Origin of the sequence: Rapidithrix thailandica, assembly GCF_039710355.1 — a bacterium.
In the GTDB taxonomy this organism is placed as follows: domain Bacteria; phylum Bacteroidota; class Bacteroidia; order Cytophagales; family Flammeovirgaceae; genus Rapidithrix; species Rapidithrix thailandica.
In genome coordinates, this window is record NZ_JBDKWZ010000005.1 from 1 (window position 1) to 57,671 (window position 57,671).

Genomic DNA, 57,671 nt, shown 5'->3' on the forward strand with positions numbered 1-57,671 from the left:
TTCCGAACAGAGAAGTTAAGCCCTGTCGCGCTGATGGTACTGCCGTAACAGGTGGGAGAGTAAGTCATCGCCAGTCTTGTCTTTTTTTACAGCAGCCTATCTCAAGATAGGCTGCTTTTTTTTGTGCTATATTCTATCTTTGCTTTATGGCTGAAGAAATTCATAGTATCGAAGGTTCGAAAAGTGAACGATATGCTTCCTTGAACCAACAGATTGACGCACTCCTTTCCGTAGAAAGCGATTTGATTGCTAACCTGGCAAATACGGCAGCTGCTCTTAAAACAATGTTTGACTTTTTGTGGGTTGGCTTTTACTTGGTTAAAGAGGAAGAATTGGTGTTAGGCCCTTTCCAAGGACCAGTAGCTTGTACAAGAATTGCAAAGGGCAAAGGAGTGTGTGGAAACGCCTGGAAAGAAGACGTTATTTACTTAGTGGAGGATGTAGACGCTTTCCCGGGACATATTGCATGCAGCTCCTTATCGAAATCAGAAATTGTATTGCCTGTTCATAACCAGGAAGGAAAAGTGATTGGAGTATTGGATATAGACAGCGATAAACGTGCTGATTTTGACGAAACGGATCAAAAATATCTCACCGAATTGGTAGAAATTCTGGAGAAGAATCTAAAGTAATGCATGGACTAAGAAGCGAGTAAGGTGTTATTTTATGCTTCCGGCCAACTATGGCTTTAGACGGTAATCTTATAAAGAATAATAAATAAAAAAGGGTCCCGAAAGAGACCCTTTTTCTATGAATAAGCATGTGTATTATTACTGTGTTACTTCTTCTTCTTCAATGTATTCTTCCACAGGCAAACAGCTACACACCAAGTTACGGTCTCCGTAGGCATTGTCAACCCTTCTGACAGAAGGCCAGAATTTTCTTTCTTTTACAAATGCCAACGGATATACAGCTTGCTCGATACTGTAGGGATAATCCCATTCTCCCGTAGTAGCCATTGTAGCCGTATGTGGCGCATTTTTCAAAACATTGTTTTGTGCATCGGCTTTGCCGTCTATCACTTCTTGAATTTCTTTACGGATAGAGATCAAAGTGTCACAGAAACGGTCCAGTTCTTCTTTTGATTCACTTTCGGTAGGTTCTATCATCAAGGTGCCCGGTACCGGGAATGAAACCGTAGGTGCATGGTAGCCATAGTCCATCAAGCGCTTGGCAATGTCTTCTACCTCTACTCCATGTTTCTTAAACTCTCTGCAATCCACAATCATCTCATGAGCACAACGATTGTTCTTTCCGGTATAAAGAATCGGGAAGTGTTTGCTCAATTGCTCTTTGAGATAGTTCGCGTTCAGGATAGCGGTTTTGGTAGCATTTTCCAATCCCTCAGTTCCCATCATGGCGATGTATGCATAAGAGATTCCCAAAATGCTGGCGCTTCCCCAAGGGGCTGCAGACACAGCAGAACTGGCACCTCCATTGATATCTACTACAGGGTGGTTTGGCAAGTAAGGAGCCAACTCCTTGGTTACACCAATCGGGCCCATCCCTGGTCCGCCTCCGCCGTGAGGAATACAGAAGGTTTTATGTAAGTTCAAGTGACAAACGTCTGCTCCGATGAACCCGGGATTGGTCAGGCCTACTTGTGCATTCAGGTTGGCTCCATCCATATATACCCTACCTCCGTTGTCATGGGTAATCTTACAGATTTCCATAATGGCTTCTTCAAATACACCGTGGGTAGAAGGATAAGTGACGAGCAATGCCGCCAGGTTTTCCTGATGTTGCTCTGCCTTTTCTTTCAGATCTGTTACATCAATATTACCGTGTTCATCGCATTTTACAATCACCACTTTCATACCGGCCATAATCGCACTGGCAGGGTTGGTCCCATGAGCTGATGACGGAATCAAAGCAACGTTACGGTGTGCTTGACCTTGGGCTTTAAAGAAGTCCCGGATGGTCATCAAACCGGCATATTCTCCTTGTGCTCCGGAGTTCGGCTGTAGGGATACGGCATCAAATCCGGTAATTTCACACAAGAAGTTTTCGAAGTTTTTAAACAACTCGGCATATCCTTCCGCTTGATCTACAGGAACGAAGGGGTGTAATTGCCCGAACTCAGGCCAGGTAATAGGAATCATTTCCGTGGTAGCATTCAACTTCATGGTGCATGAACCCAAAGAGATCATGGAATGTACCAATGACAAGTCCTTATTTTCTAATCTTTTCAAATAGCGTAATAACTCGTGCTCTGTCCGGTATTTGTGGAAAGAGGGGTGGCTCAGGTAGTCCGACTTTCTCGCAATAGTTTGTGGGATAGCCAACTCGATGTTTTCCGCCAAGGTTGCTACATCTACTTGAGTGTTCAGGCCTAAGGCTTTTTCGAAAATAGCTACAATCTGTGCTACATCTGCTACCGTAGTCGTTTCATCCAGAGCAATACCGATCTGACTATCACCGATATAGCGGAAGTTGATTTCTTGCGCTAAGGCTTCTTCTTTTACTTTTTGTTGGTTTTCAGAAGATTGAACAGCAATAGTAAGCGTATCAAAGAATACTTTGTTTTCAAGGCTAAGCCCGGCTTTGCTAAGACTATCAGCCAATAACTTACTCAGGCCGTGTACGCGAAGACCGATATTTTTTAAGCCCTCAGGACCGTGATATACCGCATAGGCAGCAGAGATGACGGCAAGTAATACCTGTGCGGTACAAATGTTGGAGGTAGCACGCTCTCTTTTGATGTGTTGCTCACGGGTTTGAAGAGCCATCCGGTAAGCCGTATTGCCTTCGGCATCCTTAGATACTCCGATGATTCTACCTGGGATCAATCGCTTGAACTCGTCTTTCGTAGCAAAATAGGCTGCGTGAGGTCCGCCATATCCCATGGGTACCCCAAGACGTTGAGTAGTACCTACTACTGCATCGGCTCCCATTTCCCCCGGAGGAGTCAAGAGCGTCAAACTCAAGATATCCGCTGCTACGGCAACTTTTACATTGTTATCATGCGCTTTGCTTATCAAATCTGTGTAATCTACTACTTCTCCGTTTACTTCCGGATATTGTAGTAATACTCCAAACAGATTTTCATCCGTAAGAGCTAAGGTAGTATAATCACCCACCTCCAATTCTACACCGATTGGCTCGCAGCGGGTTTTTAAAATATCAATAGTTTGAGGGAGACAAGTATCCGCAACGAAAAATTTATTCGCCGTTTTCTTGTCTTTTTTGCGGGTGGCCCGGAACATACTCATTGCCTCGGCTGCGGCTGTTCCTTCATCCAGTAGAGAGGCATTGGCGATTTCCATGCCCGTCAGGTCCGAAATCAGGGTTTGGAAGTTTAACAACATTTCCAATCTTCCCTGAGCAATTTCGGCCTGGTAAGGCGTATAAGCTGTGTACCATCCGGGATTTTCCAAAATATTGCGGACAATCACATTCGGAGTGATACAGTTATGGTAGCCTAAGCCGATATAAGATTTAAATAGTTTATTTTTTACAGCGAGAGCTTTAAACTCTTTGAGAAAGTCAAACTCAGTCTTAGCTTCTGGCAGGTTAAGCCTTTTCTTCAGACGGATATTTTGTGGGATAGTCTCTTCGATCAGTTGATCCAAAGAATCTGCTTTTACCACTTTTAGCATTTCGGAGAGCTGAGCTCCTGACACACTGTTGTGCCTGGTCTCAAACTTTTCAAAATTGTTTAAGTTGATTTTCATGTATTTATTTTAATTATAGTTCATTGAATACTATTTCAAGTAATCAAGTCCGGTTGAGAAAAGTCCAGATGCTTTGTTAGTTATTATAGGTCGTCATGGTGCGTTGTATGCCAATACTGGCAAAAGACAATACCATGTCACAAGATTTTTCAATGAAAATCTCAAGCTCTTCTTGCTCCTTTTTGTCAAAATCACCCAACACATAATCAATCTGTTTCCCTTTGGAAAAGCTATCGCCAATGCCAAACCTCAAGCGGGGGTATTTGTTATTGCCCAGTAATTCTTGAATGTTTTTCAGTCCGTTGTGCCCGGCATCCGATCCTTTTGCCCGCATACGCAGTGTACCGAAAGGCAAGGCCAGGTCGTCTACTAATACCAGAAGGTTGTCTTGAGGGATTTTTAATTGATTCATCCAGTGGCGAACAGCCTTCCCACTGAGATTCATATAAGTAGTAGGTTTGATCAAATGAATAGATCGTCCTTTGTGTTTGAATTCCGTGACAAAGGCCTGTCGCTCGCTTTCAAAAGTACACTTAAATTTTTCGGCTAACCGGTCAGCAATCATAAATCCGATATTATGCCGGGTGTTAGCATATTCTGCTCCGATATTGCCTAATCCAACTACTAAATATTTCATTACTGTTAATCCGCTTGAAATTTTGCTGCAAAGATAGTTACAGAAGTGGAGAATCCGTATAAGTGTCAACGATTTAGCAGAATTTAGCCGATGAAGAAAGTTCGGAAAATCCACAAAATCCGGATCAAAGAAGCGAATACAGAGGCTTGATCCAACGTTTCAACGGGCTTATTTTGAACTTACAGCTTTCTTGCCTTGAAATAAAAAGCTTTTCAACAATTTTAATTACCTTTCTATGGTAATTTACCATTATTTTTGCAGGCTTATTCTCAGACTAACTTGCTTACATTTTTTATTCATTGATAAGTGTACTATAACATTCCTTTAATCTCATGAAAGACCACAATATGTATGAGCTAAAAAGACTAATGGTGGGACTGGATTTTTCAGATACGGATGCTTCTATCATTAAGTATATTGAGCTGATGGCTCCGTATTTTAAACCGGAAAAAATATACTTTACCTATATCGATACCAACCTGGACCTGCCAGAAGAAATTAAACAAGAGCTGTATGGTGGTACCGTTCCCTACGATGAGTACCTACGTACACAAATGGAAGAAAATGTGAAAAAAAACTTCCCCTCGTATCATGCTTATGATATAGAATTTATCATTTTGGAAGGTTCGCGTTTATCTACCTTGGTTAAATGGTCGAAGGTGAAAAATATCGACCTAATTGTGATCGGTAGAAAAAGCTCGGATAAAAGTAGCGGAAGCTTTTTGGCCCGGATTGCCCGGAGGGCGAACTGTTCCGTTTTAATCGTTCCGGAGTTGACGGACTATACTTTTGAAGGCATTTCTTTTTGTACGGACTTTTCGGAAAGTTCCCGGTTTGCCGCCCAAAAGGCCATCAATCTGGCCCGGGAAGTAGGAGATACCAAAGTGTATTGTCATCATGTATATTCGGTGCCTACAGGGTATCATGTGTCGGGGAAATCACTCCGGGGCTATGCCAAAATCATGAAAGACCATGCTACCAAAAAATTTGAGGTATTTGTAAAGTCCTTGAATGCCGAAGGGGTTGAAATCGTACCGGTTTTTACCTTGGATTCCAAAGGAAGACCGGCCAAATTGATTTTGGAAGCGGCAGAAAACGTAAAGTCGCATTTGGTCGCGGTGAGTTCCAGAGGCAGAACCACGGCAGCCTCTATCTTTTTAGGAAGCTTTGCCGAAAAGATGGTGATTGTCAGCGAAAAGACCCCCTTGCTTGTAGGTAAACCCAAAGGAGAGGCATTGGGAATTATCGGTGCATTACGATCTTTATAAAACAAGGATGGTGGGCCAATATTTCTAGTTAAGAACGCCAGGTATATGAAATGCCTGGCGTTCATAGTGGCTGCGAAAGAGATACTTTATTTTTTTAGAGCGGTATTGATTTTAATATCGGAAGTTAAGGTTTTATGTACCGGACAGCGATTGGCAATTTCCAATAATTTCTCTTTCTGTTCCTCGGTAAGATTGCCATACAACTCGATTTCCCGGTCGATAAAATCCAACTTACCATCTTTATGTTTGCTTTGTAAGCCCTCACAGTCCTGAGTGTGGATACGGTTGTGCTCCAAGTGTACCCGCACTTCTTCCAAGTCCCATTTTTTCAAATTGGCATATATACGTAAAGTCATTCCGGTACAAGTACCCAAGGCCGCTACCAACAAATCATAAGGGGTAGGCCCCAGGTTATTGCCTCCTACCGATTCGGGCTCATCAGCCAGAAAGCCGTGAGTACCCGCCCGTACTTCCGTGGTAAACTCTTGTTGTGTGCGGATCACCACTTGTTTGTTAGTGGCCAAAGGTTCAATGGTGGGCCATTGCACATAACGCTTGGCCCAAGTAGCAATAACCTCACCCACATACAGAGCATCCAGTTTTTTGCTTAGCAAGTGATTGGCTCCATCCAGGGATAAGTAACTTTTAGGATGTTGGGCAGCTTTGTAAATTTTGGTGGCGTTATCAATACTGACAATTTCATCCTGAGGAGAGTGTAAGACCAATAAAGCGGCATCCAGATTCTGAATGGGATGATGAGAGTGCACCGTTTGTAAATCATCCAGAAATTTCTTTTTCAAAAAGAAAGGCCTGCCCCCAATGTTCACTTTTGCTTTACCTTGTTCACGCAACTCGTCCAATTGATCGCTAAACAAGTGTGTGACATGTTCCGGGTCAAAGGGAGCGCCAATGGTAGCTACGGCCAATGCACTGGAAATTTGATGGGCTGTAAGCAACACAGCAGCACCTCCGAAGGAATGTCCGATCAAAAGAGCAGGAGCTTTGTATTCTTTTTTTAAAAAATCAGCGGCAGCCAAAAGGTCTTCCATATTACTTCCGATACTGGTTTCGGCAAAGTCTCCTTCACTTTCTCCCAACCCGGTGAAGTCAAACCGCAATACACCCAAACCTTGAGTCGTCATTGCCCGACTGATATGCTTAATAGCATTCAGGTTTTTATCACAGGTAAAGCAATGAGCAAACAGTGCAAAGTTGTGGGCTTGGCCGTCAGCGGGTAATTCCAGTTTTGCAGAAAGCATGGCTCCACTTTTATTGGGAAAAGAGATATCTAATGTTCGCATGGTATTTAAGGATTAAAGAATGAAAGAAGTGAAGAAAACGGGGATAGTTGTAATATTTCAAGGGCTTTGGTTGGGTGCAACAAGCCGGCTGGTATGCCAGGTACTAAGATTCAGCAACCCCCGTAACAGGTGGTTTTCAGTAAGAGATACCCTGAAAATACATCAAGATAAAATCCAAATATCTCCTTAAATGGGATCAAAACCGGCTCACTAAGGCACTTTTTGAAAAGAATAGCCAAAGCTATTGTTGAAAAAAGTAACACAGAGGAGGCGTTTTTGAAACATTTTTTAGGAAAAAGAAAAAGGTTAATTCACTTCAATATAAAAAATCTTTGAGAGGAAATCAGAAGGATTACAGGGAAAAATCAACTGAAGTGAAACGGAATATCCATTCCTATACCCAACTTATGAAAATTCATGATAATTGGTATGACGAGCCTATGCGACAGGTACAATGGTGCGAAGTTGCCAAGGCTCCTGTCTATTCTATTTTATATCAAAAACTATATTTTTTCCTCTAAACTCATTTTTAAAGAACTCTTGAAGAAGGCATTTTGCTGTCAAAAACGAATTTTAAACCTACGCTACTTCATGATAATCTGTGAGAAAATCATTAATTTCGCAATCCTTTGAATATGTTTAACTTTTGTAACGGGAGGGATTCCCAGCAAGTGAAGAGCTACGGTAAACGACTCCGGTTTCAACCTGGAAGTTGCGTTGAAACATACTCTTAAATCGCGGAAAACTCAAAGAATCTTATGTTTGATCAAATAGAAAAACTCACTCAGGAAATACAAGCGGCTACTGCCCAATCTCAACAAGAGTTGGAAGATTTCAGACTTAAATACATTAGCAGAAAAAGTGTGGTAGCGGAGTTGTTTTCCGGAATCAAAGATATAGCCCCGGAAGATAAGAAGGAGTTTGGTCAGAAAGTGAATGGTTTGAAAAATACCGCTCAGGCGAAATTTCAGGAGCTGATCGAGGCATTGGAAAGTACGCAAGGCCCAGGGAAAGACCGCCCGCATGACCTCACCTTGCCCAATATTCCCAATACCTTGGGCTCAGTACATCCGATTACCCAAACCCGTGAGCAAATCATCGAAATATTTGAGCGTATCGGATTTAATGTGTCAGATGGGCCCGAAATTGAAGAAGATTGGTACAATTTCACTTCTTTGAACTTCCCGCCTAACCATCCGGCCAGAGAAATGCAGGATACCTTTTTTATTCAAAAAGATCCGGATATTCTGTTGCGTACACATACGTCAAATGTACAAACCCGACTGATGAGCATGGAGAAACCTCCGTTTCGCTCGATTATGCCCGGGCGTGTGTTCCGTAACGAAGCCATTTCGGCCCGTTCCCATTGTTTGTTTCATCAGGTAGAGGGACTGTATGTGGATAAAAACGTGAGTTTTGCCGATCTGAAAAATACCCTCTATTACTTTGCGAAAGAGATGTTTGGGCATGATATCAAAGTGCGTTTCCGCCCTTCTTATTTCCCTTTTACCGAGCCTAGTGCCGAGGTAGATATTTATTGGGGGATGGAAACCGAGCTGGACCGGAAAATGACCAAAGGAACCGGGTGGCTGGAAATTCTGGGATGTGGTATGGTAGATCCGAATGTATTGTCCAATTGTGGGATAGACCCGGAAGAATATACGGGCTTTGCCTTCGGTATGGGCATCGAACGGATTGCTTTGTATAAGCACAAAATCGAAGATATTCGTTTGTTTTTTGAAAACGATGTGCGCTTCTTAAAACAGTTTACCGCACTCTCATAAAGCATCAAGAGGTGTCGTTGATATGCACACAACTTATGCGAATCGTTTTATCTGACAAAAAAGCTGCCTTGGTATTTTCCGGATGTCGCTCCCGGAAAATCTGATCATGGCAGCTTTCTTTTTTCGCTCTCTGTCAGGGTTTCACTATTTTTAAACTTTCTTTTTGGGAGCGGCCGCATTCCATCTCTGCCGTTAGGGCATTGTAGATTTTCAAACAGATAGTTATTGAGGCTATGAAAATAATAGAAGTAAACGATCCGAAACTTGTCAAAGAGTTTTTGCAAGTACCTGTCAAACTTTATAAAAACGATTCATATTGGATTCGTCCTTTGGATAAAGACATCGAGGAGGTGTTTGACCCTAAGAAAAATAAGATGTTCCGCCATGGAGAATGTGCCCGTTTTATCCTCCGCAACGGGAAGAACGAAGCGGTCGGAAGGGTTGCGGTATTTGTGAATAAGCGTACGGCTAATAAAGACAATGATCAGCCTACCGGAGGGATGGGCTTTTTTGACTGCATCAATGATCAGGAGGCTGCTAATATGTTGTTTGATACTTGTAAAGCCTGGCTGGAAGAGCGGGGTATGGAAGCCATGGATGGGCCAGTCAATTTTGGAGAAAGGGACAAATGGTGGGGCTGTCTGGTACAGGGGTTTACAGAACCGAATTATTGTATGCCTTATAATTTCCCTTATTATAAAGAACTTTTTGAAAACTACGGCTTTCGTGAGTATTTCCAACAGTTTACTTTCGGACGTAAAGTGCAAGGGCATTTGGACGAACGCATTTTTGCAAAAGCCAACCGGATTTATAATAACCCGGATTATGAGTTCAGGCATATCAACTTAAAAGAAATAGAAAAATATGCCGAAGATTTCCGGGCGGTGTACAACAAAGCTTGGGTAAAACATGCAGGGGTGGGAGAAATGCCCAAAGCACAAGCGATGAACATTATGCGCCAAATGAAGCCTGTCATTGATGAGGAGATTATCTGGTTTGGCTATTATAAAGGGGAGCCGATTGCTTTCTGGATTCAACTACCTGAATTGAATCAGTTGTTCAAGCACTTGAATGGGCAGTTCAATTGGTGGGCCAAATTGAAATTTTTATACTACCAGAAATTCGTAGGGGCCAACAAGCTTTTTGGAGTGGCCTTTGGAATTACTCCGGCACATCAGGGAAAAGGAGTGGAAGCGGCCTTGATTGTTGCCTACCAACGGGAATTTGCCAACGTGGAGAATTATCGCTACAAAGATGTGGAGTTAAACTGGATAGGGGATTTTAATCCGAAAATGATCCGTATTTGCGAACAGATTGGTGCAGAAGTGAAGAAAACACATGTTACCTTCCGTAAGTTGTTTGACGAAACGAAAGAGTTTAAAAGAATGAAAGTGATTAAATAATGAAGCGATGGATCATTAGCCGTACGGATCATCTGAACGGTGTGATAGTGACTTTGCCCTTGGCGGGGTACTTAAAATCCGTGTATCCGGACTTGCATATTTCCTTTATTGGCAGGGCTTATGCGCGGGATATTGTGGAGCGATGTAAACATATTGACCAATTTATCGATCGCGAACAGGTGCTGAAGCAACCGGAGACCTTGTCAAGTTTGGATGCGGATGCCATCGTATTTCTTTTTCCGGATAAAGAACTAGCCAAAGTCGCCCATAAAGCCAAAATCCCACAGCGGGTAGGTACAAGCTCTCCGTTTTTTCAGTGGAGATATTGCAACAAGCGTGTGAAAGTATCCGCCAAGCATATAAGTGAACATGAGGCGCAGCGCAATTTTAAATTGTTAGCACCTCTGGGTGTTGAGCATACACCGACTTTGGAAGAGTTGCCTTCTTACTTTGGCTTGGAAGCCGACCCGGAAGCACCCAAATCTTTTACCCGCTATTTGAAAAAGGATCTGTTTAATTTGATCCTTCACCCTAAGTCAAGCGATAGTGCTCATAATTGGCCGCTCGAGCAGTACTTCGCATTGTTGGAAGCTTTACCTCGGTACCGGTTTCAGGTATTGGTGGTTGGTTCGGAAGCCGAAGGAGAACTGTTGAAGCAAAAGATGCCTTCCATCTTTTACTTGCCTTATGTAACTAACTTGACCGGTAAATTGAACCTGACGGACCTGTTGGGTTTGATAGATGCAGCCGATGGAGTGATTGCAAGTAATACCGGGCCTTTACATTTAGCGGCCGCTTTAGGAAAACAGACCTTGGGCCTCTATGCCCCTGCACAAAATATGCATCCAGAAAGGTGGGCACCTTTGGGAGAGAAAGCAGAGTGCCTCTGGAAAGAAAAAGACTGTGATGCATGTAAAAAATCATTGAAATGCTCTTGCATTCAATCCATTCCCGTAGAAGAAGTGTTGGACAAAGTAAAAGCTTTTGAAAAATAGAAGCTGCTTGTCCAAGCTTTTTACGATGATCCTTTCAGGAAATTTTCGACAATCATAGTGGTCTTTTTCCAGTTTTCTTGCCCCAATGAATATTTGTCTACAATTAGGTGATGGTGACTTTTTCCGGCCCGGCTGTTCAGGTAATGTATTTCCCAGTTTGACAGCCGGTATTGTTTGATTTGTTGTCGAAGCCGCTTGGTTGAAATCAACTCGTCTTTGGGATCAATAAAAGTGAGAGTGGGTTGGTTAAGGTGTTCAAACTGACTTGTTAGCAGTTGGTTTTGAATCTTGAACAACTCACGGTAAGCTTTGATGGATACAAAATTATGATGGCGGTAATCGGGCAAGGAGGCGCTACGGATACGGATATTGGGTAAGATGCGAAGTAGTGTATTGAAAAGTGCTCCTCGAAGGCGTGTAGCGGAAGCGGGGGCAAACAACAAGGCCTTGTCGTATTGAATTGAACGGGTGTTTTGCAAGGTGAGTCCCAATAAGCCTCCGAGAGAGTAACCAAATAAAATAACAGGTTGAACAGAAATAGATAGGTAGGCTTGTTCAATGGCTTGAAACAGTAAGGAGGCATTGAATCGCTCATAGCCTTTGCTCGTAGTTCTGTGGGCAGGTAGTTTGACTAATTGTACGGCAAAACCCTGTGCCAAAAACCACCGGATCCAATCCGTATAAGTAATATAAGGATTATTCAACCCATGGATGAGCAGGATGGTTGCTTTGGGGGGAGTGATAACGGGGGTATAATAGACAAAATGATTTTGTTGATCGGTGGGTACCAAAGGGTTCGAAAGTGTTTGCATAAGAATGATTTGGGGTTAACCTTAAAAAAAACAAAGGGCTGAGAACATATTAAAAAAGCTTACCAAAAAAGGTAAGCTTTTTTCAACACCACACTTAAACCTACAAAAATTCATATGATTATTAAAGGCCGTTAGTTATGCTTTGACTTGCCCTAAAAGTATATTTGGCAAAAATACTAGAGACAGCATCTCTTACGGCCGCATCTTTTTTTTCAGGGTCATTGTACAATTCCATCTCTACCTGCCCGCTCCAAACCAATTTCTTTTTGCGGGCATCTACCATGTCTATATACAATTTGCCTTCTTTATATACATAAGGTACGGAAGGTTCGTACCAGCGATAATAGCCCGGAGTGAAAGGACTTTGCCGGTAGCCCATTTTTTCCTCTACCATGATGTAAGCATTGATATGGATATCCGCACTATTGTCTTCTACATAGTGGTAATCCCGGCCCTCCATTTGTGATTTGACCACATTTTTAATCCGGGCCGTCATTAAGTCATTGTAACCATGTTGGTTAATTTCAGATTTTGAATTCATGTCTTTGTACCAATTAAAGGTTTGGTACTTGCTGAAATCAGCGCCTTTGTCAAAGTCTACAATGGCTTGGTTAGTAGATGAGCAGGAGGCAAACAGTATGGCCACCCCCATCAAAATGAATAATTGTTTCATAGCTGTGTGCATGTAAGTTTTTTAGTTTAGTTTATTAAATAAACGCTTGTAATACATACTCTGTTCCAATTTATCCGTAAATGTTCTATTCTTGAAAATTCCTGACGAAGATTCCACCTGAAGTTTGTTAAGTCAGTTGAAAAATGGGGCAGGCTTTTATACTTTGATAAAAATTTTCTTTTTGTACAAAATATAAACCGGCACGAAACAGAGCGCTGTGTAAAGTACCGCCCAAATAAGAGAGACGAGTTTGGGGGCCATTCCTGCATTCACCAAACCATTAAAATAAAGGGTTTGTAGAGAGTCTCCGGCTTCGTTTAATTCAAAGACAAACAGGAAGCCTAAAATGCCTGCCAGTACATAAGCCGTGATGGCATTAGCCCCGAAGATGACGCCTATTCGGGTCCATTTTTTATAACCTTTTATATCGACAATAAATATGCTGGCGGCCAAACACAGAAAGGCTAAGCCACTGGTGTAAAGTACATAAGAGCTGGTCCAAAGATTTTTGTTGATAGGGAAAAACCAATTCCAGATACCTCCCAGAACGAAAAGGGCAAAGCCCCAAACAAACAGCCATACAACTTTCTGGTGTTGCTCCTGCGAAGAGACAATGATTCGCCCTGCCAGCATGCCGGTGATGCCGGTGGCAATTGCCGGAAAGGTGCTCAGAAGACCTTCGGGGTCCCAGGTACCCTGCCATAACCTGCCGGGGATCAGTAAACTGTCCACCCAGGCGGCCAGGTTTTTACCAGGTTCCAATACTCCGGCTCCCAGACCCGGAACCGGTATTAACATCATGGCCAAGCAATAAAGTACCAAAAGGGCCAGACAGGCTTTGAGCCATTGTTTCCAACCGGAAAATAAAAACAACAAGGCGCAACAGATAAAAACAATGGAAATCCGCTGTAAAACACCCGGAATACGGATTTCTTCAAAATTGAATTTGGGATAAAGGTTGAGAAAAAGTCCCAAGACAAATATTTTTAAAGCCCGGATCAGCACTTTTTGTACCAGATCTTTGGTGGAGTAGGCTTTCTCCATGCGTTTGGTGTAGGCAAGTACAATCGAGACTCCAACTATAAATAGGAAAAACGGGAAAACTAAATCGGTAGGAGTGATGCCATGCCATTCCGCATGCAATAGGGGCGCATACACATGGCTCCAGGAGCCCGGATCATTGACAATGATCATGGCTGCGATGGTAAAACCACGGAAGGCATCTAAGGATACCAGGCGCTGTACTTTGCTGCGACTGGCTTCAATGGTTTGTGCTTGTATTGTTGTATCCATAGGAGTTTTTTGTGATAAGTTACACATTCCTTTACTTTTTTAATAAGTTGCTTGTGGGCTTTCTTTACTATATAGGGTAGGGAAAAGAGCGAATATTTCACGGGTTTTAGAGATCTGTAAAAAAAATTTTGTGTTTTAAAGATTTTGTTTACTTTTGCACAGCGAATCGGATCCGTAGCTCAACTGAATAGAGCACCAGATTACGGCTCTGGAGGTTGCAGGTTTGAATCCTGCCGGATTCACAAAAGCCCGGATAACACCGGGCTTTTTCTATTTAAGAAAGAAATATACCAGTCATCGGAAAGAAGTTCTTCATACAATTTTATACTGGTATCTTCACCATTGGCCAACTGTTCCTTGGTCTTATGATCCAACCAACACACACACAAGAATATTTTTAACCTCTTGATTTTAATACTTTCTTAACGAAATATGTTTTTATAATCCAGTAACTTTGCTACTTTCTCATAAGAAGAATTGAGAGTTGGGTTTGTAAACCCTATCCTTGAAAAATCAGTAAATGCTAAAAGAGCAATTGCTTACAGTTGCCCGAAAAATGTCAACTTACTTATAGTGCTTACACATTAAGCATCAGCCCTAAAATTGATATCCTGTGAAAGATTTAGCATATCTCAATAAATATTTGTACAAATATAAATTCCAGCTACTCCTGGGATTCTTATTTGTGTCTTTGTCGGTGGTATTCAGCATTATCCCCGCGCAACTGGTAAGGCATTCTTTTAATCTTGTTTCCGATACCTTAAAAATCTATCCCTTATTTGACGGCTTGACCATACAAGAAGATTTTTTGGGGATGTTTTTTCAAATTGTTGTTTTTTATGGCTTGTTGATTGTTTGCATGGCTCTTATTCGTGGGGCCTTCTTGTTTTTTATGAGGCAGTTCATCATCAAGGTATCCCGTAAGATCGAATACGACCTGAAGAATGAAATTTATGCGCATTATCAAGCGCTCCCTTTGGCGTTTTACCGGAGAAATAATACCGGGGATTTAATGGCCCGGATCTCCGAAGACGTGAGTAAAGTGAGAATGTATTTAGGGCCGGCATTGATGTACAGTGTCAACTTGGCGGTAACCTGTGTTCTGGTGATCGGTTATATGCTAACCGTAAGTGTAAAATTGACCTTGTTTGCCTTATTGCCTTTACCACTGTTGTCTGTCAGTATTTATTATGTGCATAACCTGATCAACAAACGATCGGAAGAAATTCAGGAGAGCCTTTCTTCGCTGTCCACATTTGTGCAAGAGGCCTTTTCCGGTATCCGGGTGATTAAAGCCTTTGTTCAGGAAGAAGATATGTTGCGGAAGTTTACTCAGGAGAGTAAGGAATATAAAGACCGCTCTCTAAAACTCACCCGGGTGAATGCGTTGTTTTTCCCTTTGATGCTGGCGCTGATCGGCTTGAGTACCATTTTGACCGTATACGTTGGAGGTGTGGAAGTGGCCCGGGGAAGCATTACAGCGGGAAACATCGCGGAGTTTATCATGTATGTAGGGATGCTGGGCTGGCCGGTAACGGCTCTGGGCTGGGTGACGAGTATTATTCAACGGGCCGCGGCCTCGCAAAAGCGTATTAATGAATTCTTGAATACCAAAAATGATATCGTTTCTCATAAGAACATAGAGCAGTCCATATCGGGGGATGTGCGTTTTGAGAAGGTGAACTTCGTCTATCCTGATTCGGGGGTGCATGCCTTAAAGAACGTTTCATTTGAAATTAAGCCCGGGGAGTCATTGGCTATCTTGGGGACGACAGGGTCGGGGAAGAGTACCATTGCCAATTTGCTGTGTCGCCTGTATGATGTGAAAGACGGGAGCATTATGATTGACAATACGGACATCCGGGATTATCATATTGGCAATTTGAGAAGCCAGATAGGGTATGTGCCTCAGGATGTATTCTTGTTCTCTGACTCGATAGAAAATAATATTACTTTCGGGGTGGAGCGCTATACTCAAGAAGAAATGAAACAAGCCGCGAAGGATGCCGATCTGTATGAAAATATTCAAGGTTTTAAAGAAGGGTTTGCCACCCGGGTAGGGGAGCGGGGGATCTCGCTATCGGGAGGACAAAAACAGAGGGTATCCATTGCCCGGGCGATATTGCGTAAACCGGGCTTGTTGATTTTGGATGATAGTTTATCCGCAGTGGATACCAAAACGGAAAATGCAATTCTCAATAGCTTGAAGAAAATTATGGAAAACCGTACTTCCATTATCATTTCTCATCGTGTATCTTCCGCAAAGTTGGCTGACAAAGTAATTGTGTTGGATGATGGCGAAGTGGTACAAAATGGGATACATCAGGATTTGGTCCGGGAAGAGGGGGTGTATAAAGACTTGTATGAAAAGCAACTGAAAGGAGAGCAAGAAGTGGAAGCCACAGTAGGTTCCGGTCAGTGATTGGTTAACTTAAACAGGGAACGTTTTGTGAATACTACAGGTTAAACGTTCCCCATTCTTTTTTATAAAAGTATCAACCTCCGTTTTTTCAAAATTTCGCTTACTTCCGGAGGCCCGGTAAAATATTTTCCGGTGAAGCGGTCAATTTCCCCCAAGGTTTGTTCGGATAGCAAGTCGGCAATTTCATCCATCGCCTCCCCGCTAATCATATACGGCATAAAGGTGAATAACAGATTGCCTCCCTGGCAGTGAGCGTGTAGGGTATATTCTTCTAACTCTTCCAGGGGTTTATTGGTGATCACGCAACGGGCCAACCAAGGAGCTACCTCTGTTCCGCTTTTCTCCAAAAACTCTTGACTACGCGACTGAAAATCTACCCTTTCCGAAAAGAATTCTTCAATTTTTTGTAGCGATTCGGTGGATAATTCCTTGCGCTGTTTTTCCGCACAACTCAGGCACATTGCATATTCAAACACGATGTCCTCCGCTTGGTATTCGGGGTATTTTCGTACAGATTTTTCAATAAAGTACTGTGTGCCTTCTTCCAGCAAAGATTTTTCACACACCAGGCACTGGCTGATGGGTTGTTGGTGAGTGGAAGAATAAAAAGTATCAGGGAGTTTGGTTTGCTGTAGTTCCCAGCCGAATTCTGAATTGCTCATGCCAAAGGCTTGTTTGCTAAATGAAATAGGAAAATGCGAAATGTAGGGTTTGATTTAGACGAATGCGGTTCTTTTCCAAAATAGAACTTGGTAGGTGTATCTTGAAAAAGAGCAATCCCTTATTCCCAAAGTTAAAGATTATATTTGAGATAACCATTAGCTTTAGAGCATGTTTGAAATTCGTTGCGGAGGAGCGCCCCTTTGCCGGTAAAAAATATCCGTTTAGAGTTCTCAGAATGCTGTGTTGAGGTGCCTGAAATGGGCGTTTTGGGCTCAAACGGATGAAATCTAAACATGCCCTTAGCATAGGTCCCGAAAGGATGTGGGAGGCTAAGTTTCCAATACCATAAGCAGGCTGGAAGTCGTGTAAGTTTTTGCCACTTACAAGTCTTTCAGGTAGTTGTAGAATTTTTCGGTACTATAGTCGGCCATTTTTTCATGTTTTAATACAACTTTACCTTCCGGAGAAATCACGAAAGTAGTAGGAATGGAGTTGCTTTGATAAATTGCAGGCAATGGAGAGGTCAATTGGTAAACCGGGAAATCATATGCTTTGTTAGCCAAGAACTTGCGAAGTTTTTCAGAGTCTTCATCTACGGATAACATAACAAATACGATATTCTCCTGGGTTTCCAGTTTTTGATACAGTTGGTGAATGGAGGGCATTTCGGCAATACAGGGAGGGCACCAAGTGGCCCAAAAGTTCATGAAAATAGTTTTGCCTTTTAAACTTTGAAAGTCCAGAAGCTCGCCATCCATATTTTGTAATTGAAAATCATAATCTGCTGTGGAGGCAGGTGTTGCCAGAGTGTCCAAGTCAGGGTTCATCAACCCCGTGTACAAAACCCCGCGTTGTAATGTGCCTATTACCGTAGTATGCCAACCGGTGAAATATAAAATTGCCAGGAGGACAATGGTAATTCCTAAATTTCTTAACTCTTTGAATATCTTTTTCTTTGTGCTCATGGATTTTTTAGATACTTGTATCCCAAAGTAAGTAAGGATCCGGCATATATTGCCTCTTACAGGTCAAAAATAAAGTAACTTCCGGGCAGTATTCGGTTTAGCCGGAAACAAACCGCTGTTATTTTCAAAGGAAATGCTTTTAATACATTTGACTTTTGCTTTTATTACTTTTAATTTCTTCTGTCGTAAAGAACTGCTCCAAAATTTTTATTTTAGCGAAAGATTGAAAACAAAACGAATTGAATGTTTAATAAACTACTGGGTAAGAAAAAAGTAACAGACAAGCAAAGTGATGAACAATCGGTAGTGGCAAAACTGCTTGAAAACTTGACTCGCTTGCTGGAAAGCTACCTAAGCTTGATAAAGCTGGAGGTGAAAGCCGGCACGGCTAAAATATTAGCGGTTTTTATCATTGTTTGTGCAGTGGTAGTTATGCTGTCGTTTTTTGCCTTCTTTGTGAGTTTTGGTTTGGCATTAGTGCTGAGCTACTGGCTGGAAATCCCTCAGTTTTACGGCTTTTTTATGGTGTCAGGATTGTATGTTCTGTTGACTTTTGTGGTGATTAAACTACGGGGCCCCTTACGCATTGCATTGCTGAAAGTGCTGGATGGACTATTCCAAAAATCATAACCTAAACAAACGATACTGTGGAAGATGCTATCAAAAAGGAAAAGGAACGGGTATTAACGGAGATTGCTCATTATAAAAAAGAAGTGCAGCATCTTTCCGGAGGGGCGGTGGATGAACTGGTAAACCGGGGGAAAGGGCTCATCTTCATGGGGCTGGGGGCCATGATTACATATGTCTTGGTGAGAATGCTCTTGCGGAAACCCAATAAATACAAAGCAGAGCTAAAAGCCCTCAAAACCTCCGTGGACCAAGTTGCTTCGGCACAGCCTGTATCAAAAGTGCAAAAGGAGTCCTTTCTTTCAAAAATGATTCGCGAAAACCTTTCGGTGATGATTATGGCAGCGGCCAAAAAGGGTTTGAAAAAGTTGGTCAGGGAATACTTGAACGAAAGAGCGAACGGAACTGAAGAATAACGCATAGGGCGATTATTAGCTTCCAGGCAAATCAGCGCTGAAGCCCCATGGCTATCGCTATAAAAAATCTAAAAAAATCCCTGATTCCGAACGAATTTCCATAGAAATTTAAAGAAGAGAACAGTTTGATTCTCAAATTTGCAATCCAAATTTTGACTTTCCTGTTTTAATGACTTTATTTGCAGCATTATTTGTAGAAAATTAACTATTAGAAGTATGTCAGAAATAGCACAAAAGGTAAAGAAAATCATCATCGATAAATTAGGAGTAGAGGAGTCTGAAGTTACTCCAGAAGCAAGTTTTACCAATGATTTGGGAGCTGATTCACTGGATACTGTAGAGCTAATCATGGAATTTGAAAAAGAATTCAATATCTCTATTCCCGATGACCAAGCTGAGAGCATTACTACTGTAGGTCAAGCCATATCTTATCTTGAAGAGCACACTAGCTAAGAAGTTAATTTTTTGACGTAAAATTATTATCTTGTGGACCTGCAAGGTAGCATTCGATATGCTGTATCGGATACCTTACAGGTCTAATTTGTTCATAAGGAAAATCAAACTGAGGGATATTCCATGGAACTCAAAAGAGTAGTTGTAACCGGTATCGGAGCCTTGACTCCCATCGGCAATAATAAAGAAGAATACTGGGCAAATCTGGAGAAAGGAGTGAGTGGTGCAGCACCTATTACAAGGTTTGACACAACCAATTTCAAAACCAAGTTTGCTTGCGAAATTAAGAATTTCGATATAAAGGACCATATCGAGCGAAAGGAAGCTCGGAAAATGGACTTGTTTACTCAGTATGCAATGGTGGTTGCTGCTGAGGCCGTTCAAGATTCCAAATTGGACCTGGAAGCCATAGATTTAGGTCGCTCCGGAGTTATCTGGGGGTCCGGCATTGGAGGCTTAACTACCTTTCATGAGGAAGTGAGCGGATATGCAACCGGCAATGGCGTGCCGCGCTTTAACCCATTCTTTATTCCTAAAATGATTGCGGATTTAAGTGCAGGGCATATTTCTATAAAATACGGGTTTAGAGGCCCTAACTTCGTGACGGTGTCCGCCTGTGCCTCTTCTACCAATGCCATTGTCGATGCTTATAACTATATCCGCCTAGGAAAAGCCGATGTGTTCATTACCGGAGGGTCTGAAGCAGCGGTTGTAGAATCCGGAATCGGTGGATTTAACGCCCTAAAAGCGTTGTCTGAACGCAATGATTCCCCGGAAACAGCTTCTCGTCCTTTCGACAAAGACCGGAATGGTTTTGTGTTGGGTGAGGGAGCCGGAGCTTTGATTCTGGAAGAACTGGAACATGCCAAAGCTCGTGGCGCCAAGATTTACGCGGAAGTCATCGGAGGCGGTATGTCAGCAGATGCTTATCATATTACAGCTCCTCATCCGGAAGGACTCGGGGCTACCAGTGTGATGCATGATGCCTTGAACGATGCAGGAATTACACCTGATCAGGTAGATTACATCAACGTACACGGTACTTCTACCCCGTTGGGTGATGTGAGTGAGGTGAAAGCGATTGAATCTGTTTTCGGAGAGCATGCATATAAGTTAAATATCAGTTCTACCAAATCTATGACCGGACACTTGTTGGGGGCCGCCGGAGCGATCGAAACGATTGCTTGTTTGTTTGCACTGGAAAAACAAGTCGTGCCGCCAACGATCAATCACTTTACAGATGATGAGGAGTTTGATCCTAGATTGAACTTTACCTTTAGCCAGGCTCAACAACGTGAAATCAATACTGTATTGAGTAATACGTTTGGGTTTGGCGGACATAATTTTTCAGTTCTACTGCGAAAATTTAACGGGTAGTGCATTTCACTAGATTTTTTACACGTTGGATTAAAAATTATTCTGCAAAAGATAAAAAGCTAATAGAAGCTGTCAAAAGAATCACAGGAGTAAAGCCCTATAATGTGGAGCTTTACTCCTTGGCTATGAAACATACTTCTATTGCTAAAGAAAACACTCACGGTTTTAAAGAATCCAATGAACGTCTTGAATATTTGGGCGATGCCGTACTAGGTGCGGTAGTGGCCGAATACCTCTTTAAACGCTTTCCTTACAAAGATGAAGGTTTCCTGACCGAAATCCGCTCCCGTATTGTCAACCGGGAATCCCTCAACAGATTGGCCATTAAAATCGGCTTAAGCCAACTGGTAGAATACGAGGGGAGGAAGAGAAATTCCCAAACGTTTAAATCGATTTATGGCGATGCCATGGAAGCTTTTGTAGGGGCCGTGTACCTGGACAAAGGCTTTAAGTACTGCCGGAAATTTATTGTGAAACAGCTGTTGATTCAACATTATGATCTTGAAGAAATTATAGAAACAACCACCAACTTCAAGAGCTTGATCATTGAATGGGCACAGAAAAACAATAAAGACATCAATTTCGAAACCGCTCAAAAAAGCGCTACCAAAAAAAGCAACAAACAATTTAAAGTAAAACTGTTGTTGGATACGGAATTGATTGCCGAGGGAAATGGCTACAGTAAAAAGAAAGCCGAGCAAGATGCGGCCCGTAAATCTTGCGAAGCATTGGGTATCGATAAAAACAGTATTTGACTCCGCTCCGGAAAATTTATGGATTAACACTTAACAGACGGGTGTTAAAGGAACTTCCTATAGAAAAATGCGCCTTTTAAAGTAATTGACTTCTTGTTTTTACTTTAGCTTAACATCCCCTATGGCGTATTCCTCAGTCTTTGTTGATATTCACTGTCATCCGGTTATGAAACATTTCCACAATGATAAATTAGATTTGTGGAAATCTTATCCCCGGCAGGGTTTGCGGGGCTTTATTAACTCCATTGTCAGAATTCCGGCTTTTTCTCAATCCGACTTCCGGAAACTGGCTCAAGCCAATGTGCAAGTTGTCTTTTGTGCCTTACATCCTCCCGAACAGAAAATGTCCATCAGCAGCATGTATTATGCCCATCCTGCCTCCATGCTTCGTAAAATGGTGGAAACCCTGGCAGGACGCATCACCTCCGTAGCTTACCGCAAAATCAATGAATACTTTCAGTCTACGACTTACGACCACTACTCCCAGTTGAAATATGAGATAAAACAATTACTCAAGAGTTCCGAGCAAAATGATTGTTTCAGTAAAGTGAAAATTAACGGAACGACCAAAAGGTGTAGTTATCACTTGGTAAAAAATGCTACTGAAATTCACGATATCCTGGAGAAAAACAAACAATTTCCGGAGCAACTTACCATCGCTGTAGTGCTGACGGTGGAAGGGCTACATGCACTGGGACGCGGACATATAAACTTTAACGGTTATCGCAATCCGCGCAATGTCAAGGACAATGAAATCTTATACAGGTTGGATTTGGTCAAAGGGGTAGGGGAGGCCGGAGATCCGGTGTGGAACTATACTCCTATTTGGGTGAACTTGACCCATATGTTTAGTAATTCCATTTGCGGGCATGCTCAGGGGTTTAACCTGTTTTTCAGGATGGTATTGGAGTATGCGGAGCCTTTCGGACCCTTGTTTGGCCAACAGAGTCGTGTGGGCCTGAACCAGGGGATCACTCCTCTGGGTGAAAAGGTCATCAAACGTTTACTGGGAATCGACTCGGACTCAAAGCAACGGAAGGCCCGGAATGAGGCCACGGGAAAGAGGATTCTGATTGATATCAAGCATATGAGCACACAGTCCCGGATGGATTATTATGCATTACTGGATCAATACCAACAGGAGCACCCCGAAGATAGCATTCCGATTGTGATGAGTCATGCTGCGGTAAATGGTAAAAAGAGTGTGTACGATGAGCCAGATCCGGTAGACAGCGAGATTGAATACGACCGCTCGGGAGGATTTAACCCTTGGAGTATCAATTTGTATGACGATGAAATTGTGCGTATTCATCAATCAAAGGGCTTGATCGGTTTGATCTTTTCCGAACGAATCCTGGCAGGTGGCGAAAAATTGAGATACCTTAAAAACCAGCTCCGAAAAGGAGATACCGTACAAGACAAAGGGCTTTATGCTTACTTTCGTAAATCACGGAACCGCTTCAAATGGACCCGTTTGATTTTGGATCAAATTTATCATATTGTAAATACGGTTATGCAAAGCCAAAATGTACCGGGAAGTACCAAAAGTAAAGTATGGGACATTATTTGTATCGGCTCTGATTTTGACGGGCAAATTACCCCTATCGGACCGTACAAATCGGTCAAAGCATTTCCTGTTTTCAAACAGACGCTCCTGGAAATGCTTTGCAAAGACACCCGGTTCGAACCGCTCAAAAGGGGCTTTTCAGAAGAAGAGCTGGTGGATAAAATCTGTTTTAAAAATGCATACCTTTTCTTAAATAGGAATTTCAAATAAACACAAGAAACTTGTGTGTGAAGAAAATAAAGATGTGTATTCATTGAATAGTACAATTTTTATTAGGTATAAATCACTATTTTTATTCATTAATAATGCTAATGTATAGAGTGGTTTTTTCTATTAATAGCCTTCTTGTAGCTATTTAGAAGTGCTATTTCTAAATAATTCTTAATTTTTGTTTTTTGAGAAAATACTATTTTGCCAGAAATAGTATCTTTGCCTTGAGTACATGACTGAAATTCATTTTTGATCTTGAAAATGAAATTGCGCCATGTTCTTAAATAACACTGAATACTCCTAATTCAAACCTGTTATGAGAGAAAAACAACTGACAAAGTGGTCCGGTATAGCAATGGGCGCTTTGCTAATACTTCTATTGAGTCCCCCGGTTCATTTATTTGCAGCAAATTATACCTCCTCCACAAGTGGTGATTGGGTAGATAATACTACTTGGAATGGTGGCAATGTTCCTCCAACAACAAACTTAAGGAACGGAACCGTTAAAATATTTGGGGGGCATGCTATTAATCGGAACGGAAGGTTGAAAGCCGGGAATAGCCTGAATATTGAGATATTTTCTAATGCAAGTTTACATATTAATGGGAATTTTGAGGCCAATAACAATCTTACTTTGAAAATATCAGGTACTCTTATTATTGAAGGAGATTTTAAAGTTGGAGAAAACTGTACCATTGAGTTAAGCAATAATGGGAAGTTGATTATAAAAGGAAACTCAGAGTTTGGGGATGAAGCGACCTTAAAAGTTAGTGATAATACTGATTTGCAGATAGATGGAAGTGCCGATTTTGGAGAAAAGTCAAAGGTGGAAGTAAAAAACACCGGAGAGCTAAAAGTAGGAGGAGGTCTGAGTTTTGATGAGGAAGCAGAAGTGAAAATAGAAGGAGAAGGCGATTTGCAGGTGGGTGGAAGTGCCGATTTTGGAGAAAAGTCAAAGGTGGAAGTAAAAAACACCGGAGAGCTAAAAGTAGGAGGAGATTTAAGCTTTGATGAGGAAGCAGAAGTAAAAATAGAAGGAGAAGGTGATTTGCAGGTGGATGGAAGTGCTGAGTTTGGAGAGGATGCAAAGGTGGAAGTGAAAAACTCCGGAGAGTTAAAAGTAGGAGAAGATTTAAGCTTTGATGGAGATGCAGAAGTAAAAGTAGATGGAGATGGTACTTTAGATATTGGAAGAGATGTGGTATTTGACCCGGACCCCAAAAAACTGGATGGGAATGGTACTGTCAATATCGGTAGAAATACTTGTCAATACTGGGAAGATCAAGGTTATAAAGGGACTTGTAATGACAATACGATTCCTTTGCCGATTACCTTGTTAAGTTTTCATGTTCAACAAGCCCAAGGCAAAGTAGTAATTGATTGGACTACCGCATCGGAAATCAATAATGAGTACTTTGAGGTGCAACGTTCGCAAGACGGAAAAACCTTCACAAGTATCGGGCAGGTTCAGGGAAGTGGAACTACCGATCATCTTCAGGCCTATCAATACACGGATCATGGCCCACAAATCGGTTGGTTATACTACCGTCTGAAACAAACGGATTTTGATGGGAAAAGTGAGTACTTTCATACAGCTGCTGTAAATTATGTAGCGGGAGAAAAAAGGTTGGAGGTTTATCCGAATCCGGTAAGTGGGTATCAAGTCCAATTGAAAATAGGGTATTTGGAAAAGGCTTCCACGCTGGTTCAGGTAGTCGACTTTCAAGGGAATGTAGTCTTTTCACAAACGTACGAGAACAGATCTCAAAGCTATTTTGATCAACAGATACAATTACCTCAACACTTGGCGAAAGGGATTTATGTAGTCAGATTGACCAATGGTACAGAGCAACAAATGATAAAACTGATCAAGAATTAATAATGAAATTCTCTTACAATTAATCATAAAATAGCCCCGGTACTTTAGAGCACTGGGGCTATTTTTTGTTTGTCGGAAACTATTGCACGTTTTACCGCTTGAATTGTGGCAATTGTAAATTGTACTTGACCGCCAAAATGCGGATTGAGATGATCAGAATTAGCGAAACGACAAAATTTATATTGTAATTTACTCCCAAGCTATTTAAGGATAGAAATGTAATAGCTCCTGCCAAACAAGCACTGGCATAAATCTCTTTGCGATAAAGTATGGGAGTATCATTGATCAAGGTGTCGCGGATGACTCCACCCATGATGGCCGAAAACATTCCCATGATGGCCGCTACTTCCGGGGCCACACCAACGTCCAGGGCTTTTTTTGTTCCTACCAAAGTGAAAAATGCAATACCCATGGTGTCAAATAAAAGCAAGGTACGTTTGAGTTTTTCCAATTGATAATAAAACATGTACGTAATAGGCACTGCCAATAAAATGACATGTAAGTAGGAGGTGTCTCCCACCCAAGTCAAGGGATAGCTGCCCAGCAAAATATCCCGGAGACTTCCGCCACCAATCGCCGTAATAAATCCGGTAAATGTGGCTCCTAACCAATCTTGTTCTTTTTCTCTGACGGTCAGAATTCCTGAAATCGCAAAGGTAAATGTCCCTGCCAAATCAAATGCATAAAGTAGATTCATACAATGCCAAATTTAAGGCTCAATAATTTAAGGCGCGAAAGTAAGTAATTTGCGGATTCTAAAAACGATTTGGTGTTGAATTAGATGTTAATAAAAAATAACTTTTACCTTATTTTCCGGATGTATCCCTAAAGAGCTGGTACCGTGAGTGTCAAGGCAGAAATTTTATGCCATTGTATCCCTTTTTCCGGCAAGTCTACCTTTCTTGTATCCACCATTGTTGCCCCTATCAGATTGATTCTGGCTGAAAAGTAGAATAATTTCAGAGAATATTAAGCTTCAATTCATTAAACTTTTTTAACACAATGAAACTTTACCCAAACACACCTAAGGCTTTGTGGCTTACAAAGCTTTTACAACGAGTCCGCTTAAAAGCTTGGATGTTGTGCGGCCTCTTATGGACCGGGTCAGTCGCCATAGCCCAAATCAATTCGGGAGGACAGTACAACACGACTCATCATCAAAAGCAAATTGTCGGTTATATCACGCAATGGGATGCCTGGAAAGGTACTGCGAACGGGTTGCCGGACCGAGGCGTTTTTAACCAATTGAACATCGATTACTCCCAATACACCATTCTTAATTTTTCCTTTTTCGGTGTAGCCAAAGACGGATCTTTGCACAGCGGAGATTTGCGGAATAAAAATATCTACCAAGTGGGTGCAGTACAAGAGCCCGGTCCACTGTTGCATCCTGATGTGTATAGCAGTTGGGATTATTGGATCTTAAAAGGGGAATTGGATTTACTCTATAACGTTTCGGAAGGCAGCCCTGCCTGGAACGATGGGTATCGTGTGGTCGGTAACAGCTGGAATAATATTAACACCGGAGAGTCCGGAAATTTACCGGTGCCGTATCCCAAGCCTGGCGGTGCCCCCGGTTTGTTAAAACTTTGCCAAGATAATGGAGTGAAAATTATGGCTTCTATTGGTGGGTGGAGTATGTGTAAACACTTCCCGGAAATGGCCCGGGATGCAGCTAAAAAGCAACGCTTTCTGGACGATTGTGTCAAGTTAATCAACATGGGTTTTGACGGAATTGACCTGGATTGGGAATATCCGAATTCGGCAGGGATGAATATTGAAAATTATGGACAGGACGACTACGCAAACTTCTTACAGTTGGTAAAAGATATCCGTCAGGCCATTGGTCCGGGTAAACTGATTACGGCTGCTTTTTCAGCCAACCCGGACAAATTGAATGGATTCGACTGGCCCCAATTGGCTCAGAATATGGATTACTTCAATATGATGACCTATGATTTTGAAGGCGGTTGGTCGGACAATACCGGGCATAATTCCAATCTTTACGGTTCTTCGGGCTTCACCTGGGACAAGACGTTTCAATACCTGCAAACGAGCGGTGTTCCGGCCAATAAGGTCAATATGGGAGTGGCCTTTTATGGCAGGGGAGTGATTACGGATGGTCCTGCTTCTTTGGGCGCTGCTACGGTAAAAAGACCGGAAACGGTACAGCCTGACGGCCCGATTGTGACTTGTGCCGATTACACCAATTGGCCAAAAGATGTGTGGGACGGTACACCCAACTACCAGGCAATACAACAAGCCATGGGAAGTGGCTGGACACGGCATTGGGATGATACGGCCAAAGTGCCTTACCTTACCAAAGGTAACTATTTTGTTAGTTATGATGACGAAGAGTCCATTGGTATTAAAGCCCAATATGTAAATGACCGCAGTGCTGCGGGAGTAATTGTATGGCAGGTTTTCGGAGATTTGAATCTGGGGCCCGTCACACAAAAATTCGGGAATAAACTTCCTTACTGTCCTTCTACCAAGTCTCCGTTGGTCAATAAGTTAAACGAAGTGTTTGCGACAGGGGGTAGTGGAGGAAGTGCTCCGTATGTTTCCATTACCGCACCGGCCAATGGCTCCACTATCGAGCAAAACGGTCTGGCTATGGTGGACCTGACCGCAACGGCAACGGATACTGACGGTACTGTGACCGGAGTAACTTTTTCTGTAGACGGACAAACCATAAATGCTACGGCTTCGGGCAATACTTATTCCGGCCAGTGGATGCCTTCTTCCTTTGGAGAATATACCATCACGGCCACGGCAACAGACAATGAAAACCTTACGGGAAATACTTCTTCTACTGTAACCATCGCCTGTGTGGGTGCTAACTGCCCCAATGCCAACCCAACGGTTTCCATCACATCCCCTACAAATGGGGCGGTGATTCAGCAAGCCAATTTAAGTATGATAAACCTGGAAGCAACTGCTTCGGACAGTGACGGATCTGTAAGCCTGGTTACTTTTGCGATTGACGGTCAAACGTTAAACGCTTCTGGTGCCGGTAACACTTATTCGGCCTCTTGGACTCCTTCTGCTTATCAAAGTTATACATTGGTGGCTACGGTGACCGATAATGCGAATGCGACTAGTACTGACAGTATTTCTTTTACCATCGAGCAAGTGAGCGGTTGTACCACTCCTGCTTGGGATGCCAATACAGTGTATGTAGGAGGAAACCAAGCTTCTCACAATGGAAATCTATATCGTGCCAAATGGTGGACACAAGGCGATGAACCCGGTACAAGCGGCCCCTGGGGTCCTTGGGAAGATTTAGGGCCTTGTGGCAATGCGGTACAAGCTTTATCCGAATCGTCACAAGATTTGGCTGAAGGCATACCTAGTCAGAATGCCGTAGGTCATAAAATAGTGGGCTATTTCCCTAGTTGGGGCGGTCCGGTTAGCCAAATTCAGTTCGATAAATTGACACACGTCAATTATGCGTTTGCACTGCCTACGGCCTCAGGAGGATTGGAACCTTTGGCCAACCCCTCTCATTTGCAGGATCTGGTAACACAGGCTCATGCCAACAACGTAAAAGTACTGCTTGCCATTGGTGGATGGGACATTGGTGATGGCGGAGGAAACGATGGGCGCTTTAATACGTTGGCTGCAGACCCGGCCACGAGAACTGCCTTTGTGAATACAGTGATGCAATGGGTATCCAATTACAACCTGGATGGAGTGGATATGGATTGGGAATATCCTGACAGAGATACACCTTCTTCCGATCACTTCTCTTTGTTGATGCAAGAGTTGTCCACGGCTTTACATGCACAAGGAAAACTGCTTACCGCTGCGGTTGTGGCCTTAGGTTGGAATGCCGGGGGAGTGAAAGATGATGTATTCGGCTATGTGGATTTCTTAAACATTATGGCGTATGACGGAGGAAACGGGGAATTGCACGCTCCTTATTCCTATGCTGTGGATGCACTGAATTATTGGAGAGGAAGAGGTTTGCCAAAAGCCAAAGCGGTGATCGGTGTACCGTTTTACGGAAGACCTACCTGGAAAGCATACAAAACGTTGATTGCGGAAGGTGCAGATCCTAATTCGGATACCTTTGTTTCCAATGGTAGTACTGTGTATTACAACGGTATCACTACCATCAAGGCCAAAGCCCAACTGAGCATGCAAGAGGGCGGGGGAATTATGATCTGGGAATTGAGTCATGATACACAAGATCAAACTTCTTTGTTGAGAGCTATTCATGAAGAAATAGTGCCTCCTTGCTCTTCTAATTGTGATCCGGTGGTGGACATTACCGCACCGGTAAACAACAGTACGATTGAACAATTCAACTTTGAACCGGTGAATCTGTCAGCTTCGGCATATGATCAGGATGGAAACATTACGAGTGCTCAATTCTATGTGGACGGACAGTCTGCTTCCACAAGCGGTTCTGCCGGAAACTATTCTGCTACCTGGACGCCATCGGCTTACGGTACTTATACGATCTCCATTACCGTTACGGACAATGACAATAAAACGGCTACCGATCAAGTAATGGTGACGATTGCCGAAGGAACACTTTGTTCTGCCCCGGTTTGGGATGCCGGTACAGTGTATGTAGGTGGCGATGAAGTGACTCATAACGGAAACCTTTTCCGCGCAAAATGGTGGACCCTGGGAGATGAACCCGGTACAGGTGGAGCTTGGGGACCTTGGGAAGACTTAGGAGCTTGTGGAAGTGCCGTAGCCAAAACCGGTTTGGCTTCAAAAGCGGAAGGTTCGGCAGATATTTCCGTGCTGAATTATCCAAATCCATTCACTTATCAAACCACCATACGATTCACCTTGCCTTCTCGTAGTCAAACCACCTTAAGGCTGCTGAATTTGCAAGGACAAGAAGTAAGTATCTTGTTGAATAAAGAATTGGAAAAGGGCAATCATAAAGTGGATGTTGATGCCAGTACATTGCCTAACGGCTTATACATTTACCAACTGACTGTCGGGCAAATAACCAGAGTAGGAAGAATGTTGAAAAAATAAATAAAAGCTGTTTCAGTTAAAAACTCTTTTAGGTGGATTCTTCACCTAAAAGAGTTTTTTGTTTGTTTCCATATGCCCGGTAAAAGTGTAGGAGCATTGTACGTACTTTTGGTATATGGGTATGCCTATTTGGGTATTCTGTAAATTCCACTATATAAAATTTAACTTGGGAAAGTTCTCAAATTTCCTTAAATTGATTAGTTCAGGACTGATCCTGAAATGAATAACACCTATGCATGATTGACACACACAACTCAGGCGATTAACTTTTGAGAGAGCTCCACTCTTACATTTTTTGAGAAAACTACTTTTATTACTAAGTGCTGAAACATTAGCAACAACTTGCCTTATTATCATTTGAAAAACTCATGTGTGCCATGTGTAACAACCTTTTTATAATTTTACTTTTACAATTTTATGGAAGTTTTTTAACCTGTAATGACACTCAAAAGCAAGACTCCGTAGTCGTAACAGGTATATTTATCCCATATCAAAATCTAGCGCAGGAACCCTCCAGGATAGCGAACCCTACTAAGGTGGTTTATTGGAACCAGGAACAGTTAGGCAGGTCTATTTTTTACACTGTTACATCTAATCAGAATCAGTATGAGATTAGCACCCTGACAAACAACACAGGTCCTACCATACCACTACGTACGAATATTTCGGCTTCGAGAAGTGAATTGCCTACACTCAATTCCAATAACCAAAAGCATTATGGAAATAAGAAAAATACTATATTGAAAATTACCGTATTACCTCCCTTTTGGAACTTTTGGTGGTTTTGGGTATTGATAACCCTCTCATTTTTCTTGTTAATCTATGGTGGTTACAACGTATGGTTTAAGGTTTTTTACGGGCAAAATTTCTCGGCAAAGAATGATGAGGGCCCTTTATCAGTAGAAATACAAAATGCCGAGCCTTTGGATGCCGATAGAAAACAGGAGAGCCCCGAGCCGCATTTGTCTGAGTTTTCCGGGCAGCAACTCCGGGAAGAATTACACAGCAAACATAAAGAGCTGGCCACCTATACGTTACATACTATTCATAAGAATCAGCTTTTGGAACTGCTTAAAATGCACCTTTTGCAACTGATGAAAAATGTAGAATATACAGAGGCCAAAGAATTCAAAAAGTTAGTCCAAATGATTGATGACAGTTTTGACCTGGATAAAGAGTGGGAAGGTTTTAGAATGTCCTTCGATCATGTTTACAGAGGGTTTGTCACCAAACTCCGGGCAACATCCCCCCAGCTCACTTCCAACGATGTGCGCTTGTGCTCGCTGTATAAGATGGGTTTATCTTCCAAAGAAATCGCGACCATTTTAGGCATTTCATTGAATAGCCTGAAAGTGGCCCGTTATCGGCTCAGGAAAAAATTGAGCTTGGCCCCGGAGATAGATTTAAAAGAATTTTTGAATAGCTTGATGTGAAAATTCTTCTAATGTGTAGTGATTGCCTGTATGCTGCCATCTCTGAATGGCAGGTTATTTTCTTCTTTAGGTTTTGGCCAGCCTATAAAGGTAGTTTTTCCCTCCCATTTCAATTTCCCGCTCTTGAGATGTATCAAATTTATCTACTTAGCGCCTTTGGTAAAATTAAATGTCAGATTTGAAGGGATAATTGTCTAGGTTTTAATAAGTAGCCAAAAAGAAACTTCTAAATTTGCAGGAAAGAAAATTTAAAGGGTTTTTAATAGGCAGGTGTGTAATCGTTGATATAAATACAAGCCACAAGAAACCTGAGGAGTTTTATGTTCTAGAACTATGGAGAGGTAGATTGAATTTTTTTGAAAGTTGTCATGACTTAAACTCCAAATATAAAAACTCATATAGCACTTATTTGACTAACGAAAGTTTAGGGATTAACAAAGACGAAGAATGAACAAACAACCATCTTATTTTGCCAGCGACAACTATGCAACGGTCCATCCCAAAGTAATGAAGGCGCTTCAAGAAGCCAATCAAGGACATGCCGGAGCTTATGGGAACGATACGTATACGACCCAAGCCAAAAAGAAATTTAAAGAGCTTTTCGGAGAACAGGCTGAAGCGGATTTTGTATACAATGGAACCGGTGCAAACGTCACCGGATTGGCTACGTTATTGAAGTCTTTCGAAGCCGTGGTTTGTAGTGAGGTAGCCCATATCAATGTGGATGAATGCGGTGCCCCTGAAAAATTTACCGGAAGTAAACTCATCGGTTTGCCTAGCCAGGATGGTAAAATAAAAATAGAGCAAATTCAACCCTTATTACATTCGGTAGGCTTCGAACATCATGCACAAGCCCGGGTAATTTCCATTACCCAAGTGACCGAGTTCGGTACGGTTTATCGTCCGGAAGAAATTAAAATCATCACGGACTTTGCCCATAGCCATGGGATGTATGTACATATGGATGGGGCCCGTTTAGCCAATGCCGCAGCCAGCTTGGGATGTTCATTTAAAGCGTTCACCACCGATGTGGGGGTAGATTTACTTTCTTTTGGAGGCACTAAAAACGGCTTAATGTTTGGCGAAGCGGTTGTCTTTTTGAATCCTGAATTGGGCAAAAATTACAAATATGTTCGAAAACAGGGTATGCAATTAGCTTCAAAAATGCGTTATATATCCGCCCAGTTCTTAGCGTATTTGGAAGAAGATGTGTGGTTGAAAAATGCCCGGCATGCCAACCGTTTGGCATCGCTGCTGGAAAAAGAGGTTCGCGATGCCGGAGTTGAAATCACCCAGAAGGTAGAGGCTAATGCTTTATTTGTAAAACTACCCAAAGCCATTGCCGAAGCATTGCAAAAAGATTTTTTCTTTTATCCTTGGGACGAAGAAGAAGGTGTATACCGTTGGATGACTTCGTTTGACTCAACAGAGGAAGATGTCGAACAATTTATTACCCGGATCAAGCAACTATTGGGATAATGTATCTTACCGGATGGTTGGAGAGCCGTTCGGTAAGGTTCCAACTTATTTGACAAAAGCCTAGTATCAAACGTTTTATACAATTAACTAAATTAGCAACAACCTTTAAAGCAGATTGATAATCGTTTAAAACACAGAAAACAGAATTCAGAAAACATCCATCATACAAATGAACAGACAAAAAGGGAATGCTATTTTATTAGTGGTTGGGGTCTTGATCGCTTGGGCCTCTACGGTTAGTTTGGGACAGTCTTCAAAAAACGCTGGCGTTATGGGTATGAACCTGCGTTACGGTTATTTATTAAATCATAGTCCGGAAGTCACTAGAGATCTGAGTGGTAAGCAACCTCGCGGAGTCGAGTTGTTCTATCATATACGGACGGATGGCGACAAAGCCTGGCACGAAGTATATAACTATCCGGAGATTGGCTTTGCCTTTCATTATTTTGATATGAACGATGATCGTTTGGGGAGTGCCTTTGCATTTACGCCTTATATTCAAATATTTCCTATGCGTAAAGAGAGGCATATGCTTAGCTTTAAGCTGGGGCCGGGCCTGCACTATGGCACCAAACCTTATGATGCGGAGACAAATCCCGAAAACTTATTTTATAGCACTCATTTGAATGTAACTTTGGAAACCAATTTTCTGTACCATTATCAATTGAGTCCTCATTGGCGTTTGCAAACAGGTTTGTCATTTACACATTATTCAAATGGAGCGTTTAACCTGCCTAACAAAGGGGCAAATACCGTTTCTTATAATTTAGGAATGGCTTATATTCCCAAGCCCGATAATTATAAATTGCGCAAGGACCTGGAATTTACTTACCGCAAAGGATGGAATTTTGATGTTTATACGGGCTTTGCCATGAAAATGGCCAACTATTCGGATACCACAAGAGACTTTGCCTATACGCTATCACTGGCTGCCAACAAGCGGGTGAGCAGACGAAGTGCTTTGGTTTTTGGGGTGGATATGTTTTACACGGAGTCCATCCAGGATATGGTGGAAGAACCGGATCCTAATTTTTACCGGGTCTCCCTCACTGCAGGCCATGAGTTGATGATCAGTAAGTTTTCATTGATGACCGTGATGGGAGTGTATGTATACAGACCGTATAAAGTGGATAAACCGATTTTCCAACGTTATAGTTTGAGGTATTATCTCAATGACAATTTCTTTGCCCTTTGGCGACTAAAATCGCATTATGCCAAAGCTGATGTGGTAGAGTTGGGATTTGGCTTCCGGTTTCGAAAGTCCAGGAGTTAGATATAAAATGCATATGACAGTATTTGTATTGAACGCTTTTCCGAGAGAAAGAAAAGCGTTTTTTATGTCTTTATGATATATGTACCTGTTTTGTGCGGAAGCAAAACTTATGTTTTTACAATACGGATACCTAACGGATTGAAAGCTGCTCCACAATAAAGAGCTCTGCTTCACTGGCGATAGAAACCGGGCCTGTCTGTTCGCTAACAAAACAGTTTTTACTGATTTTTTTTAAGTTGAGGAGTTTGGAAGAGCTTACATCTCCGTACAAATAAAACCTTGTCCGGGCAGTTACCCACTTTTCAAATACAGTGTTGTAGATGGAAATGCTTTTATGTTGTTGATCGTAAATCACCAAGTCAATTTTCGACACAAAGGGTTTTAAAAGTTCGATAAACTCTTGATCGAATACGGAATGGATTACATTCAGAGCTGTGATTCCTTGTAGTGTCAGATAGTCGATCAGAGGAGTAATTTGCCCATTGGTTAGCCGGACGGTATTGAAGGGATGTTGAAAAGAAAGATCGTTTGGGGCGGAGGAATTTGAATGACTGAATGCCACCGCATCAATTTTAATATGAAGAGGAATAGAAGAAGAGGCGCAGGCCTCGGAAATGACCACATGTGGACTCCATTCTAGCAGTTGTTGCAACAAGTTCAAATTCACAGACTGAGGGTCAGAGATAAATAAGGCTGGTTCTTGACCTTCTTTGACAAAATGATGTGATGACATAGTTTAAGTTTAAAAGGTGTTTGGGTAAAAATACAAAAAAGAGTAATCAGATAATAGTGATCAGGGGCCGGGAGAAATGACAGGGATCAAAAATGATTAATTCGTTGATTTGGGGGGATATATAGAAGTGAATTAAACTTTTTCTTTTTCCTGAAAAATGTTTCAAAAACGCCTCCTTTGTGTTACTTTTTTCAACAAGAGCTTTGGCTATTCTCTTCAAAAAGAGCCTTGATGAGCCGGTTTTAAGTCCACTTTCGGTCAAGAACTATATGTTTAAACCACTTCATAGATAAAAAGAGAGTGAGAATTGAGAGAAGAGTTAAATATATAGATCCTTCTTCGGAAAATCCTGAAGGAAAAAAAGACCGGGCCGAAATGGGAACGCTTGGTCCGGTATTTCGCCCCGGTGTAAATTCAAAAGGTTAAGCTTTTATATCCCATTGTTCCAACAGTTGGATAAATTCTTTTTGAAGCGTCAAAGCTTTGTCTTTCGCATACCACTTTTGCATGGAAATAATCAATTCCTTTTGATCCCCGTTTGCTTGCTTTTTAAATTCCGCCATCATCTCTTGTAAAGGTGCCGGCCGGGGTCCCCAAGTGCCGGTTTCCTGCAAATTATCGGCTTTCAAACAAATGAGTTTGGGGATAGAACGTCCACCGTTGGTGAGGTAGGCATCCATAATATCCAGGTGCTCATCGCGCAAAATAAGTTTAAGTTGAATCTTAGGGTTTACAAGCGACATTTTATGGAGGATGGGGAGATTTTGAGCCGCATCGCCACACCAGCCTTCTGTCAATACTACCCAATATACAGGGGTTTGGATTTGCTGAAGGGCTTGTGTTGTTTCTTCTGAGAGAGTAATGGATTTATCAATCCGCTCCATCCGTTGCATGTTCATCTCTGCATAGAACACATATTCATCGCTGTGGTTATTTCCCGTGGTTTTTCCTTCCGCAAGCAGCTTTTTTAACATTTCCATGTAGGCAGGGTAGGAATAGGCATTGTCAAGTACCTCTTGAGTTATAAGTTGGTTTGTCATTTGGAAAGAAAGTTTAAGGTTATTCGAATTACAGATTTAGAAAAAGTAATAATAATTAATAAACATTTGTTGTAACAACAATTAACTGTCAAGATATAGAGAACAGTATCATTTTGCAATAAGTTCGAGGCAAAAATAAAGAGGGAAAAGGTCTTATAAGGAATTATAATAATGGACCAGTTTAGAAAGGTCTTCCGCTTTTCTGATTTTTAAATGATGCTGCTTGATGAATTTTTTTAGCTGATTTTGATAGGGCGCAAAGTATTCAAGGATCTTTTTTTTCCGGAAGGGGACTTTTACCAGTTGGCCTTGCTTGCCAAAGTACAAAGCGGATGCAAGCGTGATTTGGGAATGTTGAGAACCTACTTGAAGGGCGGCTATATAATCCGGTTCTTTGAGGGCCAAATAACTATGGCGGAAAAGCATGGTTTTTCCATCGATGAGTACTTCTAACATGCCGCGTACGGGTTGTATTTTACGATAACCCATTGCATTGACAAAGTGAATACTATTTCCGTCAGTCTTTTGCCATTCCAAACCGGCAATGTCGTGACGGGAAATATAATTTAATTCTTCCTCTTGGATGACTTCTATATAATGAGTGATCAGGTTGTAACGGAATTTTCCTCGAATGGCGCTATTTTCTTTTTTAAGTTTAATCAACCCATGCATCCATTGCTCTTTCAGGTAATAAGAAGAAGATAAGACCGTATGGGAGGTGGGCTTTTTGGTGGTGATCACAGCACCGGGATTGGTGTTCATGTCCATTCGCCCGTTAGGCGCAAAGGTTTGAGCCTTACCGGCAAAACTTATACTAAAGAGAAGCAATATAGAGAGGGTAATTTTCATAAGATCAAAAAGGAACAAGGTTGCTGTGTAGCAACCTTGTTTAAGTATTAAAATTCAATTTATTGATTCACCGCTGTAGGGGTGAAAATATCCGGACGGTTTCCCGGGATATTTGCGTTGGCATTAATCTCATCCTGAGGGATAAGGAAGCGTTCTGGTAATTGAGTACCAGTAGTGGGAGGAAGACCCAACAGGTTATCAGTTCTGCGTATATCGTTGAAGACCTCGATTTGCCCTACCAAAGAGATGTATTTTTCTTCAAGAATTTCATACATCATGGATTCGGAGGCTGTCTTTCCCGAAAGATTGGCTATGCCACCGGCTTCAAAGTCAGCAGCCACATAGTCATCGTAGGTCGCTTCAAATTGTGTAGCATGGAGTTGCCTTACTTTGTTCAAGGCTTCGAGGGCTCCATCCAAGTCATCTTCTCTAAGTAATGTTTCTGCAAGGATGAGCAGGTTTTCTTCGCAAGTAACAAGTTTAAATGATGCATTAGAAGCAAAGATACCTTCTGAACCGGTATTAATCCCGTAATCATCCAGCTCGGGAGAGGATGGAGGGGTGTAAATATAGGCAAAGCGCTTGCTTTCATCGGTTTTGGCATCTCCCCGGTACCAGGCTTTGTTGGCATCCAGCATTTGAGGAAGGATAGCCCCCCGGGCTCCCATATAGGTATCCCGGTCAATGACGAGGAAAGAATGATAGATATTCATATCCTGGATGTAAGTACCTCCGTGAGGAATCATCATATCATCAGCGACTGTTAATATGCCCATTTCCGCCTGAGTTTTAGCTGCAGCATAATTTTTGGTATGCATATAAAACCGGGCTTTTAATGTCCGAGCGGCTTTGATCCATAATTCGGTGTCTCCGTTGAAATAGAAGTCTACACCCAAATCATCACCGATATCGGATTCCAAATCAGCAATGGCTTCATCTAACAGCTTTTGAACTTCCGCATACACGGTGACCTGGCTGTCGAAATTAGGGTCAGGGAACTCATCCAGTTGATTGGCTTCAAAATATGGGGCATCTCCCCATAAGGAGATCATTACTCCAAATGCATGGGCTTTGATCGTTAGCGCCATTCCTTTCAAAATCCGGTTATTCGTTAAGGGAGCGCGTTCAATCACTAAGTTGGCCTGTTGAATAATAGCAAAGTAGAATTTGTCCCACTCAAAGTCCTCAGAGTTGATGCTATATACATTATATCCTGAATATTGTCGGTCAGTACCGGTAAATTGCCGGGACCACATACAGGCCAGCCGGGCATCTTCTCCGGAGTGAGGGATAATCATTCCTGTGAAGGCCACCGTCATCAGCGTATTAACCGGAGCATCGGTAGGGTTGTTAGGATCATCTTGATACCCTTCTACGAAATCAGTACACGAACTGTAGCTAAATAAACAAACTAGCAGTAAGGTGAAAAATTTATAGGTAATTCTCATAATTATTCAAGTTTTGATTCAACTAATAAGTTACCCGTAGTGTGAAGATATAGGAGCGGGTATTGGGATTATTGAAGTAATCCAATCCAAATCCATTGTTTCCGGCCCCATTCAAGTTGGTGTCAGGGTCTACGCCTGTATAATCTGTCCACAGTTTTAAGTTGCGTCCTGTGAAAGAGAAGTTGATATTTTGGAGTTTGAGTACATCTTTTACCCAAGGCGTATTGAAATTATAGGAAACAGTCACCTCTCGGAGTCGTGTCCACTCAGCATCTTCAACAAACTGCTCGTCAGGTCCTGTGAACCCACTACCCGGACCTACTGTATACCAGATTTCGTCTAAGAATACATTGCCGGCACCAAAATCTCTGATCGAACCACGTACCACATATGTCCCGTCACCTTGTTGTGCATAGGGATAGACTTCCGCTACCGTAGAGCCGTCCCAGACTAACAAGTCATTGGCCTGGGCTTCAGTGAGGATGGTTTCTTCGGCGGTATAGGCCGCACGACCGAAGAAGGCTAAAGCTCCTTTGGTTCCGTTCCACATCTTGTTGCCAAAACTTCCGTCAAATAGGATATTGACGGTTAGGTTTTTATAGGTAAAGGTATTGCCAAAGCCCAAGCGGAAATCGGGGTTGGGGTCGCCAATTACTCCGGCTTCTTCACCTAGTTGAGGAAAGCCATTCTCATCTAAATCCAGGCTACCATCATCGTTACGGGTCCATCTGGCTCCCCAAAGGACTCCGAGTTGTTCGCCGACTACCCCTCTGGAGCTGGTTCCGGAAAATCCGCTAATCAAAACCGAATTGGTTCCTGACATTCGCAGTACTTCATTTCTATTATGAGAGTAGTTGATATTGGTTACCCAGGAGAAATCGGGGTTTTTCAGGATGGTTCCGCTTAAATCCAGTTCTATTCCCTTGTTTTCGATATCAGCGGCATTGGTCGTTTGTTTGATGAAACCGCTGGATTCGGGCACATCCACTTGAATGATCAAATCGTTGGTTTCATTTTCATAATAGGTAACCCCTAAAGTAAGCCGGTCATTAATGAACCTCAAATCTGCCCCTACTTCAAACTCGATTTTGGTTTCAGGTTTGATATCCGGGTTTCCCGCTACATTGCTAATGGCAAAACCACCTCCGTAAGCATCCGGGTTTACCCCTGGTCCCCAACCTTCTCCAAAGCCACCGTCAGTATTATTATCGGGGTTAATAAAGGTCGTTTTGAGCAAATAAGGATCAGGCCCTCTACCAACTTTACCATATCCGGCCCGTAATTTACCAAAGGTCAGGATAGAGTTTTGGGGGAGTATTTTAGTGAATTGCCAGGCGATATCTCCGGCAGGGTAGAAGAACGTATTGTCGCTCACCGGCAAGGAGGAAAGTGCGTCTACCCGGCCCGACAAGTTAACAAACACTTGATCGTACAATTCAACGCCAGCAGTGGCATAATACCCTATGGTACGGATCACTTCTTCATAATTAAATAAAAACCGGTTGCCTCCTGTACCATTGCTGAGTTGTGGAGGGGACAAAGGGTTGGTAAACTGTCGGGTTGTGGCACCGTGGTCGTCCAACTTTTGCTCATTGAGCCCTAACCCAACTAAGAAATTAGTATTAATATAATCATTAAGTTTAAAGTTGGCTCGGGCAATTAAATCGAGGTTCAGTTGACTACGGGTAATGGTTTCCTTGGTAAAGCGTCCACCACTATTTTCACCGGCAGAGAGGATCGGGTAAAAGTCTTCTCTTTCATCAGTATAAAAGTCCAGACCTCCCCGGGCCGTAATATTTAACCAGGAAAGGGGATCAAAACCTAATTCCAGTTTACCGATAAAGCGGTTGACTACGGCCTTACTGGTGATATTGCGCATCATCCAAAGGGGGTTGTCATATCCGGAACTGGTATTGGCACCCAAATAATTACGATAGGCTCTTTGTCTCTCGGGGAATTCAAAGCCTGAGGGGTCAATATAAGTACCTTCATAGTCTTCACTGAAAAAGTCGGCAGGAGTTCGCAAGCCCCCCAAGAACAAGCCACTGAGGTTGGAACCCATCTGCACCCGGTTGGAGGTGGTACGGGTGTATCCGGCTGAGGTTTTAACCGTAAAGAGTTTTCCTAGGTATCGGTTAGCATTAATCCGTCCTGTAGTACGTTGGTAGGTACTGTTTTCTTTGATAATCCCATCTTGATCTAAGTGGGAAAGACTCAGATATACATCTCCTTTATCACCCGAAGTACCCAAGCTGATGGAGTTAGTCCATGTCACGCCTGTTTCGAAAAGATAGTCAAAGGGGTTAAATACGGCCCGGGAGTTTTTGCCTCCGCTTAAGTCGTTCTCTGTTCCAGGGGCTATGGCATAATACGTTTTACCGGTATTTCCTATAAACATACCTGCATATCCCGGTGCATTTTCATCCGTAATAAAGGTATCGTCCCCACCAGGGCGGTTGGCAATTCTATCTCCAAAAGATAAGACATTGGTCGGGCTGTAAATCATTCCCGAACCTTGACCGTAGCGCTCGTTGAGCGGGATTTCCTGATTTACCTCATCAAAACTCACGCTGGAATTGAAGTTAATGGTCACTCTATCTTTGGAAGAAGAACCTTTTTTGGTGGTGATGACCAAAACACCGTTGGCCGCCCGGGATCCCCAAACGGCTGCGGCAGAAGCGCCTTTCAACACTTCAATGGAAGCTATATCATCCGGGTTCAAGTCATTTAACCGGTTTTGTTGAGTCACTCCTCCTCCACTCCCTATACTCCCACTGGATCCTTCGTCTTGTCCGCCAAATCCTTCTCCATAATAGGAATCGTTAAATATCGGTACCCCATCGATGACGATCAACGGCTGGATATTTTGGGTGATGGAAGTAGCTCCCCGGATTTGTATCCTGGAACCGGCCCCAGGGTCTCCACTGCTTTGTACGATGTTAACACCGGGAGATTTTCCCTGCATACTGTTGATCAGATTGGGCTCGCCCGAACGGGCCAGGGCATCTCCTTGTACCGTATGTGTGGCGTTACCCAGCTTGTCTTTGCTGGCTTCAAACCCTAACGCAGTTACGACCACCTCACTGAGGGTTTTGGTATCCGATTCCATTACGATATTAATGGATGTACGATTCCCTATACTCACTTCCTGGCTGAGGTATCCTACATAACTGTACACCAATATATCAGCCCCTTCCGGCACCGAAATGCTGTAGTTCCCATTAATGTCGGTAACGGCTCCTTCGTTAGTTCCTTTCACTAAAATAGAGACACCAGGCAGGGGGCCTTCTTCTTCCCCGCTAACTTGCCCGGTAATAGTGCGTTCTTGCGCAATTACTTGAGTACAGAAAAATACAACTATTGCGACTGCATGGATAAGTAATTTTACTGTCATAAGTGTTTATTTTACTATAAAATGATAGTGGTTGGGTAGTCAGGATTAAAGGAGTAATCAGGATGTAAAAAGTAATGGTAGGCTGTGTTATACAAAGCTAGAAATATGCGTAGCAAAGAAAATCACCCCGCTGGGAGGATTTTGTTAAGTATAAATAATTGATTTTTAGAAAAATATAATCCTGCTTATAATGCAATTTTTTTACAGGTAAGAATAAAGGCAACCCATCAAATTCACTTATAGGTAATTCGATGGGGGGAAGATAGTGGATGAAATCTTTTGGCAGAATATTGTGTATTGGATAGCTCCTAAAGTGGGAGGTGTTTTGTGTAGGAAAAAGATTGCCTGTTTAAATATATTTTTCTTTTAAGGCGATGGCAATGGCTTCTGCTTTAGACTTCACTTGCAGTTTATGGTAAATATGTTTGATATGGGTTTTGATGGTCTCTTTGGTAATAAACAACGTGTCGGCAATCATGGCATAACTTTGCCCGATTGCCAATAAGGACAATACCTCCGTTTCTCTTTCGGTAAGGGGAGAATTGGTGTTTTTTTGAAAGGAACTCACCAGCATTTTTGCAATGCTTGGGCTCATAGGGGCCCCTCCTTCGGAAATAAGCTCTAAGGCATCCAAAAGTTCTGTGTAATGATGGTTCTTTAAAATATACCCCGAAGCACCAAAATGGAAGGCCTGAAAAACCGTGTCTTTATCATCCAAAGCAGACAAGACCAGGATCTTAATTTGTGAATATTTTTTATGAATTTCTTTTATTCCCTGTAAGCTTTCCAAAGAATCTTGCAAAGAGTAAATCAGGATATCCGGTAGGTTTTTATGCAGTGTCTTAAGGGCCGTATGATGATGAGGATAAACGTTAAGTATTTGAAAATGACTGAATTGATTGAGTAGTAATTTTAAGGCGTCTATAATTTGTTCATCCTCTTCAATAATTACTATTTCACTATGCCTGGCATCCATGATTTTTGAGTAATTGACGTTAAAAGAGGTATATAAGTTACTAAAAAATATGAATTGAATCACCCTCGCGGGGGGACTTTCATTCAAGATAAAAGAATAGTCCAAAATTCTCTTGGAGAGATTGGGAAATTTGATCGGTTTGAAGCAACCAACCTCCATAGCATAAGGGAGGTTGGTTTTTGGGAGCAAGTACTTGATTTTTTACAATCGTATCCCCATTACCAGAACATCGTCCATTTGTGGATGTTCCCCTTTCCAATGGGTAAACTTTTCATCCAATGCATGTTTTACTTTGTCCATGGGTTGTTGATGCAATTCTGCTAAAGTCGATTTTAAATTTTTAACCATAAACTTTTTCCCTTGTGGTCCTCCGAATTGGTCTTGATACCCATCGGAAAAGAGGTGAATCGAATCGTTACTCTGGAAGTGCACTTGGTGGTTGGTAAACTTAATTTCTTTTTTTCTTTTCTGATATTGAGTTCCTCCTACAGGAAGTTTGTTTCCTTTCAGTTCCAAGAGCTCCCCGTTATGCAAAAAGACCAATGGGCGGTGTGCCCCGGCAAATTCCAAGACCTGGGTGTCATAGTCAATTTTGACCAATGCGATATCCATTCCATCATTACTCATGGTAGAGGCCTCGTTTTGTTTTAAGGTTTCAACCACTTTCCGGTGTAACTCTTCCAGAATAAGCCCCGGTTCGGAGATTTTTTTGTGTTGAATAATGTCATTCAAAAGAAAATAACCGATAATCGACAAGAGAGCCCCCGGTACTCCGTGGCCTGTGCAATCCACAGCTGCCGCATATACCTGATTTTTATCCGGTACTTTATAGAGCCAGGGAAAATCCCCACTGACCGTATCTTTCCCTTTGAATAACATATAGGCCTCCGGGAGTTGGGTTTGTATGGTCTGTTCGTCAGGCATTAAAGCGTCCTGAATGCGTTTGGCATATTGAATACTGTCCGAAATATTTTTGTTTTTTTGTTCGATAAGCTTGTAAGAGCGAAGCAATGCTTCTTTATCTTGTTGTTCATTCTTGGTGATTTTGTTGAGGTAGAATACCAGTATCGAACCAACTAAAAGTAAAAATACCAGGGAGAAACTGATCTCTTTGATTAATTTCTGATTGGCTGATTGAATGAACTCATCAAACTTTTGATCGACCTGAACCACGGCCACTACTTTGCCTTCGGAAGTACGGATAGGAGCAAAAGCAGATAACCACGTACCGTTTTCGCTTTCGTATTTATCCAGTGTTCCTCCTTGGGAAAACAAAGAGTCTAACAGAGGAGGGAAATGCTCATAGCTGTGCCTGAAATAAGGCGCTTCCGAAGAGGTAAGAATAAATTCGAAATGCTTTCCATCTTCTGATCGGATCAAGGTGTAAATAGGGCTGTGTAATTCGTTGACCTCTGCAATGTTTTTTAACCTTTGATGGAGTTGGTCATAAAGAGGATCCTGCCGGTTGCTACGAAGAGCATCTTTGGTGGAATACTGTTGGGTTAATTGTTGGTGTAAGTCCCCGTCAATCATCAAAGCGGAGGTATTGGCCAGGCTTTGAAGCTGTTTCAAACCTTCCTTTTCGGCCATGCCATGAAAGAGAAAGTAAGATGAAAGGATAAAATAACCGCTGATACTTAACAGGGCCAGTAGTGCAATAAAAATAATCTTAGCACCTAGGGTTTTAGATTTTACAAATTCTCCCATTGTAAGGTTATTTGGTTTTTGAGAAAGATCGTATAGATGAAAACCGTTTCGCCTATCCTGGTTTTGGGGCAACATTTCAACGAAAGTTTTTTAAAAGTTTTGAAATCCCAAAGGATATTTTAAGAAATACCCCCTGAGGTTTCAAAATAAGTGGCGTTGTAAGATATTAATTAAGGAGCAAGGTATATATCCTTTCACAAGTGAAGTGTCATCTGTTTGACATTTATATAAACTTCCGTAATAAAAAGGTACACATTTGCCTTTCAGCTTTCTAAGAGATAGTTGAATTTTGAAAAGTGGGCTGTAGAAAAGCTTAAACATCTTTGGGGGGAATATGAGTTAAGCCCGTATGAAAAAAATGAGATTCATTACAGGTTTCCTCTTTATTCTTTTGCATTTCAGCACGGTCCTTCATGGACAACTTTTAAAAGACGATTTTAATCAAGCATCACTGGATCCTACTTGGCAGGGGGGGAATACGGTGGACCGCAGCCTCGGCTTTACACTCAATGCATCCGGGCAATTGCAATCAGCTTTGCCTTATGGAGGTACCTCTATCAGAAAAGGGTATTTATCAAAACCAGTGACTATTCCCGATTTGAATTTATCGGTTATGGAATGGCAGATAAAAGTAAAATTGGACTTTACGGTTTCCAGTAGTCTTTATGAGAAAAACCATGCTCGTGTTTATCTGATCAGTAACCAAGCGGACCTGAACGGACCCTTACAAGGGTATTTTCTGAAGGTAGGAGACTGCATTGCCGTATATAAACAGGATGCGGATAAAGAAGAGCTGTTGGCAGAAGGCACCAGCTCAATCGGGACTTCTGAAGTTGCCATTCGTGTCGAGCGAAACAAGGCCGGAACATGGCGAGTATACCTTAATGAACAACTAGAAATCTCCTATACGGACAATAGTTTTTGGGTGAGTATACATATGGGGATCCAAATCCGTTATTCGTCCAATAGTCGCAGAAACAGTTTTTATTTTGATGATTTCATAGTGCTTCGTAAGCCTTATTTGACGGCATTATCAGTGAGTTCTTCCAACACGTTAGCATTACATTTTTCCGAGTGGTTAGAAGAAGCTTCTTCCATTCAAACAGAAAACTTCCGTACTGAACCGGAGAACCCACTGGTACAAGTACTGGTTAAAGGTTCGGAAATACAACTGACCTTTGAAAATTCATTTGAACCCGGTCAAAAAACTACTTTAGAAATCGCCGGGGTTTCGGATAAGGAAGGGAATCATATTTCCCCGGAATGGCCTTTGTACACAGCGTTTACCTATTTTCTTCCCGATATAACACCCCCTCAGTTACTGGGGGTAGAAACCATTGCCACGGACCAACTTGCAGTACATTTTGATGAAGTCCTTTCCGAATCCTCGGCAACTTCCTCTCAACATTACCATATCTATCCCGGTAGTCTCAAGCCGGATCGGGTAGTGCTTTCAGAGAGTGGATCTGAAGTGATTTTGAGTTTTAAAGAAGCCTTTCAAGTGGATAGGGTGTACCAACTGGCTACTTGGCAAATAAGCGATACCTTAGGTAACCAATCGGACGATACCTTGCGATACATATTTACCTTTGAAGACCGTTTTCCTCCCGAAGTGGATTCGGTTGTCGTGGATTCCGAAAATAGTTTGCAAGTAGTATTTTCTGAATGGGTAGCAGAAGGGCCGGCTTCCCAACCGGCATATTATTTATTGGATGGGCAATTTCATCCTGTAAAAGTGATCGGAAATCCGGAAGCTCCTCAAGAAGTCTTTTTGTTTTTTTCAGAGGAAATTCCCCCAAACAAGTCCATTGAACTCCGTATATCATCCATTGAAGACCAAAAGGGAAATATCATGGAAAGTCCGGTTATCCGGCAGGTGGAAAGGGATACGAAGCGACCTCGTTTGGAAGAAATTCATATTGAAAGTAGCAAGCATCTCATATTGTACTTTTCAGAAAATATAGATAAAGTTTCGGCAGAAATCCTCAACCACTATCAGCTTCAACCTTCCGAAAATCATCCTGAGTATGTGAAGAGAGATGCTTTGGATTTTTCAAAAGTGCATTTGTATTTTGAAGATAGTCTGGAATACGAAAAGGATTATTCTTTACGGGTGAGCCAAGTGGAGGACTGCTATGGGAATAACATGTACAACAGTACTAAAACATTTGTCTATGATGTGAAAGCCCCAAATGTAAAGGGCTATGAAAGGCTTGATACACATACCATTCAATTACAGTTTTCTGAAAAAATTACCCTCCGAAGTGCACAGGTAAAAGAGCACTATTATATCAATACGCCTTTTGCTCCTCCGGATTCGCTTCTGCTAAATACAGTGACCCAAAAGGATTTGTTGCTGTATTGGCAAGAGAAGTTTGTGGAGGAAAGTACCTTTCGGCTTTCGTTAACAGCGTTGGAAGACTTATCCGGAAACGTATTGCGGGATACACTTACCTTCCCCTTTTCAACCTCTTCTCTTTCTATTGCTAAGCTGAATGTACTTTCCCCAAAGAAGGTAGAAGTACAGTTTACTGAAGACGTAAATTCAACGAACCTGGAAGCCCGTCAATTTTTGTTAGGGGGAAAGTGGGTGCCGGATTCGGTTCAAGCATATCAGGATACCTTGAGTGATCGACTGCATTTGTTCTTCCATGAAACCTTTCCCGAAAAGGAGCCTTTGTTGTTGGAAGCCTGGCATATGGAGAACATGAATGGGAAACAAACGGAGTACCTGTCCGGTACGCTGATATATCATTCCGGCATCCGTGAGATTTATGTTAAGACCGCATTTCAACTGAATATTCATCTGGAAAAGCTCCCGGAAGGCAAAACGTTAAAACCTTCTTTGTTTGAATTGGGACAGGAAATGATACATCCTGATACGGTATTTTTCAATGCGGATGAACCTTCTCTGCTTCACTTGATTTTTGCAGAAGCATTGATAGCCGATTCAGTGTATTCCTTGCAAATATTGCCGTTTAGCGCAGCCGACTGGACAGTGGTACCCGGCTCAAAACATTTAGTCAGTTTAGACAAACAAGCGCCCCGAATAGCGACTATCGAAGTCCTTTCCTTGCAAGAAATAGAAGTACATTTTAATGAAAGCTTACAAGAAAAATTTGCGAAGGCATTCAATCATTACCAAGTCGGAGGACAATTCCCTGCAGAGGTTGTTTGGCAAGAAGAAACACCTTGGAAAGTCTGTTTAAAGTTTGACAAACCGTGGAAAGAGGGACAAGCTTATATGCTAGAAGTAATGAATCAAAAAGACCTTAGCGGAAATTTATTAGTAGTTGAAGAATTTACCTTCGAAGTGCCGCTTGTGCCGGGGTGGGGAAGCTTGTCTATTACGGAAATTATGGCAGATCCTTTGCCGTCCCAAGGTCTGCCCGGGTTCGAATACCTGGAATTGCGAAATACAACCGGTAACACACTTTCCCTGGAAGAGTACTTCTTGATTTTTGGAGAAAAGGAAATTGCTTTACCTAAGGTGGATTTGCCGGCGGGCGAGGCGGCTATTGTATGTGCACAAGAGTATAGGGAAGATTTTACTCCGTATGGTACCGTGTTGGGCATATCTTTATGGCCAGGTTTGTCTAACTCAGGGCAACAATTAGCCATCAGGAATTGCTATGAGGAGTTGGTATTTGAAGTGGCTTATGAAGCGGCCTGGTACCAAGATTTGGAAAGGAGTGGGGGAGGCTTCTCCTTGGAAATGCGGGATTTGGATTTTCCTTGTGCTTTGCGAAACAACTGGCAAGCATCCCAAGCACCGCTGGGAGGGACTCCCGGACAACATAATTCGCATTTGGTACAACTTTCGGATAAACGGGGCCCACATTTAATCAATGCCATGGCACAGGATTCTTTGAATTTACAATTGCTGTTTGATGAAAAACTTGAGCCTGTTTCAATCGCCTATGCTCAGTTTCAGATTCAACCTGAAATTCATGTGGATTCACTTTCCATGGATGAATTAAACCGGAGCCAAGTGTTCTTGAAACTGCAGTCGCCACTGGCAAAAGGACAAGTATATTCCATCGTAGTAAAAAATGTACGGGACTGTGTGGGAAATACTTTACATGAGGCGGAAAGCCGCTATTTTTCTTTGCCCCAACCTGCCGGTTCTACGGATATACTGCTTTCTGAAATTCTGTTTAATCCTGAGAATGGGGGAGTGGATTTTGTGGAATTAGTGAATGTTTCTGATAAGTACATTGATTTGAAAAACTGGCAATTGGCCAATGGGCATGAGGGGATTATACAAGATGCCAATCCCATTTCCGGAGAAACTAGGGTTCTGGCTCCGGGAAGTTTTTTATTACTTACTTCCGATATGTATCAACTTCAAAACCAATACCCGTCTGCTTCCGATTCTACTTGGTACTCTATGGCCTTACCTGCTTTTTCCGATACGGAAGGAGCGGTTGTGTTACTCAACCCCCACAATCAGATTGTACAATGGTTGGACTATCATGAAAATATGCACCATACATTGTTGGAAGATGTGGAGGGTGTTTCTTTAGAGAGAATTAGTTATCAAGAACCGGAGAATGAGGCACATAACTGGACTTCTGCGTCAGCAAATGTGGGATATGCCAGCCCCGGATATGCCAACTCTCAGTCTTGGGAAAATGAAGGACAAGTAAATTCAACAGACTATTTCCGTTTGTCTCCACAAGTAGTTTCGCCGGATGCGGACGGATATAGGGATTTTGTTAATTTGGAATATCAAATTCCCAGAGCAGGATGGATAGCATCTGTCACTATTTTTGATGCGATGGGTAAAGAGGTTTGTTGTTTGGCAAAAAACGAAACCTTAGGCACTTCCGGGGTATTTCGTTGGGAAGGAGTGGACAGTACAGGGCGTAAAGTTCGCTGGGGGAGCTATCTGGTCTATATAGAGTTGTTTGATTTGTCCGGGCAAGTAAAGAAATGGATGAAGGAAGTAGTGGTGTACGGAAATTAAAAGATGGTTCGCATACTCCTTACGGTAACACAGAGGATTTTACCTGTATTTTCGAAGAACAAGTAAAATCCTCCGGGAAGGGGCTAAAATTCCTTTTTTAATTCATTCTTGGTAACCTTTCCCATGGCATTGCGGGGAAGTGCTTCCACAAGTTTGACTTTTGATGGGATTTTGTAAGAAGGTAAGTGAGTTTCTGCCCATTCTTTAAATTGTGCCAAAGCAAAGGCTTCACCGGTATCCCAGATCAGGGCTGCAGCTACACATTCACCCCATTTTTCATCCGCTATTCCTACCACGGCACATTCTTTGACCTGAGGATGTTGACGCAGCACTTCTTCAATTTCCAGTGCAGATATTTTATATCCTCCTGATTTAATGATGTCTACGGAGTTTCTTCCCAAAATTTTATAACTACCTTGTTCTACTAAGGCAATATCTCCGGTTTTGAACCAACCGTCATCGGTAAAGGCCTCTTGAGTAGCTTCGGGTTTTTGCCAATATTCTTGGAATATACAAGGGCTTTTGACTTGAATTTCCCCGGGTTCCTTTTCCTGGCAAAGATTGCCGTTTTCATTGACCAAACGTACTTCAACCTTGGGCAATGCCTGGCCTACATGTCCGGGTCTTCTTTCCCCTTCATAGGGGTTGGATAAGGCCATTCCAATTTCTGTCATACCATAGCGCTCTAACAGGGTATGTCCGGAAATTTCCCGCCATTGTTCCAATATGTTTACAGGCAAAGCTGCCGATCCGGAAACCATCAAACGAAATCCTTGTAAACAGTCAGACCATAATTGCTGTTTTTCCGCATCGGCATGATGATAACGTTGTAAAAGTTGATAATAAACCGTAGGCACAGCCATAAATACATTGATTCGGCCTTCGGAAAACTTGTCCCATACTTTGGTGGGGGAGAATTCACCGGCAAATTCACAAGTGGCTCCATTCCATAATGCACATAGTAAAATATTGACAATGCCATGTACATGATGCAAAGGCAGTACATTGAGGATATGATCATTGGGTTGCCATTGCCAAGCTTCGGACAAACTTAACAGTTGGGCTTCCAGGTTATCGTGTGTACTTACCACCCCTTTGGGCAACTGGGTGGTACCACTGGTGTAAATAATCATCGCTTTGCGATGGCTAGGTATACTGGGTAGCGGACTGGTAGGATCCTGATCCATATCCTGTAGCTCCTCCAACGTGTAAAACTCCACAGAACATTGTTGTAAAAGAGGTTGAACTTTGGCCTTATATGCTTCACTGACAATCAATATTTCCGCCTGGCTGTCTTGTAAAACATGTTCTAAAGCCGGCAGGGGGTGGGAGGGGCATAGAGGAACCGCAATTCCACCGGCTTGCCAAATGCCCCATTGTGTCGCTGTATAATCATAACCGGGGGCGATCATAAAAGCAATTCTGATTTCTTGTAAATCTTCATTGCCTTTCAATACACAACGGGCGATATGTCTGGAACGAAGCAATAATTGTTCGTATGTGTAATATTGATGCTCATCGATGATGGCGACTTTGGATGCATACGCTTCCGCGCGGTTGAATAAAGAAAGTTGACCTAAGGACATACTTGTGTTATTTGAAAATAAGAGACCGTAATAACAAAAAAATAGAGGTGAATAGTGCTGCTTATATAATGAATATACTGGCTGATCAAGACACTATCCTATGAAAAAGCCTTGAATAAGGATAACTTTATGTAGGGATCAGAATGAAAAGCAAATACATAAATTGTAGATTTTAATACTGTATATAACAGGTTTGTCAACTATCCAAAGATATCAAATAATATAGTGATTTTTGAGGAATGGTCATAGAGTTTGCATTGACCTGTTTTGATTGTTCAGTGAATTTGGGAAACTGCATAAGCAGGTATCCGGAATGCAAAGCAAAAGCCTCCGGTTTTTTAAAGGAGTGACTGTTGACCGGTCTGTCTGTTATTGCTCTGTATAATAAAAAGGCCCTACTTCATATCTTTGAGAATCTTTTGGGCACTGGCTTTGACAGCCGTATTTCCGGAGTGCGATTGGAATTCTATTTCCAATACGACTTCTTTTTGCAAGAAAAGATCATTTTGGGCGAGTTGTGCCAAAGCCTCCATACAATGTAGCATCACATTTTTGCTTTTCATTTCCGTGCGGAGCCAGTACAAAAGTATATCAATGGTATAAGACCGCTCATTGCGGGACATTTTCAAGCGGGGAAGCGTTTGCGCAAGGTTCCACTTTACCTCATGCTGTTTGATTTTGGGTAAATGTTTTAACAGCAGTTTTTTGTGGGGGCGCAATAAATCCGGATGTTTTTGAGAAATTTTTTCTACAGCAGTGGCCGCTCTCTTTCTGATTACCGGATCCGGTGTAAAAATACCATCAAAAACCTCGTCAAACTTATCCTGGTTTTCTCCAATTTCTTCAATTACTTCGGGTACTTTGCCAAGGCTTTTCAGATCTCCTCCTTGTAATTTTTCCAATAGTTCAGGCAAAACGTCTCCTATTTAAAAATTTAACTTTTTACGGTTTTAAGTTAGCACAAAATCAATTAGTTACAAAACTAATTGATCTTTTTAAAAAATCATATATCTTTTCCTAACGATCTTGTCGTGTAAGTGCATAAAGAATATAAGAAAAGTGCTATAATTCAAAGCATATACCAAGAATATTAGCAAAAACATGATAAAAGTCATTGAAGCTTACCAACTCTCCTACTAGATTCGTTCTAAATTTAAATTTCTTTCCGACTGCTTTTTTAATAAGTACCTTTTATACTTTATTTTTGTCAAAGTTTTACACAAAGCTATTAGCCGTAATGCAGGGTCAATTTAAAGCAATATCCGTATCGTACAAAACAACCCCTATTCACATCCGGGAACATTTATCTTTGTCGCAAGAGGAATGTGAGCGCTTGTTGGAAAAGTTAAAAGACGTACTAAACCTGAATGAGGCCTTAATCCTTTCTACTTGTAACCGCACTGAGATATACTATTCTTCCGAGGAAGACCATTCCGATTGGTTGATCAAACTCTTGGGAATTGAAAAAAAGATGGGTGATGTCGCTGATTTGGAAAAGTATTTTATCCGGATCAAGGAGCACGAAATGGCAATCCGGCATCTCTTCCGGGTGGCAATGGGGCTGGAATCCCAAGTAGTGGGCGATCTGCAAATTTCCAATCAGGTGAAAAAAGCGTACCAGTGGTCGGCAGATGCTGAGATGGCCGGTCCTTTTTTACACCGTTTGATGCATACGATTTTCTTTACCAATAAGCGTGTGGTACAGGAAACTCCCTTCCGGGACGGGGCGGCATCCACGTCTTATGCCGGTGTAGAGTTGTTACAGGAGTTGACGACCGATGTAAAGGAGCCGAAAGTGTTAGTGGTTGGACTGGGAGAAATCGGGACGGACGTTGTGAGGAACTTGGCGGATAGTACCTTAGGCCAAGTCAAAATTACCAACCGCACCTTGAGTAAAGCTCAGGCGCTAGCAGCAACCTGTGGCTTTGAAGCAGTCCCTTTTGAAAAGGTTTGGGAAGAAGCCCGGGAAGCGCATGTGATTATCAGTTCCATTTCCAAATCCACTCCGTTTTTTACGAAGTCGAAGGTGGAAGAGGTCAGCAGTCTGGCTTTCAAATGTTTTATAGATTTGTCGGTTCCCCGCAGTGTGGAAAAAGAAGTGGAAGACGTACCGGGGGTGTTGGTGTACAACATCGACAATATTCAAAACAGGGCCAGTCAGGCACTTAAGCGGCGAATGCAGTCAGTGCCTCAAGTAGAACAGATTGTAGAGGAAGCGATTGCTGAGTTTAGAGAATGGACCCGGGAAATGGTATTTAGCCCTACCATTCAAAAGTTAAAAGGAGCATTGGAGGATATCCGTCAGGAAGAATTGAAGAAGGCCATGAAACAAATGGACGATGCACAATTCAAAAAAGTGGATAAACTCACCCGGAACATGATGAATAAGATTCTTCGCATTCCGGTATTGCAGTTAAAAGCCGCGTGTAAAAGAGATGAAGCAGAAACCCTGGTAGATGTACTCAATGACTTGTTTAACCTGGAAAATCAGGAAAATAAAGTGACGAAATAAATTTACATGTATACCATGTATAATAAAAAAACCTGCCGTTTCAAGCAGGTTTTTTTATAAGGTATACTTTCAGGGGCTAATGAGTGGAGCCCGATAACATTTCTCGTACTTCCATCAAGGCAAAACCCAGTAGGTTTAACCCTTTCCATTGCTCGGGGTTTTCAACACCTTTGTCTCTTTTGGCCATTCCGATTCCCCAAATCCTGTCTACCGGACTGGCTTCTACCAATACCCGGCCTACAGTACCTAGCAAGAATGTTTTAAGGGTGGGGTGTTGTGAGAATTTATGAAAATTGCCCTCTTTTACAATGTCATATCTTTGGGCTTCCCAAAGATGTTGGTCGAAATTCTTTACTTTTCTTCCTAACTTTTTTGCCTCAGCAGGGCCGGAAGCCCGAATGATTTTTTCCAGTATTTCCATATCCTTAAACAAACGGGCCTTTTCCGCCATCATCCAATGTTCGGCTGTGGGGTAGCTGATTCCCTCTACTATAAATGAAGCTTGCCACCATTGACTTAAGCAGCTGGCACTGATGCTCCCGTCTTGGGCTGGTTGATGTCCCCAGAAAAACAGGTATTTGATTGTTTTTTGTTGTTGATTAATTAACCAGTGGATGTCGTATTTCATAAGTTTTCTATGGGTTATGTGTGATTTGTCCGTCAAACCCTATTGAAAAGGATTTGCGAGTTTCAAACCGGTATAGTAGTTCTTTATCCAAAGGATGGAAAAAATCCTTTCTGACCAACGTAGTATATAAATTATTTTCTTTTAAAAGGGAAGTTTGGAAAATCAAAGTCGTCAAACTAGGTGAAAAACCTTTGGCAATTTCCTGCATTGCAATTAACTCACCTTACTTGTCAAATGTTTGGAGAACACAGGAAATGGTATTTTCCCCTGAAGCAGCCGTGCCTTCTACATTGTAAATGCCAGCCGTAAAAGCCTCTTTTTCCAATTTCCCAAAATAATAATAACGGGTATTTTCTAAAGCCAGTTGATGTATAGGCACTTGTTTTAAGAGCTGCAAAAGTGGAGGATTTCCGTCTTTATTCCTATAGGTATTCTTTCCTATTTAACGCAAGCTGTAGTTTTAATAATCAGTTTTTTGAAAAATGAGTGAAAGAGTGAATGGCAACTAAGGGCTTTTGCTGAAAAGTTTAGCCTTGAATTATTGCAAGTCAAAACTCAGAGGGTAGGTTAATTTTAATTTACGATGACTTACTTAATCACTACTTCACTCATGGCTGGAATGAATATTTCGCAAGCATTAATAGCGGTTAAAATTTTCAATAAACTCATCAAAAAAAATAGCGTATTCTGCATCCAACTGCTCTATATTTTCCTTGATTTTTTCATGTTCTCTGAAATGTTCGTGCAAGGGAGAAATGGGGTAGTCTTTTAAATAGTAATCAATGGATTCCTCTTGTACCTTAATGAGGTTTTGCAAGTGGATTTCACGGCTGATAAAGGTATCGATCAATTTATTGAAACGTTGCGTTGTTTCCAGTAATTCGGGATGTTCATCCAACAATTCTTTGAGCCGGTGCTGTAAAATCAACAATTCATTTTGATAATAAGACAGTCTGTTTTTCCATAGTTTATATTCAAAATCAATATCTACCGGGTAAATAGCATCTTTGATCATGGTTCGTATAGGTTTGAGTAAATTACTAATTACTTAACACCGATTTACCGCTTCGGTTTCCTTTCTGGTACCTGCTGTGCATAAATGTAGGCGAAGAGAAGGCTTTGGATAAAGAGAGTTGTAAGGAAAGTCGGTTTGCAGAGTTTTATCGCTGCCAGTTTTTAAAGATTTGTACGATTTGTAACGATAAATTCAGAAAAGTAATCTTGGGGTTTGCATTTCTTTCCAGGTGATAGAGTGATTGGCTGAAATGATTTACCAATGGCTCCAGGTTCTGATTGGTGATTACTTTTGAGAAATTCTTGATAAATTCTTTCTGTTCTCCGCTGACCCGTAAGGTCTCTTCGCCTGCAAATTTATAGAGCATCGTTTCCCGTAGCAAGGTCAGTCCGTATTGAAATATACTTTTTTGGGTCTCTTTTCCCAAGCGTTGAAAGCGGTCAGCCCAATCCACCAATTTGGTAAAGTCGGATTTAAAACATTCGCGCATCCATTGTTTAAAGTACTCCTCATTTTCATCGTGTACATCCGCTCCAATCTTCATGGCTTCGTTCAGGTTGCCATCTACAATATGAGCGGTTTGCAGAGCTTTTTCCGGAGGGACATTCAGTTGTTGTTCTAAATATTCCTGTACTTCTTCATCGCTAAAAAGAGGAATCTGAACCGGTTGTGTCCGGGAGAGAATAGTGGTTAACAGGGCATCCGTATTATTGCTTACCAATAGAAACAAGGTCTTGGCCGGGGGTTCTTCCAGTACTTTCAGGATGGCATTGGCTGCGGGAGCTTGCATTAATTCCGGAAGCCAAATCAACATGATTTTGTATTCAGCTTCAAAGGCTTTCATGGATAAAGTACGGATAATGTTCCGGCTTTCCTCTTTGGGAATGATGCATTGCTTGTTTTCAGCCCCAAAATAAGCTGACCATTCCGAGAGGTACGCATAGGGGTTGTCGGCTAGGAAAGCACGCCATTCTTTGGCAAAAGCCTGTGAAACTGCGTCTGTGCGTTTGGGAATACTTTTGGTGGTAGCCGTAGGCACGATAAAGTGCAAGTCCGGATGAATGAACTTTTGGATCTTATTACAAGCGGCACATTCGCCACAGGCATCGTCTTCCTGTTTGTTTTCACAATTTACATATTGGGCATAAGCCAAAGCCATGGCCAGATTTGCACTGCCGGGTTTTCCCACAAATAATTGGGCATGTGCAACATGGTTGGATTTCACCGAATGAATTAAGGTGTTTTTTACTTCAGAAAGCCCTATAATATCTGCAAATCGCACTCTGTTAAATCTTGGGTTAAGCGAATAAATGCTTTTGTACAGCCTTGGCGGCTACATTCGCCCAAAAGTAATAAAAAATCCACGCAGATAAATCATTCATGTCTGAAAACAACAAAGTCCTGCCGGGTAAAACCTGTGAAAAGCTCCTCACATGAAGGTAGAAAAAGCTTCATTCTGATCCGTTTGACCTGTTCCTTTCACCTTTCATGTTTCTTGCCGTGTGCAATGATTTAATCCACTTCTATAAAGCGGTGATCTCCGCACATCCGGACAATTTTAGGAATGAATTTTCCAATAATCTCTACCAGTTCTTTTTGATGCGCCATCACCTGATGGATGTCTTTGTATACCATAGGGGCTTCATCCAAGCCTGAACCGATTAAGGTGATGCCGGCCTTTTGCAAATGTTGTTTGACGACTTTAGCCGACAGGTTTTTTTTTGCCTTGGTGCGGGACATGACTCTTCCGGCTCCGTGAGAAGTGGAGTTAATGGATAGGGAGTTGCCTTTCCCTCGTACAATAAACCCGGGGCTTGTCATAGAGCCGGGGATGATGCCAAGTGCCCCTTTGCCCGCCGGAGTCGCGCCTTTCCGGTGTACAATGATTTCATCTCCTTGCGCATTTTGCTCTTTCCATGCAAAGTTATGGTGGTTTTCAATCCTGACCCGGGCTTGTTCGCCCATGGCTTGAGAAAGCCTTTCGTGAATTTGATGGTGGCAGGCCGAGGCATAATCACCTGCCAAGTTCATCGCCAGCCAATATTCTTGTCCCGCTTCGCTGTCAAGATCCAGCCAGGCCAGGTGTTTGGCATGTTGAGGAAGCTGGCAGGTCTGCATGGCCAGCTTGGTATAGTAGTTGGCGATACTGGCTCCCAGCCCTCTGGAACCGGAATGGGAAAGTACTGCCAGGTACTCACCTAATGGAAGTTGGTATTCATTGTGTGCATCTACAATCTCTACCAAGCCAAATTCTACAAAGTGGTTTCCTCCTCCCGAAGAACCGATCTGTTTATAGGCCCGGTCTTTAAGAGACTGTGCAATAGGAATTTCTTTGAATTCTTTCCGTTCCAGCACGGCATGATCGATGGGTTTCTGAAAAGTGGCATGACCAAACCGCGTATGGTCCATCAACATTTTGGTAAAGGTATTTTTATCTTGTTCCAGCTTTTG

At 42.2% G+C, this 57,671-nt stretch carries 42 protein-coding genes, 1 tRNA gene and 1 rRNA gene (1 of these 44 running past the window's edge); 21 read left to right on the forward strand and 23 right to left on the reverse strand.

Annotation, left to right across the window (positions count from 1 at the left end):
* Together rrf and AAG747_RS09620 are read left to right on the forward strand one after the other, a co-directional pair.
* Positions 1–76, forward strand: a 5S ribosomal RNA gene (rrf, locus tag AAG747_RS29205); the annotation flags it as partial.
* Between the two features lie 70 nt (positions 77–146).
* Positions 147–632 (forward strand): GAF domain-containing protein, encoded by a 486-nt coding sequence (locus AAG747_RS09620; protein WP_346820949.1) that lies wholly within the window; start codon positions 147–149, stop codon positions 630–632.
* 138 nt (positions 633–770) lie between these two features.
* Here the strand turns inward: AAG747_RS09620 and gcvP are convergent, their stop codons facing one another.
* Both gcvP and pth read right to left on the reverse strand, forming a co-directional pair.
* Positions 771–3,674, reverse strand: a complete 2,904-nt coding sequence (gcvP, locus tag AAG747_RS09625; protein WP_346820950.1) for an aminomethyl-transferring glycine dehydrogenase — start codon at positions 3,672–3,674, stop codon at positions 771–773.
* A 76-nt stretch (positions 3,675–3,750) separates the two neighbouring features.
* Positions 3,751–4,311, reverse strand: coding sequence for an aminoacyl-tRNA hydrolase (gene pth, locus AAG747_RS09630; RefSeq protein WP_346820951.1), 561 nt, complete (start codon positions 4,309–4,311; stop codon positions 3,751–3,753).
* A gap of 332 nt (positions 4,312–4,643) precedes the next feature.
* Here pth and AAG747_RS09635 point away from each other — a divergent pair, with 332 nt between their 5' ends.
* Positions 4,644–5,579: a universal stress protein gene (locus AAG747_RS09635; RefSeq protein WP_346820952.1), complete on the forward strand. Its 936-nt coding sequence runs from the start codon at positions 4,644–4,646 to the stop codon at positions 5,577–5,579.
* 86 nt (positions 5,580–5,665) lie between these two features.
* On the opposite strand, the gene AAG747_RS09640 is transcribed toward AAG747_RS09635, so the two are convergent.
* Positions 5,666–6,880 (reverse strand): bifunctional alpha/beta hydrolase/OsmC family protein, encoded by a 1,215-nt coding sequence (locus AAG747_RS09640; RefSeq protein WP_346820953.1) that lies wholly within the window; start codon positions 6,878–6,880, stop codon positions 5,666–5,668.
* Positions 6,881–7,638: 758 nt separating this feature from the next.
* Between AAG747_RS09640 and pheS the strand changes: the two genes are divergently transcribed.
* The 3 genes from pheS (at position 7,639) to AAG747_RS09655 (ending at position 11,062) form a co-directional block, all read left to right on the forward strand.
* Positions 7,639–8,664 carry a phenylalanine--tRNA ligase subunit alpha gene (pheS, locus tag AAG747_RS09645; protein WP_346820954.1) on the forward strand — a complete coding sequence of 342 codons (1,026 nt, stop codon included), beginning with the start codon at positions 7,639–7,641 and terminating at the stop codon, positions 8,662–8,664.
* A 233-nt stretch (positions 8,665–8,897) separates the two neighbouring features.
* A complete protein-coding gene (locus tag AAG747_RS09650; RefSeq protein ID WP_346820955.1) occupies positions 8,898–10,067 on the forward strand; it encodes a hypothetical protein in 1,170 nt (389 codons plus the stop codon).
* Complete coding sequence (locus AAG747_RS09655; protein ID WP_346820956.1) at positions 10,067–11,062, forward strand: glycosyltransferase family 9 protein; 996 nt, start codon at positions 10,067–10,069, stop codon at positions 11,060–11,062. The genes AAG747_RS09650 and AAG747_RS09655 overlap by 1 nt, the downstream gene beginning before the upstream one ends.
* A gap of 20 nt (positions 11,063–11,082) precedes the next feature.
* On the opposite strand, the gene AAG747_RS09660 is transcribed toward AAG747_RS09655, so the two are convergent.
* From AAG747_RS09660 to AAG747_RS09670, 3 genes are all read right to left on the reverse strand, one after another.
* Complete coding sequence (locus AAG747_RS09660; protein ID WP_346820957.1) at positions 11,083–11,874, reverse strand: serine aminopeptidase domain-containing protein; 792 nt, start codon at positions 11,872–11,874, stop codon at positions 11,083–11,085.
* Between the two features lie 121 nt (positions 11,875–11,995).
* Entirely contained in the window at positions 11,996–12,547 is a 552-nt protein-coding gene (locus AAG747_RS09665; RefSeq protein WP_346820958.1) for a DUF4136 domain-containing protein, read from the reverse strand.
* A 156-nt stretch (positions 12,548–12,703) separates the two neighbouring features.
* Positions 12,704–13,840 (reverse strand): acyltransferase family protein, encoded by a 1,137-nt coding sequence (locus AAG747_RS09670; protein ID WP_346820959.1) that lies wholly within the window; start codon positions 13,838–13,840, stop codon positions 12,704–12,706.
* A 168-nt stretch (positions 13,841–14,008) separates the two neighbouring features.
* Between AAG747_RS09670 and AAG747_RS09675 the strand changes: the two genes are divergently transcribed.
* Together AAG747_RS09675 and AAG747_RS09680 are read left to right on the forward strand one after the other, a co-directional pair.
* Positions 14,009–14,082: transfer RNA gene (locus AAG747_RS09675), tRNA-Arg, on the forward strand.
* A 371-nt stretch (positions 14,083–14,453) separates the two neighbouring features.
* Positions 14,454–16,262, forward strand: coding sequence for an ABC transporter ATP-binding protein (locus AAG747_RS09680; RefSeq protein ID WP_346820960.1), 1,809 nt, complete (start codon positions 14,454–14,456; stop codon positions 16,260–16,262).
* Positions 16,263–16,324: 62 nt separating this feature from the next.
* Here the strand turns inward: AAG747_RS09680 and AAG747_RS09685 are convergent, their stop codons facing one another.
* Positions 16,325–16,924 carry a hypothetical protein gene (locus AAG747_RS09685; protein WP_346820961.1) on the reverse strand — a complete coding sequence of 200 codons (600 nt, stop codon included), beginning with the start codon at positions 16,922–16,924 and terminating at the stop codon, positions 16,325–16,327.
* A 381-nt stretch (positions 16,925–17,305) separates the two neighbouring features.
* Positions 17,306–17,890: a TlpA family protein disulfide reductase gene (locus AAG747_RS09690; RefSeq protein WP_346820962.1), complete on the reverse strand. Its 585-nt coding sequence runs from the start codon at positions 17,888–17,890 to the stop codon at positions 17,306–17,308.
* Positions 17,891–18,133: 243 nt separating this feature from the next.
* On the opposite strand from AAG747_RS09690, the gene AAG747_RS09695 reads away from it, so the two are divergent.
* From AAG747_RS09695 to AAG747_RS09725, 7 genes are all read left to right on the forward strand, one after another.
* Positions 18,134–18,520 (forward strand): phage holin family protein, encoded by a 387-nt coding sequence (locus AAG747_RS09695; protein WP_346820963.1) that lies wholly within the window; start codon positions 18,134–18,136, stop codon positions 18,518–18,520.
* A gap of 17 nt (positions 18,521–18,537) precedes the next feature.
* On the forward strand, positions 18,538–18,933 hold the full coding sequence (locus tag AAG747_RS09700; protein ID WP_346820964.1) for a hypothetical protein: 396 nt from the start codon (positions 18,538–18,540) through the stop codon (positions 18,931–18,933).
* 216 nt (positions 18,934–19,149) lie between these two features.
* Positions 19,150–19,386 (forward strand): acyl carrier protein, encoded by a 237-nt coding sequence (locus AAG747_RS09705; protein ID WP_346820965.1) that lies wholly within the window; start codon positions 19,150–19,152, stop codon positions 19,384–19,386.
* A 123-nt stretch (positions 19,387–19,509) separates the two neighbouring features.
* Positions 19,510–20,763 carry a beta-ketoacyl-ACP synthase II gene (fabF, locus tag AAG747_RS09710; RefSeq protein ID WP_346820966.1) on the forward strand — a complete coding sequence of 418 codons (1,254 nt, stop codon included), beginning with the start codon at positions 19,510–19,512 and terminating at the stop codon, positions 20,761–20,763.
* Entirely contained in the window at positions 20,763–21,518 is a 756-nt protein-coding gene (rnc, locus tag AAG747_RS09715) for a ribonuclease III (RefSeq protein ID WP_346820967.1), read from the forward strand. The genes fabF and rnc overlap by 1 nt, the downstream gene beginning before the upstream one ends.
* A gap of 166 nt (positions 21,519–21,684) precedes the next feature.
* Complete coding sequence (locus AAG747_RS09720; RefSeq protein ID WP_346820968.1) at positions 21,685–23,295, forward strand: hypothetical protein; 1,611 nt, start codon at positions 21,685–21,687, stop codon at positions 23,293–23,295.
* A gap of 316 nt (positions 23,296–23,611) precedes the next feature.
* A complete protein-coding gene (locus AAG747_RS09725) occupies positions 23,612–25,174 on the forward strand; it encodes a T9SS type A sorting domain-containing protein (protein WP_346820969.1) in 1,563 nt (520 codons plus the stop codon).
* 91 nt (positions 25,175–25,265) lie between these two features.
* On the opposite strand, the gene AAG747_RS09730 is transcribed toward AAG747_RS09725, so the two are convergent.
* Positions 25,266–25,871 carry a trimeric intracellular cation channel family protein gene (locus AAG747_RS09730; RefSeq protein WP_346820970.1) on the reverse strand — a complete coding sequence of 202 codons (606 nt, stop codon included), beginning with the start codon at positions 25,869–25,871 and terminating at the stop codon, positions 25,266–25,268.
* Positions 25,872–26,176: 305 nt separating this feature from the next.
* On the opposite strand from AAG747_RS09730, the gene AAG747_RS09735 reads away from it, so the two are divergent.
* The 4 genes from AAG747_RS09735 to AAG747_RS09750 all read left to right on the forward strand — a co-directional run bounded on the left by AAG747_RS09735 (position 26,177) and on the right by AAG747_RS09750 (position 34,363).
* Positions 26,177–30,178 carry a glycosyl hydrolase family 18 protein gene (locus AAG747_RS09735; RefSeq protein ID WP_346820971.1) on the forward strand — a complete coding sequence of 1,334 codons (4,002 nt, stop codon included), beginning with the start codon at positions 26,177–26,179 and terminating at the stop codon, positions 30,176–30,178.
* Positions 30,179–30,555: 377 nt separating this feature from the next.
* On the forward strand, positions 30,556–31,611 hold the full coding sequence (locus tag AAG747_RS09740) for a helix-turn-helix transcriptional regulator (protein WP_346820972.1): 1,056 nt from the start codon (positions 30,556–30,558) through the stop codon (positions 31,609–31,611).
* A gap of 447 nt (positions 31,612–32,058) precedes the next feature.
* A complete protein-coding gene (locus AAG747_RS09745; protein ID WP_346820973.1) occupies positions 32,059–33,090 on the forward strand; it encodes a threonine aldolase family protein in 1,032 nt (343 codons plus the stop codon).
* Between the two features lie 169 nt (positions 33,091–33,259).
* Positions 33,260–34,363 carry an acyloxyacyl hydrolase gene (locus tag AAG747_RS09750; protein ID WP_346820974.1) on the forward strand — a complete coding sequence of 368 codons (1,104 nt, stop codon included), beginning with the start codon at positions 33,260–33,262 and terminating at the stop codon, positions 34,361–34,363.
* A gap of 130 nt (positions 34,364–34,493) precedes the next feature.
* Here the strand turns inward: AAG747_RS09750 and AAG747_RS09755 are convergent, their stop codons facing one another.
* The 7 genes from AAG747_RS09755 to AAG747_RS09785 form a co-directional block, all read right to left on the reverse strand.
* Positions 34,494–35,096, reverse strand: a complete 603-nt coding sequence (locus tag AAG747_RS09755) for a hypothetical protein (protein ID WP_346820975.1) — start codon at positions 35,094–35,096, stop codon at positions 34,494–34,496.
* Positions 35,097–35,518: 422 nt separating this feature from the next.
* Positions 35,519–36,136 (reverse strand): thioredoxin family protein, encoded by a 618-nt coding sequence (locus AAG747_RS09760; protein WP_346820976.1) that lies wholly within the window; start codon positions 36,134–36,136, stop codon positions 35,519–35,521.
* A 153-nt stretch (positions 36,137–36,289) separates the two neighbouring features.
* Positions 36,290–36,985, reverse strand: a complete 696-nt coding sequence (locus AAG747_RS09765; protein ID WP_346820977.1) for a hypothetical protein — start codon at positions 36,983–36,985, stop codon at positions 36,290–36,292.
* Between the two features lie 59 nt (positions 36,986–37,044).
* Positions 37,045–38,433 carry a SusD/RagB family nutrient-binding outer membrane lipoprotein gene (locus AAG747_RS09770; RefSeq protein WP_346820978.1) on the reverse strand — a complete coding sequence of 463 codons (1,389 nt, stop codon included), beginning with the start codon at positions 38,431–38,433 and terminating at the stop codon, positions 37,045–37,047.
* Positions 38,434–38,455: 22 nt separating this feature from the next.
* Positions 38,456–41,827: a SusC/RagA family TonB-linked outer membrane protein gene (locus AAG747_RS09775; RefSeq protein ID WP_346820979.1), complete on the reverse strand. Its 3,372-nt coding sequence runs from the start codon at positions 41,825–41,827 to the stop codon at positions 38,456–38,458.
* A gap of 349 nt (positions 41,828–42,176) precedes the next feature.
* Positions 42,177–42,803, reverse strand: coding sequence for a LuxR C-terminal-related transcriptional regulator (locus tag AAG747_RS09780; protein ID WP_346820980.1), 627 nt, complete (start codon positions 42,801–42,803; stop codon positions 42,177–42,179).
* A gap of 201 nt (positions 42,804–43,004) precedes the next feature.
* Entirely contained in the window at positions 43,005–44,510 is a 1,506-nt protein-coding gene (locus tag AAG747_RS09785) for a PP2C family protein-serine/threonine phosphatase (RefSeq protein ID WP_346820981.1), read from the reverse strand.
* Positions 44,511–44,868: 358 nt separating this feature from the next.
* On the opposite strand from AAG747_RS09785, the gene AAG747_RS09790 reads away from it, so the two are divergent.
* Positions 44,869–49,479, forward strand: coding sequence for a lamin tail domain-containing protein (locus tag AAG747_RS09790; protein ID WP_346820982.1), 4,611 nt, complete (start codon positions 44,869–44,871; stop codon positions 49,477–49,479).
* Between the two features lie 83 nt (positions 49,480–49,562).
* Here AAG747_RS09790 and AAG747_RS09795 read toward each other — a convergent pair whose 3' ends face one another.
* The gene (locus AAG747_RS09795; RefSeq protein WP_346820983.1) at positions 49,563–51,065 is read right to left on the reverse strand and encodes an acyl-CoA synthetase; all 1,503 of its coding nucleotides are present in this window, start codon (positions 51,063–51,065) and stop codon (positions 49,563–49,565) included.
* 395 nt (positions 51,066–51,460) lie between these two features.
* Positions 51,461–51,979 carry a hypothetical protein gene (locus tag AAG747_RS09800; RefSeq protein ID WP_346820984.1) on the reverse strand — a complete coding sequence of 173 codons (519 nt, stop codon included), beginning with the start codon at positions 51,977–51,979 and terminating at the stop codon, positions 51,461–51,463.
* A gap of 323 nt (positions 51,980–52,302) precedes the next feature.
* On the opposite strand from AAG747_RS09800, the gene hemA reads away from it, so the two are divergent.
* Positions 52,303–53,577 carry a glutamyl-tRNA reductase gene (hemA, locus tag AAG747_RS09805; RefSeq protein ID WP_346820985.1) on the forward strand — a complete coding sequence of 425 codons (1,275 nt, stop codon included), beginning with the start codon at positions 52,303–52,305 and terminating at the stop codon, positions 53,575–53,577.
* A 76-nt stretch (positions 53,578–53,653) separates the two neighbouring features.
* On the opposite strand, the gene ybiA is transcribed toward hemA, so the two are convergent.
* The 5 genes from ybiA to AAG747_RS09830 form a co-directional block, all read right to left on the reverse strand.
* Complete coding sequence (gene ybiA, locus AAG747_RS09810; RefSeq protein ID WP_346820986.1) at positions 53,654–54,205, reverse strand: riboflavin biosynthesis intermediates N-glycosidase; 552 nt, start codon at positions 54,203–54,205, stop codon at positions 53,654–53,656.
* 223 nt (positions 54,206–54,428) lie between these two features.
* Entirely contained in the window at positions 54,429–54,602 is a 174-nt protein-coding gene (locus AAG747_RS09815; protein WP_346820987.1) for a hypothetical protein, read from the reverse strand.
* A gap of 240 nt (positions 54,603–54,842) precedes the next feature.
* Complete coding sequence (locus AAG747_RS09820; protein ID WP_346820988.1) at positions 54,843–55,220, reverse strand: hypothetical protein; 378 nt, start codon at positions 55,218–55,220, stop codon at positions 54,843–54,845.
* Positions 55,221–55,365: 145 nt separating this feature from the next.
* Positions 55,366–56,502 carry a DNA polymerase III subunit gene (locus AAG747_RS09825; protein WP_346820989.1) on the reverse strand — a complete coding sequence of 379 codons (1,137 nt, stop codon included), beginning with the start codon at positions 56,500–56,502 and terminating at the stop codon, positions 55,366–55,368.
* A 230-nt stretch (positions 56,503–56,732) separates the two neighbouring features.
* On the reverse strand, positions 56,733–57,671 hold the 3' portion of the coding sequence (locus AAG747_RS09830) for an RtcB family protein (RefSeq protein WP_346820990.1). 531 nt of this gene lie beyond the right edge of the window; only the last 939 of its 1,470 coding nucleotides appear in the window; its start codon lies off the right edge, out of view — the gene reads right to left on this strand; it ends in the stop codon at positions 56,733–56,735.

What these genes read in the sequence shown, in the direction of transcription:
- AAG747_RS09620 (WP_346820949.1), top strand. Translation starts at nt 147, where the DNA reads ATGGCTGAAGAAATTCATAGTATCGAAGGTTCGAAAAGTGAACGATAT.
- gcvP (WP_346820950.1), bottom strand. Translation starts at nt 3,674, where the DNA reads ATGAAAATCAACTTAAACAATTTTGAAAAGTTTGAGACCAGGCACAAC.
- pth (WP_346820951.1), bottom strand. Translation starts at nt 4,311, where the DNA reads ATGAAATATTTAGTAGTTGGATTAGGCAATATCGGAGCAGAATATGCT.
- AAG747_RS09635 (WP_346820952.1), top strand. Translation starts at nt 4,644, where the DNA reads ATGAAAGACCACAATATGTATGAGCTAAAAAGACTAATGGTGGGACTG.
- AAG747_RS09640 (WP_346820953.1), bottom strand. Translation starts at nt 6,880, where the DNA reads ATGCGAACATTAGATATCTCTTTTCCCAATAAAAGTGGAGCCATGCTT.
- pheS (WP_346820954.1), top strand. Translation starts at nt 7,639, where the DNA reads ATGTTTGATCAAATAGAAAAACTCACTCAGGAAATACAAGCGGCTACT.
- AAG747_RS09650 (WP_346820955.1), top strand. Translation starts at nt 8,898, where the DNA reads ATGAAAATAATAGAAGTAAACGATCCGAAACTTGTCAAAGAGTTTTTG.
- AAG747_RS09655 (WP_346820956.1), top strand. Translation starts at nt 10,067, where the DNA reads ATGAAGCGATGGATCATTAGCCGTACGGATCATCTGAACGGTGTGATA.
- AAG747_RS09660 (WP_346820957.1), bottom strand. Translation starts at nt 11,874, where the DNA reads ATGCAAACACTTTCGAACCCTTTGGTACCCACCGATCAACAAAATCAT.
- AAG747_RS09665 (WP_346820958.1), bottom strand. Translation starts at nt 12,547, where the DNA reads ATGAAACAATTATTCATTTTGATGGGGGTGGCCATACTGTTTGCCTCC.
- AAG747_RS09670 (WP_346820959.1), bottom strand. Translation starts at nt 13,840, where the DNA reads ATGGATACAACAATACAAGCACAAACCATTGAAGCCAGTCGCAGCAAA.
- AAG747_RS09685 (WP_346820961.1), bottom strand. Translation starts at nt 16,924, where the DNA reads ATGAGCAATTCAGAATTCGGCTGGGAACTACAGCAAACCAAACTCCCT.
- AAG747_RS09690 (WP_346820962.1), bottom strand. Translation starts at nt 17,890, where the DNA reads ATGAGCACAAAGAAAAAGATATTCAAAGAGTTAAGAAATTTAGGAATT.
- AAG747_RS09695 (WP_346820963.1), top strand. Translation starts at nt 18,134, where the DNA reads ATGTTTAATAAACTACTGGGTAAGAAAAAAGTAACAGACAAGCAAAGT.
- AAG747_RS09705 (WP_346820965.1), top strand. Translation starts at nt 19,150, where the DNA reads ATGTCAGAAATAGCACAAAAGGTAAAGAAAATCATCATCGATAAATTA.
- fabF (WP_346820966.1), top strand. Translation starts at nt 19,510, where the DNA reads ATGGAACTCAAAAGAGTAGTTGTAACCGGTATCGGAGCCTTGACTCCC.
- AAG747_RS09720 (WP_346820968.1), top strand. Translation starts at nt 21,685, where the DNA reads ATGAAACATTTCCACAATGATAAATTAGATTTGTGGAAATCTTATCCC.
- AAG747_RS09725 (WP_346820969.1), top strand. Translation starts at nt 23,612, where the DNA reads ATGAGAGAAAAACAACTGACAAAGTGGTCCGGTATAGCAATGGGCGCT.
- AAG747_RS09730 (WP_346820970.1), bottom strand. Translation starts at nt 25,871, where the DNA reads ATGAATCTACTTTATGCATTTGATTTGGCAGGGACATTTACCTTTGCG.
- AAG747_RS09735 (WP_346820971.1), top strand. Translation starts at nt 26,177, where the DNA reads ATGAAACTTTACCCAAACACACCTAAGGCTTTGTGGCTTACAAAGCTT.
- AAG747_RS09740 (WP_346820972.1), top strand. Translation starts at nt 30,556, where the DNA reads ATGTGTAACAACCTTTTTATAATTTTACTTTTACAATTTTATGGAAGT.
- AAG747_RS09745 (WP_346820973.1), top strand. Translation starts at nt 32,059, where the DNA reads ATGAACAAACAACCATCTTATTTTGCCAGCGACAACTATGCAACGGTC.
- AAG747_RS09750 (WP_346820974.1), top strand. Translation starts at nt 33,260, where the DNA reads ATGAACAGACAAAAAGGGAATGCTATTTTATTAGTGGTTGGGGTCTTG.
- AAG747_RS09755 (WP_346820975.1), bottom strand. Translation starts at nt 35,096, where the DNA reads ATGTCATCACATCATTTTGTCAAAGAAGGTCAAGAACCAGCCTTATTT.
- AAG747_RS09760 (WP_346820976.1), bottom strand. Translation starts at nt 36,136, where the DNA reads ATGACAAACCAACTTATAACTCAAGAGGTACTTGACAATGCCTATTCC.
- AAG747_RS09765 (WP_346820977.1), bottom strand. Translation starts at nt 36,985, where the DNA reads ATGAAAATTACCCTCTCTATATTGCTTCTCTTTAGTATAAGTTTTGCC.
- AAG747_RS09770 (WP_346820978.1), bottom strand. Translation starts at nt 38,433, where the DNA reads ATGAGAATTACCTATAAATTTTTCACCTTACTGCTAGTTTGTTTATTT.
- AAG747_RS09775 (WP_346820979.1), bottom strand. Translation starts at nt 41,827, where the DNA reads ATGACAGTAAAATTACTTATCCATGCAGTCGCAATAGTTGTATTTTTC.
- AAG747_RS09780 (WP_346820980.1), bottom strand. Translation starts at nt 42,803, where the DNA reads ATGGATGCCAGGCATAGTGAAATAGTAATTATTGAAGAGGATGAACAA.
- AAG747_RS09785 (WP_346820981.1), bottom strand. Translation starts at nt 44,510, where the DNA reads ATGGGAGAATTTGTAAAATCTAAAACCCTAGGTGCTAAGATTATTTTT.
- AAG747_RS09790 (WP_346820982.1), top strand. Translation starts at nt 44,869, where the DNA reads ATGAGATTCATTACAGGTTTCCTCTTTATTCTTTTGCATTTCAGCACG.
- AAG747_RS09795 (WP_346820983.1), bottom strand. Translation starts at nt 51,065, where the DNA reads ATGTCCTTAGGTCAACTTTCTTTATTCAACCGCGCGGAAGCGTATGCA.
- hemA (WP_346820985.1), top strand. Translation starts at nt 52,303, where the DNA reads ATGCAGGGTCAATTTAAAGCAATATCCGTATCGTACAAAACAACCCCT.
- ybiA (WP_346820986.1), bottom strand. Translation starts at nt 54,205, where the DNA reads ATGAAATACGACATCCACTGGTTAATTAATCAACAACAAAAAACAATC.
- AAG747_RS09820 (WP_346820988.1), bottom strand. Translation starts at nt 55,220, where the DNA reads ATGATCAAAGATGCTATTTACCCGGTAGATATTGATTTTGAATATAAA.